43 protein-coding genes and 2 tRNA genes (2 of these 45 cut by a window edge) are annotated in these 57,671 nt (G+C 59.9%); 35 read left to right on the forward strand and 10 right to left on the reverse strand.

From position 1 onward, the window contains the following. From NWV16_RS03520 to NWV16_RS03530, 3 genes are all read left to right on the forward strand, one after another. On the forward strand, positions 1 to 509 hold the 3' portion of the coding sequence (locus NWV16_RS03520; protein WP_260521988.1) for a leucine-rich repeat domain-containing protein. 1,111 nt of this gene lie to the left of the window's left edge; 509 of the gene's 1,620 nt are visible here — the last part of the coding sequence; its start codon lies beyond the left edge, outside the window; its stop codon occupies positions 507 to 509. A 356-nt stretch (positions 510 to 865) separates the two neighbouring features. Continuing rightward, positions 866 to 1,852 (forward strand): hypothetical protein, encoded by a 987-nt coding sequence (locus NWV16_RS03525; protein ID WP_260521989.1) that lies wholly within the window; start codon positions 866 to 868, stop codon positions 1,850 to 1,852. An 81-nt stretch (positions 1,853 to 1,933) separates the two neighbouring features. After that, positions 1,934 to 6,670 (forward strand): RHS repeat domain-containing protein, encoded by a 4,737-nt coding sequence (locus NWV16_RS03530; protein ID WP_260521990.1) that lies wholly within the window; start codon positions 1,934 to 1,936, stop codon positions 6,668 to 6,670. A 57-nt stretch (positions 6,671 to 6,727) separates the two neighbouring features. Here the strand turns inward: NWV16_RS03530 and queG are convergent, their stop codons facing one another. After that, positions 6,728 to 7,828, reverse strand: a complete 1,101-nt coding sequence (gene queG / locus NWV16_RS03535; RefSeq protein ID WP_260521991.1) for a tRNA epoxyqueuosine(34) reductase QueG — start codon at positions 7,826 to 7,828, stop codon at positions 6,728 to 6,730. Between the two features lie 63 nt (positions 7,829 to 7,891). Between queG and NWV16_RS03540 the strand changes: the two genes are divergently transcribed. The 12 genes from NWV16_RS03540 to NWV16_RS03595 all read left to right on the forward strand — a co-directional run bounded on the left by NWV16_RS03540 (position 7,892) and on the right by NWV16_RS03595 (position 22,887). Then, positions 7,892 to 9,391, forward strand: coding sequence for an NAD(P)H-hydrate dehydratase (locus NWV16_RS03540; protein ID WP_260521992.1), 1,500 nt, complete (start codon positions 7,892 to 7,894; stop codon positions 9,389 to 9,391). Then, positions 9,379 to 9,849, forward strand: a complete 471-nt coding sequence (gene tsaE, locus NWV16_RS03545) for a tRNA (adenosine(37)-N6)-threonylcarbamoyltransferase complex ATPase subunit type 1 TsaE (protein ID WP_065258770.1) — start codon at positions 9,379 to 9,381, stop codon at positions 9,847 to 9,849. The genes NWV16_RS03540 and tsaE overlap by 13 nt, the downstream gene beginning before the upstream one ends. 51 nt (positions 9,850 to 9,900) lie before the next feature. Continuing rightward, the gene (locus NWV16_RS03550; RefSeq protein WP_409519372.1) at positions 9,901 to 11,286 is read left to right on the forward strand and encodes an N-acetylmuramoyl-L-alanine amidase; all 1,386 of its coding nucleotides are present in this window, start codon (positions 9,901 to 9,903) and stop codon (positions 11,284 to 11,286) included. Then, positions 11,283 to 13,190 (forward strand): DNA mismatch repair endonuclease MutL, encoded by a 1,908-nt coding sequence (gene mutL / locus NWV16_RS03555; RefSeq protein ID WP_260521993.1) that lies wholly within the window; start codon positions 11,283 to 11,285, stop codon positions 13,188 to 13,190. Before NWV16_RS03550 ends, mutL begins: the two co-directional genes overlap by 4 nt. Then, on the forward strand, positions 13,190 to 14,161 hold the full coding sequence (gene miaA / locus NWV16_RS03560; RefSeq protein ID WP_260521994.1) for a tRNA (adenosine(37)-N6)-dimethylallyltransferase MiaA: 972 nt from the start codon (positions 13,190 to 13,192) through the stop codon (positions 14,159 to 14,161). The genes mutL and miaA overlap by 1 nt, the downstream gene beginning before the upstream one ends. Positions 14,162 to 14,254: 93 nt before the next feature. Continuing rightward, entirely contained in the window at positions 14,255 to 14,515 is a 261-nt protein-coding gene (hfq, locus tag NWV16_RS03565; protein WP_065258774.1) for an RNA chaperone Hfq, read from the forward strand. Between the two features lie 12 nt (positions 14,516 to 14,527). Beyond that, on the forward strand, positions 14,528 to 15,829 hold the full coding sequence (gene hflX / locus NWV16_RS03570; protein WP_065258775.1) for a ribosome rescue GTPase HflX: 1,302 nt from the start codon (positions 14,528 to 14,530) through the stop codon (positions 15,827 to 15,829). A 96-nt stretch (positions 15,830 to 15,925) separates the two neighbouring features. Next, positions 15,926 to 17,095 carry an FtsH protease activity modulator HflK gene (gene hflK / locus NWV16_RS03575; protein ID WP_260521995.1) on the forward strand — a complete coding sequence of 390 codons (1,170 nt, stop codon included), beginning with the start codon at positions 15,926 to 15,928 and terminating at the stop codon, positions 17,093 to 17,095. After that, the gene (gene hflC / locus NWV16_RS03580; protein ID WP_260521996.1) at positions 17,095 to 17,964 is read left to right on the forward strand and encodes a protease modulator HflC; all 870 of its coding nucleotides are present in this window, start codon (positions 17,095 to 17,097) and stop codon (positions 17,962 to 17,964) included. Before hflK ends, hflC begins: the two co-directional genes overlap by 1 nt. A 313-nt stretch (positions 17,965 to 18,277) precedes the next feature. After that, entirely contained in the window at positions 18,278 to 19,465 is a 1,188-nt protein-coding gene (locus NWV16_RS03585; protein WP_260521997.1) for an ATP phosphoribosyltransferase regulatory subunit, read from the forward strand. Positions 19,466 to 19,519: 54 nt separating this feature from the next. Further along, a complete protein-coding gene (locus tag NWV16_RS03590) occupies positions 19,520 to 20,812 on the forward strand; it encodes an adenylosuccinate synthase (RefSeq protein ID WP_085701309.1) in 1,293 nt (430 codons plus the stop codon). 140 nt (positions 20,813 to 20,952) lie between these two features. Next, positions 20,953 to 22,887 carry a methyl-accepting chemotaxis protein gene (locus tag NWV16_RS03595; protein ID WP_260521998.1) on the forward strand — a complete coding sequence of 645 codons (1,935 nt, stop codon included), beginning with the start codon at positions 20,953 to 20,955 and terminating at the stop codon, positions 22,885 to 22,887. Positions 22,888 to 22,928: 41 nt separating this feature from the next. Here NWV16_RS03595 and NWV16_RS03600 read toward each other — a convergent pair whose 3' ends face one another. The 4 genes from NWV16_RS03600 to NWV16_RS03615 all read right to left on the reverse strand — a co-directional run bounded on the left by NWV16_RS03600 (position 22,929) and on the right by NWV16_RS03615 (position 26,046). Continuing rightward, the gene (locus tag NWV16_RS03600; protein ID WP_260521999.1) at positions 22,929 to 24,494 is read right to left on the reverse strand and encodes an ABC transporter permease; all 1,566 of its coding nucleotides are present in this window, start codon (positions 24,492 to 24,494) and stop codon (positions 22,929 to 22,931) included. Then, positions 24,494 to 25,504, reverse strand: coding sequence for an extracellular solute-binding protein (locus NWV16_RS03605; protein ID WP_065258780.1), 1,011 nt, complete (start codon positions 25,502 to 25,504; stop codon positions 24,494 to 24,496). Before NWV16_RS03605 ends, NWV16_RS03600 begins: the two co-directional genes overlap by 1 nt. Before the next feature lie 187 nt (positions 25,505 to 25,691). Continuing rightward, positions 25,692 to 25,778, reverse strand: a tRNA-Leu gene (locus NWV16_RS03610). Positions 25,779 to 25,959: 181 nt separating this feature from the next. Then, positions 25,960 to 26,046, reverse strand: a tRNA-Leu gene (locus NWV16_RS03615). 225 nt (positions 26,047 to 26,271) lie between these two features. On the opposite strand from NWV16_RS03615, the gene rnr reads away from it, so the two are divergent. The 7 genes from rnr (at position 26,272) to dnaB (ending at position 33,505) form a co-directional block, all read left to right on the forward strand. Continuing rightward, positions 26,272 to 28,902 carry a ribonuclease R gene (rnr, locus tag NWV16_RS03620; protein WP_260522000.1) on the forward strand — a complete coding sequence of 877 codons (2,631 nt, stop codon included), beginning with the start codon at positions 26,272 to 26,274 and terminating at the stop codon, positions 28,900 to 28,902. Next, entirely contained in the window at positions 28,899 to 29,663 is a 765-nt protein-coding gene (gene rlmB, locus NWV16_RS03625; protein ID WP_260522001.1) for a 23S rRNA (guanosine(2251)-2'-O)-methyltransferase RlmB, read from the forward strand. Before rnr ends, rlmB begins: the two co-directional genes overlap by 4 nt. 240 nt (positions 29,664 to 29,903) lie before the next feature. After that, on the forward strand, positions 29,904 to 30,332 hold the full coding sequence (rpsF, locus tag NWV16_RS03630; RefSeq protein ID WP_065258783.1) for a 30S ribosomal protein S6: 429 nt from the start codon (positions 29,904 to 29,906) through the stop codon (positions 30,330 to 30,332). Positions 30,333 to 30,360: 28 nt separating this feature from the next. After that, positions 30,361 to 30,591: a 30S ribosomal protein S18 gene (rpsR, locus tag NWV16_RS03635; protein WP_002551829.1), complete on the forward strand. Its 231-nt coding sequence runs from the start codon at positions 30,361 to 30,363 to the stop codon at positions 30,589 to 30,591. A 36-nt stretch (positions 30,592 to 30,627) separates the two neighbouring features. After that, entirely contained in the window at positions 30,628 to 31,518 is an 891-nt protein-coding gene (locus tag NWV16_RS03640) for a hypothetical protein (protein WP_260522002.1), read from the forward strand. A gap of 21 nt (positions 31,519 to 31,539) precedes the next feature. Next, the gene (gene rplI, locus NWV16_RS03645) at positions 31,540 to 31,986 is read left to right on the forward strand and encodes a 50S ribosomal protein L9 (protein ID WP_260522003.1); all 447 of its coding nucleotides are present in this window, start codon (positions 31,540 to 31,542) and stop codon (positions 31,984 to 31,986) included. A 121-nt stretch (positions 31,987 to 32,107) separates the two neighbouring features. Beyond that, positions 32,108 to 33,505 (forward strand): replicative DNA helicase, encoded by a 1,398-nt coding sequence (gene dnaB, locus NWV16_RS03650; RefSeq protein WP_260522004.1) that lies wholly within the window; start codon positions 32,108 to 32,110, stop codon positions 33,503 to 33,505. A gap of 6 nt (positions 33,506 to 33,511) precedes the next feature. Here dnaB and NWV16_RS03655 read toward each other — a convergent pair whose 3' ends face one another. Continuing rightward, positions 33,512 to 36,079, reverse strand: a complete 2,568-nt coding sequence (locus tag NWV16_RS03655) for a hypothetical protein (RefSeq protein WP_260522005.1) — start codon at positions 36,077 to 36,079, stop codon at positions 33,512 to 33,514. Positions 36,080 to 36,266: 187 nt separating this feature from the next. On the opposite strand from NWV16_RS03655, the gene NWV16_RS03660 reads away from it, so the two are divergent. From NWV16_RS03660 to NWV16_RS03670, 3 genes are all read left to right on the forward strand, one after another. After that, a complete protein-coding gene (locus NWV16_RS03660) occupies positions 36,267 to 38,570 on the forward strand; it encodes a YgiQ family radical SAM protein (protein ID WP_260522006.1) in 2,304 nt (767 codons plus the stop codon). Between the two features lie 283 nt (positions 38,571 to 38,853). Then, a complete protein-coding gene (locus tag NWV16_RS03665) occupies positions 38,854 to 41,340 on the forward strand; it encodes a circularly permuted type 2 ATP-grasp protein (RefSeq protein WP_260522007.1) in 2,487 nt (828 codons plus the stop codon). Next, on the forward strand, positions 41,340 to 42,230 hold the full coding sequence (locus NWV16_RS03670) for a transglutaminase family protein (RefSeq protein ID WP_260522008.1): 891 nt from the start codon (positions 41,340 to 41,342) through the stop codon (positions 42,228 to 42,230). The genes NWV16_RS03665 and NWV16_RS03670 overlap by 1 nt, the downstream gene beginning before the upstream one ends. Before the next feature lie 12 nt (positions 42,231 to 42,242). On the opposite strand, the gene NWV16_RS03675 is transcribed toward NWV16_RS03670, so the two are convergent. After that, entirely contained in the window at positions 42,243 to 42,830 is a 588-nt protein-coding gene (locus NWV16_RS03675; RefSeq protein WP_260522009.1) for a TIGR00730 family Rossman fold protein, read from the reverse strand. Positions 42,831 to 43,168: 338 nt separating this feature from the next. Between NWV16_RS03675 and azu the strand changes: the two genes are divergently transcribed. Next, a complete protein-coding gene (gene azu, locus NWV16_RS03680) occupies positions 43,169 to 43,615 on the forward strand; it encodes an azurin (RefSeq protein ID WP_065258792.1) in 447 nt (148 codons plus the stop codon). 56 nt (positions 43,616 to 43,671) lie between these two features. Here azu and nadE read toward each other — a convergent pair whose 3' ends face one another. The 3 genes from nadE to NWV16_RS03695 all read right to left on the reverse strand — a co-directional run bounded on the left by nadE (position 43,672) and on the right by NWV16_RS03695 (position 46,745). After that, positions 43,672 to 44,499, reverse strand: coding sequence for an ammonia-dependent NAD(+) synthetase (gene nadE / locus NWV16_RS03685; RefSeq protein ID WP_260522010.1), 828 nt, complete (start codon positions 44,497 to 44,499; stop codon positions 43,672 to 43,674). Positions 44,500 to 44,503: 4 nt separating this feature from the next. Next, on the reverse strand, positions 44,504 to 45,727 hold the full coding sequence (pncB, locus tag NWV16_RS03690; RefSeq protein ID WP_260522011.1) for a nicotinate phosphoribosyltransferase: 1,224 nt from the start codon (positions 45,725 to 45,727) through the stop codon (positions 44,504 to 44,506). Between the two features lie 118 nt (positions 45,728 to 45,845). Further along, on the reverse strand, positions 45,846 to 46,745 hold the full coding sequence (locus tag NWV16_RS03695; RefSeq protein ID WP_260522012.1) for a LysR family transcriptional regulator: 900 nt from the start codon (positions 46,743 to 46,745) through the stop codon (positions 45,846 to 45,848). Positions 46,746 to 46,906: 161 nt separating this feature from the next. On the opposite strand from NWV16_RS03695, the gene NWV16_RS03700 reads away from it, so the two are divergent. The 9 genes from NWV16_RS03700 to NWV16_RS03740 form a co-directional block, all read left to right on the forward strand. Then, on the forward strand, positions 46,907 to 48,397 hold the full coding sequence (locus tag NWV16_RS03700; protein ID WP_312846920.1) for an aldehyde dehydrogenase family protein: 1,491 nt from the start codon (positions 46,907 to 46,909) through the stop codon (positions 48,395 to 48,397). 158 nt (positions 48,398 to 48,555) lie between these two features. Continuing rightward, positions 48,556 to 49,839 (forward strand): FAD-binding oxidoreductase, encoded by a 1,284-nt coding sequence (locus NWV16_RS03705; RefSeq protein WP_260522013.1) that lies wholly within the window; start codon positions 48,556 to 48,558, stop codon positions 49,837 to 49,839. Positions 49,840 to 50,203: 364 nt separating this feature from the next. After that, positions 50,204 to 51,337, forward strand: coding sequence for an ABC transporter substrate-binding protein (locus tag NWV16_RS03710; RefSeq protein WP_260522014.1), 1,134 nt, complete (start codon positions 50,204 to 50,206; stop codon positions 51,335 to 51,337). A gap of 232 nt (positions 51,338 to 51,569) precedes the next feature. Further along, positions 51,570 to 52,484: an ABC transporter permease subunit gene (locus tag NWV16_RS03715; protein ID WP_065258799.1), complete on the forward strand. Its 915-nt coding sequence runs from the start codon at positions 51,570 to 51,572 to the stop codon at positions 52,482 to 52,484. 3 nt (positions 52,485 to 52,487) lie between these two features. Beyond that, on the forward strand, positions 52,488 to 53,789 hold the full coding sequence (livM, locus tag NWV16_RS03720) for a high-affinity branched-chain amino acid ABC transporter permease LivM (RefSeq protein WP_065258800.1): 1,302 nt from the start codon (positions 52,488 to 52,490) through the stop codon (positions 53,787 to 53,789). Further along, complete coding sequence (locus tag NWV16_RS03725; protein WP_065258801.1) at positions 53,786 to 54,658, forward strand: ATP-binding cassette domain-containing protein; 873 nt, start codon at positions 53,786 to 53,788, stop codon at positions 54,656 to 54,658. The genes livM and NWV16_RS03725 overlap by 4 nt, the downstream gene beginning before the upstream one ends. Then, entirely contained in the window at positions 54,655 to 55,371 is a 717-nt protein-coding gene (locus NWV16_RS03730) for an ABC transporter ATP-binding protein (protein WP_260522015.1), read from the forward strand. The genes NWV16_RS03725 and NWV16_RS03730 overlap by 4 nt, the downstream gene beginning before the upstream one ends. A gap of 755 nt (positions 55,372 to 56,126) precedes the next feature. Beyond that, on the forward strand, positions 56,127 to 56,891 hold the full coding sequence (locus tag NWV16_RS03735; RefSeq protein ID WP_065258803.1) for an SDR family oxidoreductase: 765 nt from the start codon (positions 56,127 to 56,129) through the stop codon (positions 56,889 to 56,891). A 199-nt stretch (positions 56,892 to 57,090) separates the two neighbouring features. Beyond that, on the forward strand, positions 57,091 to 57,671 hold the 5' portion of the coding sequence (locus tag NWV16_RS03740) for a cation diffusion facilitator family transporter (RefSeq protein ID WP_260522016.1). 325 nt of this gene lie beyond the right edge of the window; only the first 581 of its 906 coding nucleotides appear in the window; the start codon lies at positions 57,091 to 57,093; the stop codon falls past the right edge of the window.

Below are 57,671 nucleotides of genomic sequence, written 5' to 3' on the forward strand. Positions count from 1 at the left end.
AACAGCTCCCGCCAGGCATTTTTCAGATGCGTGCGTTGCGTCAGCTCACACTGAATAATTGTTCGCTTGAACTCACAGAGGCGACGGCTGAAGGAGTGTCAAGAATAGAAACGCTCACGGTGTTGAATCTGGCACGCAATCCTCTGAAAGTCGCTCCGCATGTAGGCTTCATGCCGGATTTGAAAGAATTGACGTTGTATGAGGCGAGTCTTTCCAAGGTTCCTACAGGTGTAGATGCCCTGGGAGAACTCCGGGTGCTGGCGCTGCAGGATAATGATATTTCCGATTTGGGTGATGAATTATTCGATATTCCGGATACACAGGATTTGTTTGTCGGCCTGGTGAATAACCCCTTGAGTAACGCGTCAAGGCAGCGCGTTATCCAGTATCTGGATAATTCCAGTATGGATCGGAAAATTGAAATTCAGATCGAAGAGCCACTTTCAGAGGCGGAGTTTGAGAGTGGCTCGTCAGAGAGCGGATTCGGGACCGGCTCGGACAGTGACTGATTGTTGATGAAAGTAACAGTCGTCGTGTTTTTCAAACATGATTGGATAAATATAAGTAGCTCAACGTTCTTCTTCTGCTTTCGGCTCGGCCGGAATCAGGAGGAGAATGTTTATTAAAGCTCCGCAATCAAAGGCCGAAAAGGGAGTGCGTAAATCTTGCAAGCTGTAACGTGTCGTTTTTTTGATGTTTGAGAGGGTGTGTGAGTTTTTTGTTTTGATATTGGAATGTTTCCCTGGTGGTTGTTGTTAATGTTTTGTAGGGTGTTCGGTCTTTTTCTGATTTGTTGTTTGTGGGTCAATGCTTTGGCGCGCTCCAGGTAGCGAGCGCTATTTGTTAATTGCCAAGGTGTTGTTTGATGTTTGAAGAGAAAATTGATATTTCCCGTATCGAATTGAAGGTCGATTCCGCAAAGTCTGGCCGACATAAAGTTGTGTACGCCAACGGTCGCATGCAGGTACGCGTATTGGTACTTTTGCATGGCGTCGATAACAATGGAAACGGCGCGTCACTGTATGGGCATCCCGCTCTTAAGTCACTGCGGTTGATTGCCTATAACGGTGCACGACCACTGGAAGGTGACTGGAACGTAACCGTACAGGAAAACCGTTACGCTCATGAAATGTCGGGCGGTGCAGCACGGGTGACTGAAGTTCCGCGTGTCAGGGACAATCGGATAAGTGACGAGTCTGACCCGGTGCAGATTTTTGAGTTCTGGGTTTCCGCCTCCAGGCCCGGCATCATGGAAGTCGCTGCCGAGATTGTCATGAACGACGTGACATTGCGAACCAACGGAGTAGGTTTTGACAGCAGTGTCACGCTGGAGGCGATTCCGCCGAAAGTGTATCCAGTGAGCAATTTCTCATTGAGCAGATTTGATGAGAAGCGACAGGTAGCCCGATATGACTGGATCCAGAGCCATCATATCGGTCTGCATGCAGAAGGCCGGCAGATTCACCTTCTGGACTGGTTCAGCAGTGAAGTGAAATTGGATCAGTATGATTCTGAAAACGCGGTGCAGGTGTATGTGTCAGGCAATATTCCCGGTACGCAGGATGGTCGCAGAAACTTTTATGGTTATCTGGCACCGATTTATGGACTGAAAACAAGCTTTCGTGGCCCCCTCGGCTACGTGACGGTGCCGATCAACAAAGTACCTGGACAGTTGACGCTTGTTCAGTATGTTTCTGCTGATCTGCAAGTAGGACGAGAAACTGAAGACGCATTCGAGTTTGTAGTAATCGATGAGTTCGGTACGGAGCACAGACTTCGTATCGATGGTAACAAGGAGCAGCGTACTTTTATTTTGGAAGAGTCCAGGCGGCCAATGAAACAGCTTGTCTGATTTCGTCATGCGGCCAGTGAGTTGTTTCTGGTCAAGTTGATTTGCCAATATTTGGATCTGGAAATAAAAGGACGATTTTCAATGGAAAGTAATTCATCTTTCGCTGTTCATTCAAATGCTTTCAATTTCGGTGAGTTTGTTTCTGGAGGGGTTGACCCTCGCACCGGTATGTATACGTGCGCCTTTTCCTTGGGAAAATTGCATTCGGTGGATCTCAATGGTCCGGTACTTGGACTTTCGCTGGGCTTCAATCCGCTCAATCAGTCAGACAGCGGTTTCGGCATCGGCTGGTCTTTGACCATGACGCAATACGACTTGCGCAGCAAAGTCATGACGTTGTCCAACGGTGAGCGCTATAAGGCCGTGGAGACTTCTTCCGGATTGAATTTCAAGGAAATGAAACTGCAAACGGCCAAGGTCCTGAAAACCGGGGCCGGGCGCTATGAAGTGCGGTACAAGGATGGTCGGCGTGAACTGCTTAAAGTTCAGGCCGGCACGCACATCGCGGTTGCGGAAAAAATCATTGCCCCGAACGGAGCCAGCATCGCGCTGAAGCATGAGTTGTTCAATCAAGTGCCCCTGTTGAGCGAAGTTCGCGACGCCCAGCGATGTCTGTTGAAAATTTCACGCAAGGCCGGTCAGGTGACATTGGCCCGGTATCCCGATACCTCCGCCAGTTCCGAGTTCAGGTTGATCTTGAAAAACAGTCGGGTGACGGCAATCGAACTTCCGGTCGGCAGTGGCTGGGAACTTGAATATGAAGTCATTGATGAAGCCATCTATTTGTGGCGTATTGTCAACCCGTTACGCGGGGTGGAGTTCATCCGCTACAAGCGCAAAGGTCACCACTTCGTGAATGACGTGGAACAGACTCTGCCGTTTGTCATCGCGCACGATATCTACCCAGGGCGCAACCAGCCCAGGCTGTGCAAAACGTACACATACTCCGACCATAATTTTCTCGGGCATGGCCTTGTCTCGCCCAGAAGTAACGACGGAGACCCACTCTACCTGGCGCCCGCCCAATACGTTTATTCCTGCGACGAGCGACTGCTGGTCAATGGCAAGGTGCACACCTGGATCAAACGCACCTACAACAAATTCCATTTGCTGGTCGAAGAAGTGACGACCTGTGGCGACGCCCGGACCACAACCACCACTGAATATCATTGTTCCGTCACCAAGCCATTCAATGAGCAGCCGGCTCAGTTCCGCATGCCGAAGGTTCAAAAGGTGACTTATATCGATCGGCGCACTCAACAGACGCGCGAGGAAACCACCGTCACCGAGTTCGACGACGAAGGCAACTTGCTCAAGTATGTCGAGCCGAGCGGGGTGACGACTTTGTCGGAGTTTTATCCGCCGAGCGGAGGAGACACTTGCCCGGAGGATCCGCTGGGTTTCACCCGATTCCAGAAAAAGCGAACGGTCATCCCTGCGGCGGAGGGTGGAAACCCGACTGTCACGTACTTCGACCATGTGCTGCATCCCGCGTTGGAGGGGGCAGGCCTGGCATTCATCCTGCCGGCTGAAGAGCGTTTTTTCGAGGTCGTGAAAGGGGTTGGGATCCTGCGATCGAAAACCGAAAAAAGTTACCTGAATACGCCGCAGGACCCGCTCAAGCACGGGGCCATGAAAGAGCAAAGCATCACCCGTAACGGCAAAAGGACCTGTACGCAATTCTCCTATGAGCTTGAGGGTTCCAGCCTGCGAGTGAAGTCATGCACGCGCGGGTTTGATGGCACGCTGCAGACCCACGAGAAAGTACTCTCTACGCTGACCGGATTACAGTTGTCAGAGGTCGGTGTCGATGGCGAGCACATCGAACATGAATACGATGAGATCGGCAGAGTGGTGCGCAAAACCGTTGCCCGCGACACTCCCTATGCATCATCGACCCAGTGGGCTTATCGGGCCGCCAGCAAAAATCAGCCGGCCATGATGGTCACCACAGATCCTGCCGGCGGCGAACAACGTGTGACCTATGATGGCCTGGAGCGGGTGAACACCGTACAGGAAAAGGATTGTGACCATCCTGACGAGAGTGGGCTTTCTCAGGCTCGCATCATCTACTCCGCCATTCATGATTCGGCGGGTCACAGGGTGCAAGTGACGCTCACCGATTGGCGCAATGGCAAACCTTGCCCGGTGATCACCCGCTATCAATTCGATGACTGGGGCCAGATCAGCAAGATACTCCATGCCGATGGGCGTATCGAACACAGCGAGGTCGAGCCCGTCGCCCGCCAGCAAACGAACTGGCTCCAGGGGATGGGGAAGACAGTTACTCGCGTCAACGGGTTCGGCAAACCAGTGAGTGTCGAGAGCTTCAATCTACAAGGCGAGAGTCTCGGCAAAACCGGTTACACCTATGACGGTCTCGGACGCACAATCAGCCAGACTGATCCGGCCGGCAACACCACTCGATATGAGTACGACGTCTTTGACCGGATGATCCGCAGCGTCCTGCCTGATGCCAGCGAAGTGGTAACCGACTACGCCGATCACAGTGACGAAGCGCTGCGCGTCGGCATTCAGGTCAATGGAAAAGTACTGGGCCTGCAAACCTATGACGGGTTGAATCGTCTGATAGAAAGTACAGTGGGCGGGCGCAAGTCCGAAGCCGGTTACGAAGGGGGCTTCAGTCAGCCACAGTGGTACAGGAGTGCCGACGGCAAGAAAATCGAATTCACTTATTTGCGCGATCTGGGCGGTTTGCTGACTGAGCGCAGGGCGGGCGATTTGCTCACGACGATGACGTACGACCCCGTCAGTGGCCAGCCACTGACTTGCGTCGAAAGCGGCAGGGAGCGCCGTTTCACGTATTACCCTTCCGGGCGCGTCAAATCTGAAACGATGACCAGCGGCACGATCAGCAAAGCGGCTTCCTTTACCTATTCCCTTGAGGGGCGACCGATTACCCATGTCGATGTACTCGGAACCGAGCTGAGGTCCGAATACGATGACCATGGCCGCTTGCTGTCAACCTTGCAGGGTTCGTTGAAAACCGAATTCCACTACAACCTCCAGACAGGCATGCTGGAATGGACGAAGACCGAAGAAACTTCGATCAAGCGTCAAATGATCACCCGGTTTGCCTATGACGATATCGGTCGTGAAATCCGCCGTACCTTCGAGGTCAGGGGCCAGCCCGACCAGATGCTGGAGTCGACTTATACGCTTGCCGGCAAGCTGGCGCGGAAAGTGTTCCGACGCGGCACGCAGGTATTGCGAGATGAACAGTTTGCCTACGATGTGCGTGGGCGTCTGATCCAGTATGACTGCTCCGGAACCCACAAGCCCCGGGATCCTTATGGCAAGGAAATTGTCCAGCAGACCTTTTCGTTCGATGCGCTGGATAACCTGCTGACCGTACAGACGCGGTTCCCGTTGGGTGTGAACTTGACTACCTTCAGTTACGACAATCCTGACCCTGTACAGGTCAGTGCAGTCAGGCATTCGCACGCCGACTATCCATCGGCAGTGACGCTGGAATACGACGCCAATGGCAGAATGATCAAGGATGATCAGGCGCGAACCCTGGCTTATGACGCATTCGGGCGTCTCGAGAAGCTGACCGGCGCGGGCGGTGGAGTCATTCGCGGATACCATTACGACGGTTTCGACCAGTTGGTAGAGCTGTCGCAACCGAATGCGGTCGCTGCCCAGCGTTATTACCATGAAGGCCGGGTCTGTCATGAAGTAAGCGAAAAGAACTCATCCAGTATCATGCGTCACGGCGGATTGCTTGTCGGTCAGCAGCAAGTCGGTATCAACGCCGGCACGCAGTTGTTCGGCACTGATCAGCAGCAAAGTGTGCTGGCGGAACTGGGTGAAGATCAGCTGAACGATTGTGTTTATAGCCCTTATGGGCATCGTCCTGTCGAAGGTGGCCTGTTCAGTCTGGCGGGGTTCAATGGTGAGCAACTCGACCGGGTTACCGGCCTTTATCTGCTGGGCAACGGTTATCGCGCTTACAGCCCGACGTTGATGCGGTTTCTCGGCCCCGACAGCATGAGTCCGTTCGATGGGGGAGGATTGAATGCCTACGCTTATTGCCTGGGCGATCCCGTCAATCGTGTCGACCCGACAGGACATATTTCCTTTCAATCGATTCTGGGGATCGGATTAGCTATTCTCGGAATTGTTGCCAGCGTGCTGACGATGAGTGCCGCAACGCCATTGGCTGTGGCGGCATTGGGGTTTGCGGTTGCTTCGGGCTTGGCAGGCATTGCCAGCGAGGTGGTCAATGGGCTTGCGCCGGATTCCCAAGCCGGTGAGGTATTGGGTTGGGTCAGCGTTGGCCTCGATCTGGCTTCGTTCGGTGCAGGACTGGCAGCCGGTGCAAAAGTGGCTGTGAACGCTGGCAGAAAACTGGCCTCGGCCTTTGAGCAGGGACTCAGTTCCAAGGGCACGAAGGAAATGGGCAAAGCGCTCGCCAGCGGGAAAAAGCCCAAGGGGAAAGGCGCCAGGGCAGCGGCGAAGAAAGCGAGTGCGCCGGTTGAGGAGCCGGTCGAAACGAAATGGACGCTGGTCAGGCCCAAAGACAAAATGAACTATCTCAGGACCGAAGCGCTCGAGGCCTCAGAGGCCAAGGCGGAAGCGTTCATGCAGCATATCGAGGCGGGTAACTCCCCGACTTCCGCTGCCGCGCTCATTCATGCCGAGTACACGCCAATGTACGGGCCATCCGGCTCCTCGTCGAAGTCGATGCATCTTTATTTGTCGAAAGGTGACCGGATTTACCTTACGGAAAACACTAGAGACAGGATTGTCATCATCAAGCAGCTGGGTGGCCACCATAAGGAAAAAAAATAGGCAAGGATCACGCGGTCCGGCAGTGCCAGGCACAAAACGAAAGCGCCAGTGCCAAGGTTATGACTTGGGTACTTGACTTGTCGGGTTCGCGGGTGAAGGTCGTGTGTGTTGTTTCAGCGCCCACTCCACATGCTCTCTGACCAGCTCTGACGGATATTCCCGTCGCGCCTTCAACGCTTCCAGCACAGGAATCGTCGAAGGCGCATTCCCCAGCCCCACGGCCAGATTGCGCAGCCAGCTCTCATATCCGGCGCGGCGCAGTGGCGAACCCTCGGTGCTGCTGAGGAACTTGTCTTCATCCCACAGAAACAGCTCGGCCAGTTCGGCGTTGTCCAGATTGTGCCGTGGCTTGAAATCGCTTTCGCCGGACGGGCTGGCGAAGCGGTTCCACGGGCAGCAGATCTGGCAGTCGTCGCAGCCGAACACCCGGTTGCCGATCAGTGGTCGCAGGTCTTCGGGGATGGCGTTCTTCAGTTCGATGGTCAGGTAGGAAATGCAACGTCGCGCATCCAGCACATACGGACCGACGAACGCGTTGGTCGGGCAGATATCGAGGCACGCAGTGCAGCGTCCGCAGTGTTCGGTGCTGTGGGGTTCATCGACCGGCAGCGGCAGGTCGACGAACAGTTCGCCGAGAAAGAAATAACTGCCGGCCTTGCGGTTCAGCACCAGGGTGTTTTTACCGATCCAGCCCAAGCCCGCCTGTTCGGCAATGGCTTTTTCCAGCACCGGTGCGCTGTCGACGAACGCGCGGAAACCGAACGGGCCGATTTCGGATTGAATCCTGTCCGCCAGTTGTTGCACGCGTTTACGGATCAACTTGTGATAATCCCGGCCCAGGGCATAACGGGAGATGTAGGCTTTTTCCGGTTTCGCCAGCATTTGCGCCATTTGCGTGTCGCCCGGCAGGTAGTCCATGCGCAGGGACACCACGCGCAAGGTGCCCGGCACCAGCTCGTCGGGATGCGAGCGTTTGCTGCCATGGGCACCCATGTAGTCCATTTCGCCGTGATAGCCGGCCTCGAGCCAGCGTTGCAGGTGCCGCTCATGCTCGGCCAGGTCCACACCGCTGATGCCGACTTGCTGGAAGCCCAGCTCGCGGCCCCAGTCCTTGATGGATTGGGCGAGGGCGGGAAGATCTGTGGTAATGGCGGACATGAGACGAGAGAAACCGGAGCTGAGGTGCGTATAATTCTGCCAGACATCGGAGCCCGAAGACGCATGCCGCACACTAAAGATCAATTACCCGACGCGCTGTACCGCGCCGCGCAGGTGCGGACCCTCGACGCACGGCTGATTGCCGCTGGCACGCCGGGATTCGAACTGATGCAACGTGCCGCCCATGCCACCTGGCGCGCACTGGTGCGCCAATGGCCTTCGGCGGACGCATTGACTGTGCTGGCTGGGCACGGCAACAACGCCGGTGACGGTTATCTGGTAGCGGTGCTGGCCCGTCGTGCAGGCTGGGCGGTACAGGTGCTGGCCGTCGGTGATCCGCAACGTCTGCAGGGTGATGCGGCTCTGGCACATGCCGAGGCGCTGGCCGAAGGCGTTGCGATTGCGGCGTGGAGTGCTTCCGGTGAATTGCGCGGAATTGTTGTCGATGCGCTGCTTGGCACCGGTCTGAGCGGGGACGTGCGTGAGCCGTATGCATCTGCCATCGCAGCCATCAATACCAGTGGCCTGCCGGTGGTGGCGGTCGATATTCCTTCCGGTTTGTGTGCCGATACTGGCCATGTGCTGGGCAGTGCCGTGCGGGCTGACCTGACCGTGACCTTCATCGGTCTCAAGCTTGGCCTGTTAACCGGGGACGCGGCAGATCACGTCGGCGTCCTGCTGTTCAACGATCTGCAAGCGTCGGCCGAAACCTGCAGTGACATCGCCATCGCTGCCCGCCGGCTCGACACCGGTAACCTGCCGCGTCTGCCAGCTCGGGCGCCGGCTGCGCACAAGGGGCGTTTTGGCCATGTCCTGCTGATCGGTGGCGATCATGGCTTTGGCGGGGCGATTCTGCTCAGTACCGAAAGCGCCTTGCGCAGCGGGGCGGGGATGGTGTCGCTGGCGACCCGTCCGGAACATGTCCCGGCAGCGTTGAGCCGGGTGCCGGAAGCCATGGCGCTGGGCACTTCATCGGCCAATCAACTGATGGGGCTGCTGGAAAAGGTGTCCGTGTTGGTGGTCGGTCCGGGACTCGGGCAGGCGAGTTGGGGCCGGGCACTGCTGTCGGCCGCCGCCGATGCGCCGCTGCCGCAGGTGTGGGACGCCGATGCGTTGAATCTGCTGGCCACCGGTTTCGTCAGTTTGCCCAAGGGCTGTGTGATCACGCCGCATCCGGGGGAAGCGGCGCGTCTGTTGGGGCTCGGCGCCGCCGAGGTACAGGCGGATCGCCCGGCCGCTGCGCTGGCATTGAGCAAAAAATACGCAGCGGTGGTGGTGCTCAAGGGCGCGGGCAGTCTGATCGCCCACCCCGACGGGCGCCTGGCGTTGTGTCATCAAGGCCATCCGGCGATGGCCACCGCAGGCCTCGGCGATGTGCTGGCCGGGCTGGTCGGGGCGTTGCTGGCCCAGGGCATGGAGCCGTTCGACGCGGCGTGTCTGGCGGTCTGGCTGCACGCCAACGCCGGGGCGCAACAAGGTAAATTCGGCCGTGGGCTGGCGGCCAGTGATCTGATTCCAGCCATTCGTCAGTTGTTGGAGGAGCATGCACCGTGTCTGAAGTAACCCTGTACCTGGCCGATGAACAGGCGATGAGCGACTTTGGCGCACGGATCGCCCGCGTGACCGGGGGGCATGGCCTGATCTTCCTCGAAGGTAACCTCGGCATGGGCAAGACCACGCTGTCGCGGGGCATCATTCGCGGGCTGGGGCATGTCGGTGCGGTGAAAAGTCCGACCTTCACCCTGGTCGAGCCCTACGAGATCGGTGACATCCGTGCCTTCCACTTCGATCTGTATCGCCTGGTCGATCCGGAAGAGCTGGAGTTTCTCGGTATTCGCGACTATTTCGAAGACGACGCCCTGTGCCTGATCGAGTGGCCCGATAAAGGTGCAGGCTTTTTGCCAAAGCCTGACCTGACCATTACCATTAGCCCGCAAGACAGCGGGCGTTCGCTGACTATTTTGTCCCAAGGCTCGCGTGGCGAGGCCTGGTGTGCCGCTTTGGCGTTGGAATCCAAATAAATGATGGGGTTAGGTATGCGCTTTCGCGCGTTGGTGGCTGCCGCTGGACTGATGTTGATGGCAGTAACCGTCAACGCTGTGGCCGAGACAAAGGTCAACAGCGTGCGCCTGTGGCGGGCGCCGGACAACACGCGTCTGGTGTTCGACCTGACCGGCCCGGTGCAGCACAGCGTCTTCACCCTCACGGCCCCGGACCGTCTGGTGATCGACATCAACGGCGCTACCCTCGGCGCGCCATTGAAAGTCTCCACCGCCAACACACCGATCACCGCCATGCGTTCGGCCCAGCGTACGCCAACCGATCTGCGGGTGGTCATCGACCTGAAGAAAGCCGTCACCCCGAAAAGCTTCTCGCTGGCGCCGAACGCGCAATACGGCAACCGTCTGGTGGTCGACCTGTTCGACAACCCGGCCGATGCTGCGCCGCCGCCAACACCGGCCCCGACGCCAACGGTCGCCACTGTTCCCGCGGTGCCTGTGACGCCGGCCGAGCCTGCGATCAAACTGCCTCCGGCCCCTGCCGGCAAACGCGACATCATTGTCGTGATCGACGCCGGTCACGGCGGTGAAGACCCGGGGGCGTCCGGCTCACGCGGCCAGCGCGAAAAAGACGTGGTGCTGCAGATCGCCCGTGAACTGCAACGCCAGGTCAACGGCATGAAAGGCTTCCGCGCCGAACTGACCCGTACCGGCGACTACTTCATCCCACTGCGCGGCCGCACCGAAATTGCCCGCAAGAAAGGCGCCGACCTGTTCGTTTCGATCCACGCTGACGCCGCGCCATCTGCGGCGGCGTTCGGAGCGTCGGTGTTTGCCTTGTCCGACCGTGGTGCCACCTCGGAAACCGCCCGCTGGCTGGCCGACAGCGAAAACCGTTCCGACCTGATCGGCGGTGCCGGCAACGTCAGCCTCGACGACAAGGACCGGATGCTGGCCGGTGTTCTGCTCGACCTGTCGATGACCGCTTCGCTGACCTCCAGCCTCAACGTCGGCCAGAAAGTCCTGACCAACATCGGCCGCGTCACGCCACTGCACAAGCAGCGTGTGGAACAGGCCGGGTTCATGGTGCTGAAGTCGCCGGACATTCCGTCGATCCTGGTGGAAACCGGCTTCATCTCCAATGCCAACGAAGCTTCGAAGCTATCGGCGTCGAGCCACCAGCAGGCGCTGGCGCGCTCGATCAGCAGCGGCGTGCGCCAGTTCTTCCAGCAGAACCCGCCACCGGGCACCTACATTGCGTGGCTGCGTGATTCGGGCAAGATCGCCCAGGGGCCGCGTGATCACCGGGTCAGCCCGGGTGAAACCCTGGCGATGATTGCCGTGCGTTATCAGGTGTCGGCAGCCACTCTGCGCAGTGCCAACAACCTGAGCAGCGATGAGTTGAAGGTCGGTCAGCACCTGACCATTCCAGGCACCGAGCTGGCGTCCAAAGAATGAATCAGGTTCTGAATGCTGCCCGTATCGAACTGCTCAGCCCGCGGCTGGCGAACCAGATCGCTGCCGGCGAGGTGGTGGAGCGCCCGGCCTCGGTAATCAAGGAACTGCTGGAAAACAGCCTTGACTCCGGCGCCAGACGCATCGATGTCGACGTCGAGCAGGGCGGTGTCAAACTGCTGCGGGTGCGCGACGATGGCAGCGGGATTTCCGCCGATGACCTGCCACTGGCCCTGGCCCGTCACGCCACCAGCAAGATCCGCAATCTTGAAGACCTCGAACAGGTGATGAGTCTGGGCTTCCGTGGTGAAGCACTGGCGTCGATCAGTTCCGTGGCACGCCTGACCCTGACGTCCCGCACCCGTGACGCCGATCAGGCCTGGCAGGTCGAAACCGAAGGCCGCGACATGGCGCCCCGCGTGCAGCCGGCGGCTCATCCGGTCGGCACCTCGGTGGAAGTCCGCGACCTGTTCTTCAATACCCCGGCACGGCGCAAATTCCTCAAGACCGAAAAAACCGAATTCGATCACCTGCAGGAAGTGATCAAACGTCTGGCGCTGGCGCGTTTCGATGTGGCATTCCATCTGCGCCATAACGGCAAGACCATCCTCAGCCTGCACGAGGCCCACGACGATGCGGCCCGCGCCCGGCGTGTGGCGGCGATCTGCGGTTCGGGTTTCCTGGAGCAGGCCCTGCCGATCGAGATCGAGCGCAACGGTCTTCACTTGTGGGGTTGGGTCGGTCTGCCGACCTTCAACCGCAGCCAGGCGGATTTGCAGTATTTCTTCGTCAATGGCCGCGCGGTGCGCGACAAACTGGTGGCTCACGCGGTGCGTCAGGCTTATCGCGATGTGCTGTTCAACGGCCGGCATCCGACATTCGCGCTGTTTTTCGAGGTCGACCCGGCCGCTGTCGACGTCAACGTACACCCGACCAAGCACGAAGTACGTTTCCGTGACGGACGCATGGTGCATGACTTCCTCTACGGCACGTTGCACCGTGCGCTGGGCGATGTGCGGCCTGAAGATCAGCTTGCCGGTTCCGTCACCACTGCGATCCAGCGACCGACCGGCCTCGAAGCCGGTGAGTTCGGTCCGCAGGGTGAAATGCGCCTGGCTGCCAACTCCTTGCTGGAGCAACCGCAAGCGCAACCGGCGTTCAATACGTCGTCGGGTGCCAATGCTGGCGGCGCTTATCAGTATCAATACACACCGCGTCCGCAATCGGCTGTGCCGGCTGCCGAGGCGCAGGCCGCGTATAGCGAGTTTTTTGCGCCGTTGCCGGAAGCGAATGCCAATGCATTGCCGGCCGGCCAGGAAGATATTCCGCCGCTGGGCTATGCGCTGGCGCAGCTCAAGGGCATTTATATTCTTTCCGAAAACGCCCATGGCCTGGTTTTGGTGGACATGCACGCCGCTCATGAGCGGATCATGTACGAGCGCCTGAAGATCGCCATGGCCAGCGAAGGCTTGAGCGGTCAACCGCTGCTGGTGCCAGAGTCGCTGGCGGTCAGTCAGCGCGAGGCCGATTGCGCCGAAGAGCACGCGGCATGGTTCCAGCGCCTTGGCTTCGAGTTGCAGAGACTGGGCCCGGAAACCCTGGCGATCCGGCAGATTCCGGCCTTGCTCAAGCAGGCCGAGGCCAATCGTCTGGTGGGCGATGTGCTGGCGGACCTGATGGAATATGGCACCAGCGACCGGATCCAGGCGCATTTGAACGAGCTGCTCGGCACCATGGCCTGCCACGGCGCGATCCGCGCCAACCGCCGCCTGGCCTTGCCGGAAATGAACGGCCTGCTGCGTGACATGGAAAACACCGAGCGCAGCGGTCAATGCAACCATGGCCGACCGACCTGGACCCAGCTGGGCCTGGACGATCTGGACAAACTGTTCCTGCGCGGTCGTTGATGAGCCAGCTTCCTCCAGCGATTTTCCTGATGGGCCCGACCGCTGCGGGCAAGACCGATCTGGCCATCGAGCTGACCAAGGTACTGCCCTGCGAGTTGATCAGCGTTGACTCGGCCCTGGTCTACCGCGGCATGGACATTGGCACGGCCAAACCCTCCAGGGAACTGCTGGCCGAATATCCTCATCGCCTGATCGACATCCTTGATCCGGCCGAAGCCTATTCGGCTGCGGATTTCCGCCGTGATGCCTTGCAGGCGATGGCCGAAATCACCGCACGCGGAAACATTCCGCTGCTGGTGGGCGGCACGATGCTCTATTACAAGGCGTTGGTCGAAGGCCTGGCGGATATGCCGGCGGCAGATCCCGACGTTCGCGCACAGATTGAAGAAGAGGCTGCACGCCTTGGCTGGCAGGCCCTGCATGATCAATTGGCGGCAATCGATCCAGAGTCAGCGGCGCGTATTCATCCGAACGATCCACAGCGCCTAAGTCGTGCGCTGGAAGTCTTTCGGGTCAGTGGTCAGAGCATGACCGAGCTGCGCTTGAAACAATCTCGGCAAACGACTGATGCAGCGGCATCGGGACGGCAACAATTGCCCTATACTGTCGCGAACTTGGCGATTGCCCCGGCAAATCGTCAGGTACTGCATGAACGCATTAAACAAAGATTCACAAATATGCTGGAACAGGGATTTATCGACGAGGTCGTAGCCCTGCGTAATAGAAGTGACCTGCATGCCGGGTTGCCGTCTATACGTGCGGTAGGCTATCGACAGGTCTGGGATTACCTGGATGGCAAGCTGACGGCGGCCGAAATGCAGGAGCGGGGCATCATTGCCACGCGCCAGTTGGCCAAACGCCAGTTTACCTGGCTGCGCAGCTGGAGCGATTTGCACTGGCTTGACAGTCTGGATTGCGACAATCTGCCACGCACCTTGAAATACCTTGGGACCATCTCCATATTGAGCTGAGTCCTTGCAATTGCCGTCTATCCTTGGGGGAGTGGCGGCAAAAGCCATCTGATTACCTATTTTTTATATTGAATCCTTAAAGGAGTGCGGCACATGTCAAAAGGGCATTCGCTACAAGACCCTTACTTGAACACTTTACGTAAAGAGAAAGTTGGGGTTTCCATCTATCTGGTCAACGGTATCAAACTGCAAGGCACGATCGAATCGTTCGACCAGTTCGTCATCCTGCTGAAGAACACCGTCAGCCAGATGGTTTACAAACACGCTATCTCTACAGTCGTGCCAGTTCGTCCAATTCGTCTGCCAAGTGCATCCGAATCCGATGCAGGTGACGCTGAGCCAGGTAACGCCTGATAGGAGTGTCCTTTGTTCTTTGAGCGCCACGGTGGTGGTGAGCGAGTCATCCTCGTTCACTTGGATGGACAGGACCCTGAGGCGCGCGAAGATCCGCAGGAGTTTCAGGAGCTGGCAAATTCGGCAGGCGCCGAGACCGTTGCGTTTTTTAACGTACCGCGTCATCGGCCAACCGCCAAATACCTGATCGGCAGCGGCAAGGTCGAGGAACTGCGCGACCTGGTACATGCCGAAGAAGCCGATCTGGTGATCTTCAATCACGTCCTTACGCCGAGTCAGGAACGCAACCTCGAACGTGTCTTCGAGTGTCGCGTGATCGACCGTACCGGTCTGATTCTCGATATTTTCGCCCAACGCGCCCGTACCCATGAGGGCAAGCTCCAGGTTGAACTGGCCCAGCTTGACCACATGAGTACCCGCCTGGTTCGCGGCTGGACTCACCTTGAACGTCAGGGGGGCGGTATCGGCCTGCGCGGTCCGGGTGAAACCCAGCTGGAAACCGACCGGCGCCTGCTGCGGGTTCGTCTGCGCCAGATCAAGGGCAGGCTGGAAAAGGTGCGCAGCCAGCGTGAACAGTCACGTCGCGGGCGTTCCCGTGCGGAAATTCCTACCGTGTCTCTGGTGGGCTATACCAACGCCGGTAAATCCACGCTGTTCAATAACGTGACGAGATCGGAGGTGTACGCGGCCGACCAGTTGTTCGCCACACTGGACCCGACCCTGCGCCGTCTGGAACTGGACGACCTGGGACCGATCGTCCTGGCCGATACCGTGGGTTTCATTCGTCATTTGCCCCACAAACTGGTCGAGGCATTTCGGTCTACGCTCGAAGAGTCGAGCAATTCCGACTTGCTGTTGCACGTGATCGATGCGGCCGAACCGGATCGCATGCTGCAGATCGAGCAGGTGATGGTGGTGCTGGGCGAGATTGGGGCCCAGGACTTGCCGATCCTCGAGGTCTATAACAAACTCGATTTGCTTGAAGGCGTTGAGCCACAAATCCAGCGCGACGAGAACGGCAAGCCTCAACGGGTATGGTTGTCGGCGCGTGATGGCACTGGTCTGGAGCTGCTTGAGCAAGCCATTGCCGAATTGCTGGGCAATGATTTGTTTGTCGGAACCTTGCGTCTGCCCCAGCGGTTTGCGCGTCTGCGTGCGCAGTTCTTCGAGCTGGGCGCGGTACAGAAAGAAGAATACGACGAAGAAGGTGTCAGCTTGCTGGCCGTGCGATTGCCGCGTTCGGAGCTCAATCGACTGGTCAGCCGTGAAGGCGTTGTGCCGACGGAGTTCATCGAGCAACACACTTTGCAATAAAAGCCTGAAAAAGCGGTTGTGCCGCAACGGCAGGCATTCTGTAGCATTGGTCGGCGCGCCGTGGGTGCGTCTTTGCTTTATCAGATGGAGAGCGCTATGGCTTGGAATGAGCCGGGTGGCAACTCGAACAATCAGGATCCCTGGGGTGGCAAGCGTCGCAACAATGGCGACCGCAAGGGGCCGCCGGATCTCGACGAGACCTTCCGAAAGCTGCAGGAAAGCCTGAACGGGTTGTTCGGTGGTGGAAAGAAACGGGGTGACGACGGGGGCGGTCCGGGCAAGAGTGGCGGCTTCGGCGGCCTGCTCGGCATTGGTCTTGTCGTGTTGGCGGCCGTCTGGCTGTACAGCGCGGTTTACGTGGTGGACGAGCAGGAGCAGGCCGTGGTGCTGCGCTTCGGCAAGTACTACGAAACTGTCGGCCCGGGCCTGAATATCTATTTCCCGCCGATCGACAGGAAGTACATGGAAAACGTCACGCGTGAGCGTGCCTACACCAAGCAGGGCCAGATGCTGACCGAAGACGAGAACATCGTCGAAGTGCCGCTGACCGTGCAGTACAAGATCAGCAACCTGCAGGACTTCGTGCTGAACGTCGACCAGCCGGAAATCAGCCTTCAACATGCAACCGACAGTGCGCTGCGCCATGTGGTGGGCTCCACGGCGATGGACCAGGTGCTGACCGAAGGTCGTGAGCTGATGGCGAGCGAAATCAAGGAACGTCTGCAACGTTTCCTCGATACCTATCGCACCGGTATCACCGTCACCCAGGTCAACGTACAGAGCGCAGCCGCACCGCGTGAAGTACAGGAAGCCTTTGATGACGTGATCCGTGCCCGTGAAGACGAGCAGCGTTCGCGCAACCAGGCTGAAACCTACGCCAACGGCGTGGTGCCGGAAGCCCGTGGTCAGGCCCAGCGCATCCTTGAAGACGCCAATGGCTACCGTGACGAAACGGTCTCGCGCGCCAAGGGTGAGGCTGATCGCTTCACCAAGCTGGTGGCCGAATATCGCAAGGCGCCGGAGGTCACTCGTCAGCGTCTGTACCTGGACACCATGCAGGAAGTCTTCAGCAGCACCAGCAAGGTTCTCGTGACCGGCAACAAGAACGGCCAGAGCAACCTGCTTTACCTGCCGCTGGACAAGATGATCCAGAACAGTCCTGGCAATAACGCACCGGTTACCGGTTCTGCTGCTGCCGGCAACAACACGGATGTCGTGCCGCATGTCACCGACCTGCCGCAGACACGTACAAGGGAGACCCGCTGATGAGCAATAAATCGCTGATCGCCCTGATCGTTGGCGTTGTTGTGGTGCTGGTTGGCTGGAACTGCTTCTACATCGTGGCTCAGACCGAGCGCGCTGTGCTGCTGCAGTTCGGTCGTGTGGTTCAGGCCGATGTTCAGCCGGGGCTGCATGTGAAGGTGCCTTACGTTAACCAGGTGCGTAAATTCGACGCACGTCTGATGACGCTGGATGCACCGACACAGCGCTTCCTGACCCTGGAAAAGAAGGCGGTGATGGTCGATGCCTACGCCAAGTGGCGCGTGAAAGATGCCGAGCGCTTCTACACCGCGACTTCCGGCCTCAAGCAGATCGCCGACGAGCGTCTTTCCCGTCGTCTGGAGTCGGGTCTGCGTGACCAGTTCGGCAAGCGCACCCTGCATGAGGTGGTATCGGGTGAGCGTGATGCGCTCATGGCCGACATCACGGCTTCACTGAACAAGATGGCGGAAAAGGAGCTGGGTATCGAAGTGGTCGATGTCCGGGTCAAGGCCATCGATCTGCCGAAGGAAGTCAACCGCAGTGTGTTCGAGCGTATGAGCACCGAGCGTGAGCGTGAAGCTCGCGAGCACCGCGCCAAGGGTAACGAGCTGGCCGAAGGCATCCGCGCCGACGCCGATCGCCAGCGCCGCGTGCTGCTGGCCGAGGCTTATCGCGAATCCGAAGAGATTCGCGGTGACGGTGATGCCCAGGCCGCTGCGATCTACTCGAAGGCCTACGGTCAGGATCAGGATTTCTACGCGTTCTACCGTAGCCTGCGTGCCTACCGTGAAAGCTTTGCGAACAAGTCCGACGTCATGGTGCTCGACCCGAGCCTCGACTTCTTCAAGTACCTGGAGAAGCCCAAGCCTTGATGCGACGTTGACCTGAATCATTCCGCCCGGCGGCTAATACCTCGGGCGGGGTGATCCTTTCGGAAAACGTGTGTATGATGCGGCAGCCGGGAAATTCCCGGCTTTTTTGCGTCTGCACGTTTGATTGCTGTTTTTGTTGCAGAAGATCGGGTTGAATGGCCCGACAGTTATTCGAGGAAAGTGATGGGCGAAGCCGGTAACAGGCCTTTCGTCGCGTCGTTCATGCGCGTGCGTTTTGAACGGATCGGTCATTTTCTGCTTCACTCAAGGCTCGCCCTCGGGCTGGCCGCCCGGATCTAAGGGGAATGGCGTAATGGCAACGGTAGACCGCTGGCTGCTGCCAGATGGCATCGAAGAAGTACTGCCACCGGAAGCGGCGCGCATTGAAGTCGCGCGTCGTCAGGTGTTGGATCTGTTCCAGAGCTGGGGTTACGAGTTCGTCGTGACTCCCCATATCGAGTACCTGGAATCCCTGCTGACCGGCGCGGGCCAGGACCTGGATCTGCGTACCTTCAAGGTCATCGACCCGCAGTCGGGCCGGCAGATGGGTTTCCGTGCCGACATCACGCCGCAAGTGGCGCGTATCGATGCACACACCCTGCGTCGTGAAGGCCCGAGCCGTCTGTGCTACGCCGGCAGTGTGCTGCATGCCCAGCCGCGTGCCTTGTCGTCTTCGCGCAGCCCGATCCAGCTGGGTGCCGAGTTGTATGGCGATGCCAGCCCGAGCAGCGACGTTGAAGTCATCAGTCTGATGCTGGCCATGCTGCAACTGGCCGATGTGCCGGATGTGCACATGGACCTGGGGCATGTCGGCATCTACCGCGGTCTGGCGCAGGCGGCCGGTCTGTCGGGTGAAGTCGAGCAGCAGCTGTTCGATGCCTTGCAACGCAAGGCCATCGATGAGGTCATTACGTTGACCGAAGGTCTGCCGGCCGATCTGTCCGGCATGTTGCGGGCACTGGTCGACTTGTGCGGCGGCCGTGAAGTGTTGAGCGCTGCCCGTGAGCGTCTGGCCAGTGCGCCGGCGCCGGTGCTGGCGGCGCTGGAAGATTTGCTGGCGATCGCCGAGCGGTTGTCGGCGCGCTTCCCGGAACTGCCGCTGTACTTCGATCTGGGCGAGCTGCGTGGTTACCACTATCACACCGGTGTGGTGTTCGCGGTGTTCGTGCCAGGTGTTGGCCAGTCAATCGCTCAGGGCGGTCGCTATGACGACATCGGCGCCGACTTCGGTCGCGCCCGTCCGGCAACCGGTTTTTCCACCGATTTGAAAACCCTGGTGACCCTGGGGCGTGCTGAGGTCGAGCTGCCGTCTGGCGGTATCTGGATGCCTGACAGTACGGATGCGGCACTCTGGCAGCAGGTTTGCCAGTTGCGCAGTGAGGGTCAGCGTGTCGTTCAGGCATTGCCTGGACAACCTTTGGCCGCCGCCCGTGATGCGGACTGCGACCGGCAATTGATCCAGCAGAACGGGCTTTGGCAAGTATCGCCACTGGCTTCCTGAGTTTTCCTGCCGGCCATCGCCGGCACCAAGTTTGCGCGAATGAGGACAAGTGTTATGGGTAAGAATGTCGTAGTCCTGGGCACCCAGTGGGGTGATGAGGGCAAAGGCAAGATCGTTGATCTGCTGACCGAACATGCTGCCGCCGTAGTGCGCTACCAAGGTGGCCACAACGCTGGCCACACCCTGGTGATCGACGGTGAGAAAACCGTCCTGCACCTGATCCCGTCGGGCGTGCTGCGCGAAGGCGTGCAGTGCCTGATCGGCAACGGCGTGGTGGTTGCACCTGACGCCCTGCTGCGGGAAATCACCAAGCTGGAAGAGAAGGGCGTACCGGTGCGCGAGCGCCTGCGCATCAGCCCGTCCTGCCCGCTGATCCTGTCCTACCACGTGGCACTGGACCAGGCCCGTGAAAAGGCCCGTGGCGAGATGAAGATCGGCACCACCGGTCGCGGCATCGGCCCGGCGTACGAAGACAAGGTTGCACGTCGCGGCCTGCGCATCGGTGACCTGTTCCACCGTGAGCGTTTCGCCGCCAAGCTGGGCGAGTTGCTGGATTACCACAACTTCGTACTGGTCAATTACTACAAAGAGCCGGCCATCGACTTCCAGAAGACACTCGACGAGTGCATGGAATACGCCGAACTGCTCAAGCCGATGATGCTCGACGTCACCGCCGAGCTGCACGACCTGCGTCGCGCCGGCAAGGACATCATGTTTGAAGGCGCTCAGGGTTCGCTGCTGGACATCGACCACGGTACCTACCCGTACGTGACCAGCTCCAACACCACTGCCGGCGGTATCGCGACCGGTTCGGGTGTCGGCCCGATGTTCATCGACTACATCCTCGGTATTACCAAGGCCTATACCACGCGCGTCGGGTCGGGCCCGTTCCCGACCGAACTGTTCGACGATGTTGGCGCGTTCCTCGCCAAGCGTGGTCACGAGTTCGGCGCGACCACCGGTCGTGCCCGTCGTTGCGGCTGGTTCGATGCCAATATTCTGCGTCGCGCCATCGACGTCAACAGCATCTCGGGCTTGTGCCTGACCAAGCTGGACGTGCTGGACGGTCTGGAAACCATCAACATCTGTGTAGGCTACAAGAACGCTGATGGTGCCATGATCGACGCACCGACCGATGCGGACAGCTACATTGGCCTGGAGCCGGTGTACGAGCAGATGCCGGGCTGGAGCGAATCGACCCTGGGTGCCAAGACCCTGGAAGAGCTGCCACAGGCTGCACGCAACTACATCAAGCGTATCGAAGAGCTGGTCGGCGCGCCGATCGACATTATTTCGACGGGCCCGGACCGCAACGAAACCATCGTTCTGCGTCATCCGTTCGCTTGATAAGTCGTTGATGTAAAAACACAAAGGCCCCTTTATCGGGGCCTTTGTCGTTTATGCCTGTTGGACGGCATGACCTTTGCTGTGAATCTGTCTACAAGAATGCCATCAATTTAATGGCGTCAGACGTAGAGGGATTCACAGTGTCGGCCGTTCTCTCACTGTTACAAAGCCGTTTGTTGCGGCCCGTTTTCGTTACTCTCGGTATCGCCCTTTTGGTGCAGGTACTCGTTGCCGTCGCCCTGACGCGGAGCACGGTCACTGCGCTGGAGGCCGACCTCGGTACTCGCCTGGGCGCCGACAGCCAGAAGCTTTCCGGTGAGCTGGAGCAGGCCGGGCGTGAAGTCACGTCGAGCCTCGATACGTTATCCACCAATACTCGCCAGCGTCTGACTGCCGGCCTGTCCTCGCGTCTGAAGGAGGAGCAGGCACAACTGCGTATGACGCTGGAGAAAGACCTGAAGGACTCGGCCAACGACATGGCCCAGTTGTTGGCTTCGGTGGCGCCTCGGGCCATGTGGGACAGCGATGTGCCGACATTGTCGGAGTTCGCCCGCCGGGCACAACGCAATCCCAATGTACTGTTCGTGGTTTATGACGATGCTACCGGCCAGCATCTGACCCGCTATCTCAACCGCGAAAACCCCATCAACAAGGCCTTGCTCGAAAAGGGCCAGGGCGAGCGGGCGCTGGATAAAGTGCTGGATGCGGCGAAAAATGACCCTTCTGTTTATTACATCGAAGCGTCGATCAATCCCAACGGGGTGGAAATCGGCAAAGTGCTGATGGGGGTTTCGACGGCTTCGGTGGAAACCGATCTGGCAGCGCTCGATCAGCGCTTCTCGGCGCTCATTGCCAGCAGTGATCAACTGGTGGGCGATAGCCTCAAAGGTGCGGCGGCGGACAGTGCTGCGGCCATGCGGGCGCGACTGCAGTCGGCGCAGTCCACCGCCGCCGAGATGAAAGCCAACACAGCCAGTACCGTGCAGGACGCTGCTGCCACGCTGCGTTGGCGTATCGGTATGGGCCTGGCACTGGTCGGCGCCGGGGTGCTGTTGCTGCTGGCGGTCGTGCTCGGCCATCGAGTGGTCAATCGCTTGAAGATGCTCAACGCCGCCATGGATGATCTGGCAGCGGGCGAAGGGGATCTGACCAAGCGTGTGCAGATCAACAGTAAGGACGAAATCGGCGACATGGCCTCGGCGGTCAATCGCTTTGTCGACAAATTGCAGCCGATCGTGCGCGAAGCCGGGGATGTGGCTCAGCGCACCGGCCTGGAAATCGGCGCCATGACCCTGCGCAACGCCGGTGCCGATGCAGCGGCGGGGATGCAGCGCGATGAAGTGGCCGAAAGTCTGCGGGCGCTGTCGCAAATGGCCGATGAGGCGCAGTCGGAAAGCCATGCGATGCAGGCGGCGCTAAAGCAGGTGGTGGATATTCGTCAGGCCACCGAAGAGAACACCCGCACGTCGGCCAGGGTCGGGAGTCTCATCGAGGCGCTGGCGGGGCAAGTTGATACCGGCGCGAAAGTCATTGAGCGGCTGGCACAGCAAAGCGAGCAGATCGAAGTGGTGCTGACCGTGATTCACGGCATCGCCGAGCAGACCAATCTGCTGGCGCTCAATGCCGCCATTGAGGCGGCCCGGGCCGGTGAGACCGGACGAGGATTCGCGGTGGTGGCGGATGAAGTACGGGCGCTGGCCAGCAAGACCCAAAGCTCCACTGGCGATATTCAGGCGCACATTGTGGCGCTGCAGCAGGGCGCACGCGAGGCGGTCGAGGCAATCGGTCAGGCCGGGCGTCAGGCCAGTGAAGGATTGCTGGTATTGCGTGACAGCGCACGTTTGCAGCAATCGGTGCAGGCGTCGGTCGAGCAGGTGCATACGGCGATCGGTCTGGCGACCCAGGCAGCGGCCCATCAGGCGCAGGGTGCGCAGGCTGTGCGCGGGCGGGTCGAGACGATTCATGCCCAGGCCGAGAAAGCCGCTCAAGCGGTGGTCGAAACCACGGCCAGCGGCAAGGTGCTCGATGGTCTGGCGGCGCAGCTCAAGGCCAGTCTGGGGCAGTTCCGGGCCTGATAGTGCGGGCAAAAAAAATCGCAGCTTCGGCTGCGATTTTTTTATCGGCTCAAATACATTCGGGTGGTCAGCAAGTAGACGGGCAAGCCCGATACCACGATCAGCAACGCTGCATAAGGCGCCGCTGCGGCGAACTCGACATTCGCTGTGTGGGCCCATACCTCGGTCGCCAGAGTATTGAGCCCCGTCGGACTCAGCAGCAGCGTTGCTGTCAGTTCTTTCATGGCATCCAGAAACACCAGCGCGAACGCCGCACCGAGTGCCGGAAAGATGATCGGTAAAGTCACTCGGCAGAACGCTGTGAACGACGATGCGCCAAGGGTGCGGGCGGCCTCTTCCAGCTGCGGTGCGGCCTTGTTCAATGCCGTGCGGATCGGCGCCTGAGCCAGCGGCAGAAACAGCAGCGCATACGCGATCAGCAGCAACAGGGACGTCTGGTACAGCGCCGGCACGTAATGCAGGGCGAAATACACCAGCGTCAGGGCGATCACCAATCCCGGAAGGGCGTGCAGCAGATAGGGCAGCCGCTCGGCCCAGATCGCCAGCTGGCCTTTGTAACGCACCACCAGCAACCCGACCGGCACCGCCAGCACCAGACACAGTCCCGCACCACCGAATGACAGCGCCAGCGACGACAGCAAGGCCTCGGTGATTGCTGCCACCGGGAAAGCGGCTGACGATCCGACCGCCAGCCAGTAAGCCAGCATCCCCAGCGGGATTCCGCTCCCGACAATCGCCAGTATCAGGCAATACAGCTGACCGGCAATCGCCCACGGCCCAAGCTGCACTTGTTCGGCACGCCGCGCTGCGCCCTGGCCGGTGCGCACATGGCGACCCTTGCCGCGCACTCGCAACTCCAGCCACAGCAGCATCAAACAAAGTGCCAGCAACACCGCGGACAGCATCGCCGCGTTGGCATTGCTGAATTCCAGCTCGAATTGCTGATAGATCGCGGTGGTAAATGTCTGCAGGCCGATGATCGACAGTGCGCCGAACTCCACCAGCATGTGCAGCGCAATCAACAACGAGCCGGCCAGCAGCGAAGGCCAGAGCAAGGGCAGGGTGACGCGGAAAAACACGCCCCGGCGATTCTGTCCCAGCGTCCGTGCCGATTCTTCAAGTGAAGGATCGAGATTGCGCAGGGTGGCCGCCACCGGCAAAAAGATCAGCGGGTATTTCGACAGACTCATCACCAGAATCGCCCCGCCCAATCCTTCGAACTGTGCACTGAGCGATACCCAGGTAAAGCTGCTGACGAAGGCCGGTACCGCAAACGGCAAACACAGAATCACGCCCCACAGGCGCCGGCCAGGCAGGTTGCTGCGCTCCAGCAGCCAGGCCAGCGACAGGCCGATCACACCACACGTCACGGTTACGCCGACCATCAGCGCCAGCGTGTTGCGCAGCAGGCCGAACACGTAGGGTCGCCACAGCAAGTGCAGCGCCTCGCTCCAGCCGGCCTGCCAGGCTTTGAGCCCGACGTAGGCCAGCGGTAACAGGCTCATCACCACCAGCAGCAACACCGGCAGCACCAGCCAGACCGAAGGGCGCTTGCGCCGTGGCACGTAATTTCCGCGGGTGGCGGGAGCGGATAGCAATGCGCTCATCAGTTCAAGCCAACTTCGCGTTCCAGATCCAGCGCTTCCTCGGCATTGCCCAGATCGGCGGGCGTGACGTCCGGTGCTTCCAGCTCGCTGAATGGCTTGAGGCCGCGATCCGATTCCATGCCGTTATGCAGCGGATACTCGGCGGTGGTCTGGGTGATCACGCGCTGGCCTTCCTCGCTGGCCATGTAGGCGAGAAATTGCTGGGCTTCTTTCGGATGCTTGCTGGACTTCAGCACGGCTGCGCTGGAGACGGTGATCAATCCGCCGACATCTCCGCCTGTGAAGTAATGCAGTCGGGAGTCGAGCTTGCCTTTTTCCCGCTGCAGGGCGAACCAGTAGTAGTTGTTCACGAGGACAGTGGCGACTTCGCCGTTTTCCACAGCTTTGAGGGCCACCATGTTGTTGCTGTAGGTCTTGCCGAAGGCGCGCAGGCCGGTCAACCATTCTTCGGCGGCTTCGCGACCGTGCTTTTTGATGATGGCGACGGCCTGTTCCTGGAATGCGCCGCTGGTGGGCACGAAACCGACTTTGCCTTGCCACTGTGGATCGGCGAAATCCAGTACCGATTTGGGCAGGTCTTTTTCATCGACCAGCTTCGGGTTGAACGCAACGACGCGAACCCGAGCGGTGACGCCTATCCAGGTGCCATTGCCGGCGACGTACTTTTTCGGCAGGACTGCCAGGGTGGCGTCGTCGGACTTGGCCAGCAGGCCCAGTTCGCCGAGGTTGTTCAGCGGTGGGGATTCTTCGGTGTAGATGACGTCGGCCGGGGAGCGGTCGCCTTCTTCGATGATCTGGCTGGCGAGCTGGTTGCTGCTGCCCTTGCGCACATTGACGTGAATGCCGGTCTTGGCTTCGAAGGCTTTGGCGATGGCGTCGCCCACTTCCTTGTGTTGACCGTTGTAGAGTGTCAGGGAAACCGTGTCGGCAGCCTGGGTGAGGGGAGTGGCGAGTGCCAGGCCGAGCAGGGTGAAGGTCAAGCCGCGGCGCAGGGTATTTCGAAACATCATTCGCAGGGTTCCTCACTGTCGCATTGCAAAAACTTGCAACAATGATAAACGATATTTGTTCTCAAATGCTCCTTGCGAGCCGTGGAAGGGGCTGGTAAGGCGGATTGAGTTTTCAGGAGGCCAGAAACGCAAAAACCCGCTTTCGCGGGTTTTTGTGAGATTCAAGATCGTGACCTTGAATCTGAATTGGTGCCCAGAAGAAGACTCGAACTTCCACGACCGTAAGGTCACCAGCACCTGAAGCTGGCGTGTCTACCAATTTCACCATCTGGGCTTCATCTTCAGCGTTGCCGCTGTTGATGTGGCGCACTATACGGAGCGTCTTTTGATCTGTAAACCCCTGATTTGATTTTAATAAATCAATTTCAGAAAAAATGCGGGCTCAGAATGCAAAAAACCCGCTTTCGCGGGTTTTTGTGTGAGTCTTGAAACTGCTTCAGTCTCAAACTCGAAATTGGTGCCCAGGAGAAGACTCGAACTTCCACGACCGTAAGGTCACCAGCACCTGAAGCTGGCGTGTCTACCAATTTCACCACCTGGGCATCTCGACAGCGTCAGTACGTCGTCGATGGCGCGCACTATACGGAGCGTCTTTTTAACTGTAAACCCCTGTCAGCAAAAAAAATGGTTTTTTTTACCAGCGGTGTCCAAAACGCTTTTCGGACGTCGATAAAGGTCTCAAGACGCGCCTTATAGAGTCGGAAATTTCCCGTTTGATGGCGCCTATGCCAAACTAACCCGCATATAGACAAGGTGAAAACTCTCTAATGGCCGATTGGCAGTCCCTCGATCCCGAGGCCGCTCGTGAAGCGGAAAAATATGAAAACCCCATTCCCAGTCGCGAACTGATCCTTCAGCACCTTGCTGACCGGGGTTCGCCGGCTGCCCGTGAGCAACTGGTCGAAGAGTTTGGTCTGACCACGGACGACCAGATCGAGGCTCTGCGCCGCCGCCTGCGTGCCATGGAGCGTGATGCTCAACTGATTTACACCCGTCGTGGCACTTATGCGCCGGTGGACAAGCTTGACCTGATCCTCGGCCGCATCAGCGGTCACCGCGACGGTTTCGGTTTCCTGGTGCCGGATGACGGTTCCGACGACCTGTTCATGAGCCCGGCGCAAATGCGTCTGGTGTTCGACGGCGACCGCGCCCTGGCCCGTGTTTCCGGTCTGGACCGTCGCGGTCGCCGCGAAGGCGTGATCGTCGAAGTGGTGTCCCGTGCTCACGAAAGCATCGTCGGTCGTTACTTCGAAGAGGGCGGCATCGGTTTCGTTGTTGCGGATAACCCGAAGATCCAGCAGGAAGTGCTGGTCACGCCCGGGCGCAACGCCAATGCCCAGATCGGTCAGTTCGTCGAGGTGAAGATCACCCACTGGCCGACTCCACGCTTTCAGCCACAGGGTGATGTGATCGAAATCGTTGGCAACTATATGGCGCCGGGCATGGAAATCGATGTCGCCCTGCGTACCTATGATATTCCTCACGTCTGGCCTGAGGCCGTGGTCAAGGAAGCCCGCAAGCTCAAGCCGGAAGTCGAAGAAAAGGATAAAGAGAAACGCGTCGACCTGCGTCATCTGCCGTTCGTCACGATCGATGGCGAAGACGCTCGCGACTTTGACGACGCGGTCTATTGCGAAGCCAAACCGGGCAAGCTGCGCCTGTTTTCCGGCGGCTGGAAGCTGTATGTGGCGATTGCCGACGTTTCCAGCTATGTGAAAATCGGTTCGGCGCTGGATGCCGAGGCTCAGGTCCGCGGCAACTCGGTGTACTTCCCCGAGCGCGTGGTGCCGATGCTGCCCGAAGAGCTGTCCAACGGGCTGTGCTCGCTGAATCCACACGTTGATCGTCTGGCGATGGTTTGCGAGATGACCATCTCCAAGTCCGGCGAAATGACCGACTACTGCTTCTATGAAGCGGTGATCCATTCTCACGCACGACTGACCTACAACAAGGTCAGCGCGATGCTGGAAACGCCGAAGGCTACCGAAGCGCGCAAGCTTCGCGGTGAATACACCGACGTTCTGCCGCACCTCAAGCAGCTTTACGCGCTGTACAAGGTATTGCTGGCCGCCCGTCACGTACGTGGCGCGATCGATTTCGAGACCCAGGAAACCCGGATCATCTTCGGTTCCGAGCGCAAGATCGCCGAGATCCGCCCGACCACTCGTAACGACGCGCACAAGCTGATCGAGGAATGCATGCTCGCGGCCAACGTGGCCACGGCAGAGTTCCTGCAAAAGCATGAGATTCCGGCGCTGTACCGCGTTCACGATGGTCCGCCGCCGGAGCGTCTGGAAAAACTCCGCGCGTTCCTTGGCGAGCTCGGCCTGTCCTTGCACAAGGGCAAGGAAGGTCCGACGCCGAAGGACTATCAGGCCTTGCTGGCGAGCATCAAGGATCGCCCGGATTTCCATCTGATCCAGACCGTGATGCTGCGCTCCCTGAGCCAGGCGGTGTACAGCGCTGAAAACGATGGCCACTTCGGCCTGAATTACGAAGCCTACACCCACTTCACATCGCCGATCCGTCGTTATCCGGACCTGCTCACCCATCGGGCGATCCGCAGCGTGATCCATTCGAAACAGGACACGCTGCACGTTCGTCGTGCCGGCGCGATGACCATTCCGAAGGCGCGCATCTATCCGTACGACGAGGCGGCACTGGAGCAGCTCGGCGAACAATGCTCGATGAGCGAGCGCCGCGCTGACGAAGCGACCCGCGACGTGGTGAACTGGCTCAAGTGCGAGTTCATGAAGGATCGCGTGGGCGAGTCGTTCCCGGGCGTCATCACCGCAGTGACCGGTTTCGGTCTGTTCGTCGAGCTGACCGATATCTACGTCGAAGGTCTGGTGCACGTCACGGCGCTGCCGGGCGACTACTACCACTTCGACCCCGTGCACCATCGCCTGGCCGGTGAGCGCACCGGTCGCAGCTTCCGTCTCGGCGATACCGTTGAAGTGCGCGTCATGCGTGTGGATCTCGACGAGCGCAAGATCGACTTCGAGATGGCCGAGAAAACCATCAGTGCCCCCATCGGTCGCAAGAAACGAGGCGCCGAAACGGCTGCTCCGGCGACCAGGGCTGTGGAAGAAAAGGCCCCGGCAAAAACCGCCAGCCGTCGTCCGGCCAAGGAAAAGGTTTCCGACGCTTACCGTCCGAGCGATGCCGTGGCAAAAAACGCCGAGCTGCGCAAAAGCCGTGAATTGAAGAAAGCGTTGCTGGCCGAAGCCAAGAACGGCGGTAAAGCGGCGCCTTCGGGAAAAACCGGAAGGTCGACACCCGACAAGGCTTCCGGCGGCAAGTCAGGCAAACCGAGCAAGCACCGCAAGGGCCCGCCGAAGTCGGGTTCCGCTCCAGCCAAAAGTGGCGGGGCACGTAAACCGAAGGCGAAGTCATGAGTCAGTTGGAAAAAATCTACGGCGTTCATGCGGTAGAAGCGTTGTTGCGTCACCACCCAAAACGCGTCAAGCAGATCTGGCTGGCTGAAAGCCGCAACGATCCGCGAGTGCAGACGCTGGTCGAGCTGGCCAATGAAAACCGCGTGCAGATCGGCCAGGCCGAACGCCGCGAGATGGATGCCTGGGTCGAAGGCGTGCATCAGGGCGTGGTGGCGGAGGTCAGTCCGAGCCAGGTCTGGGGCGAGGCGATGCTCGACGAACTGCTTGATCGGACCGAAGGCGCGCCGCTGCTGCTGGTGCTCGACGGCGTGACCGATCCGCACAACCTCGGCGCCTGCCTGCGTTCGGCGGATGCTGCCGGTGCGCTGGCGGTGATCGTGCCGAAAGACAAGTCGGCGACCCTGACGCCGGTCGTGCGTAAGGTGGCTTGCGGCGCGGCGGAGGTGATACCGCTGGTGGCCGTGACCAACCTCGCGCGTACCCTGGAAAAACTCCAGCAGCGCGGTCTGTGGATTGTCGGTACGGCGGGTGAGGCCGAGGTCAGTCTCTATGACCAGGACCTGACCGGCCCGACCATCCTGATCATGGGCGCCGAAGGCAAGGGCATGCGTCGTCTGACCCGTGAGCATTGCGACTACCTGGTGCACCTGCCGATGGCCGGCAGCGTCAGCAGTCTCAACGTATCGGTTGCAACTGGCGTATGCCTCTTCGAGGCCCAACGCCAGCGCGGGGCCAAGGCCGCCGCGTCGCGCAAGCCATAAGTTTCGATCTGCAAACCTCAAGCTGAAAGCAGTCCTTGCTTACAGCTTGAGGCTCGAAGCTTGCAGCTGCTGTTCAAATAATCACCAATTGCCTTGCGCCTCTTCTGTCCCTTCTCTACAATTGCGCCCCTTGCTGTGACGGCGGGTACCCATGTGCCCCGTGCCGGCAAGTCCATAAGTGTCATTCACTCCTTGTCTGACCGTTTTTGAGCGGCAGGCTACAACCCGTAAGGAGCATTCATGCGTCATTACGAAATCATCTTTCTGGTCCACCCTGACCAGAGCGAGCAAGTCGGCGGCATGGTTGAGCGTTACACCAAGCTGATCGAAGAAGACGGCGGCAAAATCCACCGTCTGGAAGACTGGGGCCGTCGTCAACTGGCCTACGCAATCAACAATGTTCACAAGGCTCACTACGTGATGCTGAACGTTGAGTGCACCGGCAAGGCCCTGGCCGAGCTGGAAGACAACTTCCGCTACAACGATGCTGTGATCCGTAACCTGGTCATCCGTCGCGACGAAGCCATCACTGGCCAGTCCGAGATGCTCAAGGCTGAAGAAAACCGCAGTGAGCGCCGTGAGCGTCGCGAGCGTCCTGAGCACGATGGCAGCGCCGATGGCGATGACAGCGATAGCGACAGCGACAACAGCGATAACGCTGACGAGTAATCCACGGACCTTTTAAGGAGCCTATCAAATGGCACGTTTCTTCCGTCGTCGTAAATTCTGCCGCTTCACCGCTGAAGACGTGAAGGAGATCGACTACAAAGATCTCAACACTCTGAAAGCTTACGTATCCGAGACCGGCAAAATCGTTCCAAGCCGTATCACCGGTACCAAAGCTCGTTATCAGCGTCAGCTGGCCACCGCTATCAAGCGCGCCCGCTTCCTGGCCCTGCTGGCCTACACCGACAGCCACGGCCGCTGAGACCGGGTAGTCGACAAGAAGTAAAGGATCGAATGCATGCGTGCCTTGGCTGAATTCATCATGCGGGGGCGTATGCAGGCCACGCTGGTCGTGGCCGGATCTGCGGCGTTGCCGCTGTTGTTCTGGTTGAGTGCCGCTGCAGGTTGCCTTGTGCTCCTGCGGCGCGGTTCGGACGCCTTGAGCGTCCTGGGTGTGGGCATGTTGTCGGCGTTAGTGAGCTGGCACTACCTGAAAGACCCGACAGCACTGATCGTGTTGCTCGGGGCTTGCGGTCTGGCGCTGGTTTTACGCGCCGGACACACCTGGAATCGCGTGCTGCTGGTCAGCGTGGCCGTGGGATTGTTGATTGCCGTGAGTCTGGGGACCGTGTTCGGTTCCTTCACCGAAGCGCTGGCGCAGACGTTTGAACAAGTCCTGCCGCTGGCAATGGGTGAGGTCTACGAGAAATTCTCGGCAGACCAGAAAGCGATTCTCACGGGGTTGGCGGTTCCTCTGTCGATCATTTCGACAGCACTGTCGTTGCAGGTTTTTAGCGTGCTGTGCCTGATTCTTGGGCGCTATTGGCAGGCGTTGTTGTATAACCCCGGCGGTTTCGGTCGCGAGTTTCGCGCCATCCGACTGCCGAAAGGCGTTGCGCTGTCGCTTCTGGCCGTCATGTGTGTGGCACCGTTCTTCGGTCTGCATGCACTGGTCCTGATGCCGTTGTGCAGCGTACCGCTGTTCTTCGCCGGTCTGGCCCTGGTTCACGGGCTGGTGGCGCAGAAACGGTTGGCCGGCTTCTGGCTGGTGGGGATATACGTCACGCTCGTGCCTTTCATGCACTTGCTCGGTCCGTTGCTTGTGGTTCTGGCCATTGTCGACAGCCTGATTGATTTTCGCGGTCGTCACGTGTCGAAAGACATCGATAACGCGAACGGTGAAGGTTAAAAGTTAAGAGGTTAATACCAAATGGAACTGATCCTGCTGGAAAAAATCGCCAACCTGGGCAACCTGGGCGACAAAGTAAAGGTTAAGGCCGGCTACGGTCGTAACTACCTGCTGCCTTTCGGCAAAGCCACCGCTGCGACCGCTGCCAACCTGGCTGCGTTCGAAGCGCGTCGCGCTGAGCTGGAAAAAGCCGCTGCCGAGCGTAAAGCATCGGCTGAAAGCCGCGCTGCCCAACTGGCCGAGCTGGAAGTGACCATCACTGCCACCGCTGGCGACGAAGGCAAGCTGTTCGGTTCGATCGGTACTCACGACATTGCTGACGCACTGACCGCCTCCGGCGTTGAAGTGGCGAAAAGCGAAGTTCGTCTGCCGAACGGCACCATCCGCAACGTGGGTGAATTCGACGTAGCCGTGCACCTGCACGCTGAAGTCGAAGCAACCGTACGCGTTGTCGTTGTAGCTGCTTAAGCAACACCTGATCGGCTGGCGGCTTGCCCGTCAGGCGGTTAACATCGGGCACGATCCTGTTTACAGGTCGTGCCCTTTGTCTTTCTGCAAACCGTGCTTTTCCTGAATAAAACAAGTGGCCATGAACGAAATCTCCGCTCCTGAGCAATACGATCTGCAAACCGCCGCCCTGAAAGTACCGCCGCATTCCATCGAGGCCGAACAGGCTGTGCTCGGTGGTCTGATGCTGGACAACAACGCCTGGGAACGCGTGCTCGATCAGGTCTCCGACGGTGATTTCTACCGGCATGACCACCGTCTGATTTTCCGTGCGATCGCCAAACTGGCCGATCAGAACTCGCCGATCGACGTCGTGACCCTGGCCGAGCAACTGGACAAGGAAGGTCAGACCTCGCAAGTCGGCGGCCTTGGTTACCTTGGCGAACTGGCAAAAAACACACCGTCCGTCGCCAACATCAAGGCTTATGCGCAGATCGTCCGCCAGCGTGCGACGTTGCGCCAGTTGATCGGCATCAGTAACGATATTGCCGACGCCGCCTTCAATCCTGAAGGGCGTACCGCTGAAGAGATTCTCGACGAAGCCGAACGGCAGATCTTCCAGATCGCCGAGGCGCGGCCGAAGACCGGCGGTCCGGTGGGTGTCAACGACCTGCTCACCAAGGCCATCGACCGTATCGACACGCTGTTCAACACCTCGGATGCGATCACCGGCCTGTCCACCGGCTACACCGACCTCGACGAGAAGACCAGCGGCCTGCAACCGGCCGACCTGATCATCGTTGCCGGTCGTCCGTCGATGGGCAAGACCACCTTCGCGATGAACCTGGTGGAGAACGCGGTACTGCGCAGCGACAAGGCGGTGCTGGTGTATTCGCTCGAGATGCCAGGCGAATCGCTGATCATGCGTATGCTGTCGTCCCTCGGGCGCATCGACCAGACCAAGGTGCGTTCCGGCCAACTGGAAGATGACGACTGGCCACGCCTGACCTCGGCAGTGAACCTGCTCAACGACCGCAAGCTGTTCATCGATGACACCGCGGGCATCAGCCCGTCGGAAATGCGTGCACGGACCCGACGTCTGGTGCGCGAGCACGGTGACATTGCCCTGATCATGATCGACTACCTGCAGCTGATGCAGATACCGGGCTCCAGCGGAGACAACCGGACCAACGAGATTTCCGAGATATCCCGGTCCCTGAAAGCCCTGGCCAAGGAATTCAACTGCCCGGTGGTTGCCCTGTCGCAGCTCAACCGCTCCCTGGAGCAGCGCCCGAACAAGCGTCCGGTGAACTCCGACTTGCGGGAATCCGGAGCGATCGAGCAGGACGCCGACGTCATCATGTTCGTGTATCGGGACGAGGTGTATCACCCGGAAACCGAACACAAGGGCATCGCCGAAATCATCATCGGCAAACAGCGGAACGGCCCGATCGGCTTCGTTCGCCTGGCCTTCATCGGCAAGTACACGCGCTTCGAAAACCTCGCACCGGGCAGCTATAACTTCGACGATGACGAATAGCGCGATTCATGCCAGGTGATCGAACAGTTTCTGGGCAACCCGCGGACTGATGAGCTCCCGCCAGATCCTCTGGTGGGGCCGACCTGCCTGTTCTTCGCGCTGTTGAAACGCGCTGCCGAGCTTGCCTTGTTCCAGGGTCTTCATGTGTGCCCCCTTGAGTGTGTAGTCCAGCGCCTGGCGGTCTTGCCTGTCATAGTGAAAGTGCGCCTCCCATAACGGCGCGTTGTCCGAGCGGTCATTGATCGAGTAGACATCGAGGAACGACTTGTTCCTTCCCTTGCCCGTTTGTCTGCGCTCTACCGTTTTCACTATCTTCAGTTCCGAGTGATCGAGCAGGAAGTTCAGGCGCAGCACATCCAGCACATCCTTGTTTTTGTACATCCGTATCAGAATGGATTGCCCTTCGACATCCATTGACGCAGCGGCGGCTCCGAGGCGGTTGATCAATCCGGTGGCCTCGGCATCCTCTGCTGCCCGTTCAGTGGATTCCAGACGCTGTGCCAGATCCTTGAGGCGGTCCGATTCGGCACCCAGAAATTCGACGATATTGGTCGGGTTGGCTTTGCGGGCTTCCATCAGCCGGGCCTGGGTAACGTGTTCATTCACCCGCGCCAGGCATTCAGTCGCGTTGCGCATGAGTTGCGGTCTGGGCGCAGGAGCGCTGGCAGGGCGGATGCGTCGCCATTCATTCCTTATTTTCTGGTAACGCTGGGGTGGCGCATCCGGCTTGAAAAGATCGGGAACCTCGAGCGTCACGCTGCCGTCCGCTGCGGTGTCCTTCACTCCGACCAGAACCCGATAAGTACCATGATGGCGTGTCCGGAACAGTTTTCGCGGGGCGGCTGCCTCGGCGGCTCCGGAGGACTGCTCCGGGAAAAAATCAAAATCGATATCCTGATCGTAGTGAGGCAATTGGCTGTTACTGTCGATCTGCTCGTGGATTTCGTTCAGACGGGTGTCGATTTTCGATACGAACCTGTCCAGCAAAGACAACGCCCGGCTGACATATGCGGCTTTTGCCGGAGCCGCTGAGCTGTCCAGAGATTCGAAGGCCAGAGATTCGAACGCCGCTCTGTCACTCCTGATGTTTTCCAGCGTCAATTGCAGTGCCAGCGGTTCGGAGTAGCCGGAAACCTCTTGCAGATCCTTATTCAGAAGGTGCATGGCCATTGCACTGCGCATGCCGAAAGGCGCCGGGTTTTCGGGGTCGTCGGAAATCAGGCGCAGGCAGATGTTGTATTGGCTGGAATAAATCTGGTCTACGGTGGGTACGCCACGGTTCAGCTCATCCAGTTTGGATGTGGCACTGCGGTCGGCTTTGCGAATCTGGTCCATCACTTCCTGACGATCGTCCATGATCTTCAGCTTTTTGTTGAGATGGGCGAAATTGCTCTTCAGCGACTCCACCGTGATTGCATGCACGCTCGGATAGACCCTGCGATCCATCACGGCGATCAGCTTGTTGAAGTAATCGATTCTGTTCAACTGAAGGGTATGCAGTTCGCTTTTGTAGAGCCCGCCTGCCTTCAACAGGATCAACCAGTCCTTGTTGTCGATCAGTGATTTGACGTATTCGGCCTGCATTCTTGTGTGCTTGATGATATGCACTTCAAGTTTGATCAGCGCCTCTTTCTCGGCCTGGCTTCCCTCCGGAAGATCCCGGGCGCCGTCCCAGAGTTCTCCATAACGCCTGTTGGAGGCGACCAAGGCTTCGAAGGCATTTCTGACAGGCTCATATCGCAGAAACAAATAGGCTTTGTTGTCTTGGGTCTGCGCAGTGCGACGCATGCCTCCCTTGAGTCCATCAAGACTTGTGGTCCAGATCCCTTCGGCATTGCGGGTGATGGCCAGCGTTTCGCCGGCCCGGCTGGCGCGATAGATGTTTTCGCGATCGCCGGCGACCGGGTCTTTCGGATTGACGATGCGCCAGACCTTGCGTTCGGGAGAGGAAGCGTCAACGTCGTGCATCACCTGATGGGCATGATTCTCGATGATGACGTAGCGTTTGCCGTCGAAACCATGCAAACCGTCGCTGTCCGGAGCTGTTCCGGAGAAATCCAGCGTTGTCCGGAAGGTCGTCAGCCGGCCGGCAGAAAGCGGAAGGGCGCTCTCTTCGAAGTCGGACAGCGGGTACCAACGGTTACTGCGGGGGTCATGGAAAAGAACCGGGCCCGAAGGCCGTGCTTCGCTTCCCAGGCTGGCCCGATAGAGCGCCATCTCGGGATCCAGGCTGATTTGCAGGATGCTGCCATCATGCATGTCGACGAACAACCGCCCCTTGAACACTCTGAAGCCGCTTGCGTCCGCGGGGGGCAGTCGGGTGCCCGGACTGACCCGATAGGTTTCCAGTGCAGGTGCCGAGGGTATCGCAGGCGGGGATGAATGGATTTCGCTGACGTTCACCGATGGCGCCGCAGAGATTCTGTCGGGATCTGCCCTGCCCGGGTTTCTGCCCGGTGTCTGGCCGTCGACGAGGCTTTGCGCGACTGAGCGGATAGCGGGCGAAGTGCCGTGCCGTGGCGGCAGGTCCTGGGCCGATCGCGAAGGCGGGTTGTGCACTTCGGCGGTGGTCACACCTTTTGACGGTGGTTTTGCAGGCATCTTTATTCATCCTTGAATAAGTTGAAGAGTATCCTTGGGGGCCGGTGGGCCGCAGGCGGGCGAAGGGGAGAGAATCCGACCACGGTCGTCGGAATTGGTCAAAATTTGTGCTATATTCCGCGCCCGCGAAATTCAATGAAAGCCAACACCGGTTATCGACATGCAAGCAGCCAAGCCGTTATTTGACTATCCAAAATATTGGGCCGAATGTTTCGGGCCCGCGCCGTTCCTGCCGATGAGCAGGGAGGAGATGGATCAGCTCGGCTGGGATTCCTGCGACATCATCATCGTCACCGGTGATGCCTACGTCGATCATCCGTCGTTCGGCATGGCGATCATCGGCCGGCTGCTGGAAGCTCAAGGTTTTCGCGTCGGAATCATTGCGCAGCCGAACTGGCAGTCCAAGGACGACTTCATGAAGCTCGGCGAGCCGAATCTGTTCTTCGGCGTCGCGGCGGGCAACATGGACTCGATGATCAACCGCTACACCGCCGACAAGAAAATCCGTTCCGACGACGCCTACACACCGGGTGGCATGGCCGGCAAGCGTCCGGATCGCGCGAGTCTGGTCTACAGCCAGCGCTGCAAGGAAGCCTACAAGCACGTACCGATCGTGCTCGGTGGCATCGAAGCCTCCCTGCGTCGCATCGCCCACTACGACTACTGGCAGGATCGCGTGCGCAACTCGATCCTGATCGACGCCAGCGCCGACATCCTGCTGTACGGCAACGCCGAGCGGGCGATTGTCGAAGTCGCCCAGCGTCTGTCCTACGGCCACAAGATCGAAGACATCACCGATGTGCGCGGCACCGCGTTCATCCGTCGCGACACGCCGGCGGGCTGGTACGAAGTCGACTCCACGCGCATCGACCGTCCGGGCAAAATCGACAAGATCATCAACCCGTACGTCAACACCCAGGACACGGCGGCTTGCGCCATCGAACAGGAAAAAGGCCCGGTCGATGATCCGCAGGAAGCCAAGGTCGTGCAGATCCTGGCCAGCCCGAAGATGACCCGCGACAAGACCGTGATCCGCCTGCCATCGATGGAGAAGGTACGTAACGACCCGGTCCTGTACGCCCACGCCAACCGCGTGTTGCACCTGGAGACCAACCCGGGCAACGCCCGTGCGCTGGTGCAGAAGCATGGCGAGGTCGACGTCTGGTTCAACCCGCCGCCGATTCCGATGACCACCGAAGAAATGGACTACGTGTTCGGCATGCCTTATGCACGTATTCCGCATCCCGCTTATGGCAAGGAAAAGATTCCGGCCTACGACATGATCCGTTTCTCGGTGAACATCATGCGTGGCTGCTTCGGCGGCTGCACCTTCTGCTCGATCACCGAGCACGAGGGCCGGATCATCCAGAACCGTTCCGAAGAATCGATCATTCGCGAAATCGAAGAGATCCGTGACAAGGTACCTGGCTTCACCGGCGTCATTTCCGACCTCGGCGGCCCGACCGCGAACATGTACCGCATTGCCTGCAAGAGCCCGGAAATCGAATCCGCGTGCCGCAAGCCGTCCTGCGTGTTCCCGGGCATCTGTCCGAACCTGAATACCGACCACTCGTCGCTGATCCAGCTGTACCGCAGCGCCCGTGCGTTGCCGGGTGTGAAGAAGATCCTGATCGCCTCCGGCCTGCGTTACGACCTTGCGGTCGAGTCGCCGGAGTACGTCAAGGAACTGGTGACCCACCACGTCGGCGGTTACCTGAAGATCGCCCCGGAACACACCGAGGAAGGTCCGCTCAACCAGATGATGAAGCCGGGGATCGGCACCTACGACCGCTTCAAGCGCATGTTCGAGAAGTTCTCGAAGGAAGCGGGCAAGGAGCAATACCTGATTCCGTACTTCATCGCGGCCCACCCGGGTACCACCGACGAGGACATGATGAACCTGGCCCTGTGGCTCAAGGGCAACGGCTTCCGTGCCGACCAGGTGCAGGCGTTCTATCCGTCGCCGATGGCCTCGGCCACCGCCATGTATCACTCGGGCAAGAACCCGTTGCGCAAGGTCACCTACAAGAGCGACGGCGTGACCATCGTCAAGAGCGAGGAGCAGCGCCGCCTGCACAAGGCGTTCCTGCGTTACCACGATCCGAAGGGCTGGCCGATGCTGCGTGAAGCGCTGATCCGCATGGGTCGCGGCGACCTGATCGGGCCGGGCAAGCACCAGTTGATCCCGCTGCACCAGCCGGCGACCGACAGCTATCAGAGTGCCCGTCGCAAGAACTCGACACCGGCCGGCAGCCACAAGGTCGCGAAAGACAAGAGCACGAAGATTCTCACCCAGCACACCGGTCTGCCACCGCGCGCCAGCGACGGCGGCAATCCGTGGGACAAGCGTGAACAGGCCAAGGCTGCGGCATTCGCCCGTAACCAGCAGGCTGCCAAGGAGCGCAAGGAGGCGGCGAAAGGCAAGGGGCCGAAGCCGGCCCGCAAGCCGGTCGTTCCGCGCTGAAACGCACTTGAGCTGAACAGAACGCCAACCTTCGGGTTGGCGTTTTGCGTTGTGCCTCGCAACATTTGCGTGCAGGCGTGTCGGCCCCTTTCACTGCATGCCCGATTTTGGTGCTGTACTGCCTTGAGCATCCTGCAAACGCGCGAGGACCGCTGCATGGCATAAGTCTTGCGCGCTTTCGAATACGCTCAGGCTCGCCCACGGCCGCAGGTGGATTTTTGTATATCCCGGCGCCATGTGCCTGCGTTAGTCTGACCCCAACCTGCTGGCTGCCGAGCTTTCCATGCCTGATCTGCTTGACCGCTACCCGCTGACGGCGGGCACTTATCACGAGCTGCTCGACACCGGCGGCGCGGTGCGCCCGCACTGGCAGCGACTGTTCGACCAGTTGCAGCGCAGCACCCCGGCGCAACGGGCGCAGCGTCAGGCGCTGCTGGCCCGGCAGATTCAGGAAAACGGTGTCACCTACAATGTGTATGCCGATCCCAAGGGCGCGGATCGTCCATGGGAGCTGGATCTGCTGCCCCATGTGATCGCTGACGATGAATGGCAGCGACTGTCGGCCGGGATCGCCCAGCGTGCGCGTTTGCTCAATGCGGTGCTGGCGGATCTGTATGGTCCGCAGCACTTGATCCGCGAAGGCTTGCTGCCGGCAGAACTGGTGTTCGGCCACGACAATTTTCTCTGGCCCTGTCAGGGCATTGCGCCGCCGGACGGGGCCTTTCTGCATCTGTATGCGGTGGATCTGGCGCGCACGCCGGACGGGCGTTGGTGGGTGACGGCGGATCGCACCCAGGCGCCATCGGGTGCCGGTTATGCGCTGGAAAACCGCACCATCGTGTCCCGGGCCTTTCCGGAGTTGTACCGGGATCTGAAGGTGCAGCACCTGGCCGGCTTCTTCCGTACCTTGCAGGAAACCCTGGCCCGTCAGGCGCCTTGTGACGACGAGGCGCCGCTGGTGGTATTGCTGACCCCGGGGCGCTTCAACGAAAGCTATTTCGAGCATCTCTATCTCGCGCGTCAGCTCGGTTATCCGTTGGTGGAGGGGGGAGACCTGACGGTGCGCGATGCCACGGTCTACCTGAAAACCCTGAGCGGCCTGCGTCGGGTTCACGCGATCATGCGTCGGCTCGACGATGATTTCTGTGACCCGCTGGAGCTGCGTACGGATTCGGCACTGGGTGTTCCGGGATTGCTCGAGGCTGTGCGTCAAGGCCGGGTGCTGGTGGCCAACGCGTTGGGCAGCGGCGTGCTGGAGTCGCCGGGGCTGTTGGGATTTCTGCCGAAGATCAATCAATTCCTGTTCGGCGAAGAACTGATCCTGCCCTCCATCGCCACCTGGTGGTGCGGAGAAGCGCCCGTGCTGGCCCAGGCACTGGAGAAACTGCCGGAACTATTGATCAAGCCGGCCTTCCCGTCGCAGAGCTTTGCACCGGTCTTCGGGCGCGATCTGAGTGACGAGCAGCGCCAGGCGCTTGCCCGGCGCATTCAGGCCCGGCCTTATGTCTACGTGGCGCAAGAGCTCGCGCAGCTGTCCCTCGCGCCGGTCTGGCAGCCCGAGGAGGGCCGGTTGCAACCGCGGGCCATCGGCATGCGCATGTATGCGGTGGCCAGTCATGACGGTTATCGGGTGTTGCCCGGAGGCCTGACCCGGGTGGCGGCCGAAGCCGATGCCGAAGTGGTGTCGATGCAGCGCGGTGGCGCCAGCAAGGACACCTGGGTGCTGGGTGACCGGCCACCCAGTGGCGAGCAGTGGAAGTCCCGGCGCAACATCGGCGTGCCGGATCTGGTGCGCCGCGACCCCTACCTGCCATCGCGGGTGGTGGAAAACCTGTTCTGGTTCGGCCGTTACTGCGAGCGTTGCGACGACAGCGCGCGGCTGTTGCGGATCATGCTGGCGCGTTACGTCGACGGTGACGATCCGCAGGCCTTGCAGGCGGCGGTGGAACTTGGCGAGCGACTGATGCTGCTGCCGGATGAAGGCGAGCTGCCGGAGCGCCTGCTCGCGGCTGTGCTGGGCGAGGACTGGTCGTTCAGCCTGCGCTCCAACCTGCAACGCTTGCAGTGGGCGGCATCGCAGGTGCGCGGCAAGCTTTCGCGGGAGAACTGGCAGGCGCTGGTGGAGTTGCAGCGCGAGGCGACGGCGCTGGACACCGCCGAACCGGACTTCGGCCAATTGCTGGATTTTCTCAACCGGCTGGTGATGTCGCTGGCGGCGTTGTCCGGGTTTGCCCTGGACGACATGACCCGCGACGAAGGCTGGCGTTTCCTGATGATCGGTCGACGGATCGAGCGTCTGCAATTTCTCGGCAGCAGCCTTGCAGGCTTCCTGCGCGGCGCCGGTGCGTTCGATCAGGGCGGGCTGGAGTGGTTGCTGGAGCTGGGCAACAGCAGCATCACCTATCGCTCGCGCTATCTGGCGATGGCACAACTGATCCCGGTGCTCGACCTGTTGCTGCTGGACGAGCAGAACCCTCACGCGGTGTTGTTCCAGTTGAAGCTGGTGACGCGCACGCTCAAACGCCTGAGCGATGATTTCGACGCGCCTCGGGACGTCGTCTTGTCAGCATTGGTCGAGCGTCTGGCGCGTTTCGACCTGGCTTGCCTGGAGAATCCCCTGTTCGGTGAATCCAGCGTGCGGGCCGCACTGGATGGTTTGGCGGATCTGCTGCAAGCCATTGCCGATGCCTGCGGCCAGGTGTCCGATCGTCTGGCGCTGCGCCATTTCGCCCATGTCGATGATGTCAGCCAGCGCACGGTATCCGTCTGATGAATGCCCTTTACCAGATCCTTCACGACACGTGTTATCGATACGACAACCCGGTTTCGCTGGCACAGCAACTGGCCCATCTGTGGCCCCGAGAGTGCGCCTGGCAACGTTGCACCGAACGGCAGTTGCTGATCAGTCCGCAACCGACCACCCGTCGTGACGAACTGGACGTGTTCGGCAATCCGCTGACACGCCTGGCGTTCGAACGCCCCCATGATCAACTGCAGGTCAATGCCCGGCTGACGATGGAGGTGCTGGCGCGGCCGGCGCCGGATTTCAATCTGTCTGCGGCCTGGGAGCTGACACGCAATGCGCTGACCTACAGCAGCCAGCCGCTGTCTGCCGAATGGCTGGAGGCTTGTCGTTACCGGTTCCAGTCACCCTATGTTCACCTCAAGCGCAGCTTCGTCGAGTTTTCCGAAAGCTGTTTTCCGCCAGGGCGACCACTGCTGCTGGGTGTGCAGGCGTTGATGGAAAAGATCTTCGTCGAATTTACCTTCGATGCCGAGGCCACGCAGGTGGCGACGCCGTTGGTCGAGGTGCTGGAGCGGCGACGCGGGGTCTGTCAGGACTTCGCCCACCTGATGCTGGCCTGCGTGCGTTCCCGAGGGTTGGCGGCACGTTACGTCAGCGGTTACCTGCTGACCCGGCCGCCACCGGGGCAACCGCGCCTGATCGGCGCCGATGCGTCCCATGCGTGGGTGTCGGTGTTTTGCCCGGTGCTGGGCTGGGTCGATTTCGATCCGACCAACAACGTGCAACCGGCACTGGAGCACATCACCCTGGCCTGGGGCCGGGATTTTTCCGATGTGTCTCCTTTGCGCGGGGTGATTCTGGGAGGCGGTCGCCATGATCCCGAGGTGCGGGTCACCGTGATGCCTCTGGAGTGACAGGCGGCAGGATCAACCGGGTTTCTGGTCGACCCATTTGGGCGTGACGGTCGGCTTCCATTGATCGAGTGCATCGAGCAGCGATTGCGGCGCCTCACTCACTTGCAGCATGTCGCGGTGCGGAGCACGAACGAAGCCTTCGCCGACGATGTGATCGAGAAATGCGGTGAGTTTGCTGTAGAACCCGTTCACTTCCAGCAGCCCCAGCGGCTTGCCGTGGTAGCCGAGCTGGCCCCAGGTCCAGACTTCGAACAGCTCTTCCAGGGTGCCGAGGCCGCCGGGCAAGGCGATGAACGCATCGCTGAGTTCGGCCATCCGCGCCTTGCGGGCGTGCATGCCGTCGACCACTTCCAGGCGCGTCAGGTTCTTGTGACCGATTTCCTTGTCCATCAGGCTCTGCGGAATGATGCCGATCACTTCGCCACCGGCGGCCAGCGCAGCGTCGGCGACGATCCCCATCAATCCCACGGCGCCACCGCCGTAGACCAGCTTCAGTTTGCGCTCGGCAATGGCCGTGCCGAGGGCGATGGCGGCTTCGGTGTACGCCGGGGTGGTGCCGGCGTTGGCACCGCAAAATACACAAACGGATGTGAGAGACATGCCTTCCTCCTGGGTCAATCCGTCACAGGGTAATGGCTGGCAGGCCTCGATCCAAGGGCTAGACTTCGCGTTTCGGGGTTTCACAGGTGCCGCTGGCGCCACAGGCGTAGGCGGCGAGCAGACTGCACAACAGGCTGTTGAAGGACATGACTGATGCTCCAGTTGAGTTGAGCCCTGAAGATACGGTCCGGCCAGACGTCTGGCTGTTAGATTGTTTCGATGAATGTCATAGCCTGAAAGTTGTATACAATTTTTGACTCAAGTCATAGGAACTTGCGAAGATTTCAGGCAGTCTTCCAACCACTCGTGTTTTGTTAACCCTGCCTTGGAGATTCACCATGTTTTCCAAAGTTGTTGCGGTATCCCTGCTGGCACTGGCCAGCAGCCAGTTGATGGCTGCCGAGTGCAAAACCACCGTCGACTCCACCGATCAGATGTCCTTCAACACCAAGGAGATCGTGATCGACAAGAGCTGCAAGACCTTCACCGTCGAACTGACCCATTCCGGCAGCCTGCCGAAGAACGTCATGGGCCATAACCTGGTGGTCAGCAAGACCGCCGACATGCAGCCGATCGCCACCGACGGCCTGGCCGCCGGCATCGACAAGAACTACCTCAAGGACGGCGACGAGCGCGTCATCGCCCACACCAAGATCATCGGCGCCGGCGAAAAGGATTCGCTGACCATCGACGTATCGAAACTGGCAGCCGGCACCGATTACGGTTTCTTCTGCTCGTTCCCGGGCCACATCTCGATGATGAAAGGCACCGTGGTTGTGAAGTAAGAAACTCGCAGTCCAAAAAAAAGCGTCCCGAGGGACGCTTTTTTCATGCCCGGGATTCAGGGCGCAAACGGCATGACTCGTTTGTGATGAGTCTTTCTGTACGTATTGACGATGATGTCGAACGCTTCCTGACGCACAGGGTGGCCGTGCAGGAACGCGTCGATTTCGGCGTAGGTGACGCCGTGGGATGCTTCGTCCGGTTTGCCCGGCGACAAGTCTTCCAGATCCGCCGTCGGCACTTTTTCCACCAGCGATTCCGGTGCACCGAAGCTGCGGGCGATGGCCCGGACCTGATTCTTTACCAGCCCGCTGAGCGGTGCCAGGTCGCAGGCGCCGTCACCGAACTTGGTGAAGAAACCCATCACCGCTTCCGCGGCGTGGTCGGTGCCGATCACCAGGCCATGGGCAGCACCGGCGATGGTGTACTGGGCGACCATGCGCATCCGCGCCTTGGTGTTGCCGAGCACGAAATCTCTCGATACCGCGTGCTTGCCTTCGAACGCCGCGACTTCGCCTGCCAGGGATTTCACCGCCGGACCGATATTGACGGTGTGGCGCTCGTCCGGGGCGATGAAGTCCACCGAGGCCTGGGCGTCGTGCTCGTCGAACTGCACGTCGTACGGCAGACGCACGGCAATGAACTTGTAGGCCTCGTCGCCGGTGCGCTGGCGCAGTTCACGCATGGCGCGCTGGGCCAGCAGGCCGGCGGTCAGCGAATCGACGCCGCCGCTGATGCCCAGCACCAGGGTCTTGAGCCCGGAATCGGTCAGGCATTGCTGGATGAAGCTGATACGACGGGCGACTTCCGCTTCGAGGGCCTGGTGATCGGCGAACGGTGGCTGAACGTTGAGCTGTTCAGCAATCTCACGCTGTACGGCTTGCATGAATTCACTCCTTGCTAGATAGGCTGGAAACGGCAGGAACCTGGAAAACGTGTCGCAAGTAGGCGACGAAATTCGGGTCTTTGCAGTGGGTCTTGCCCGGCTCGTCGGAGATCTTCGCCACCGGCTGGCCGTTGCAGGCGGTCATTTTAAGCACGATGCTCATCGGTTCGACACCCGGAATGTCACAGGTCAGGTTGGTGCCGATGCCGAAGCTGACATTGATCCGCCCGCGCAGCGCCCGGAAAATCTCCAGCGACTTGGGCAGCGTCAGACTGTCGGAGAACACCAGGGTCTTGCTCATCGGGTCGATGCCGAGTTTGTGATAATGGGCGATGCACTTTTCGCCCCACTTCACCGGATCCCCGGAGTCGTGGCGCAGGCCGTCGAACAGCTTGGCGAAAAACAGATCGAAATCGCCGAGGAAGGCATCGGTGGTGATGCAGTCGGTCAGGGCGATCCCCAGCAGGCCGCGGTATTCACGAACCCAGCAATCGAGGGCGGCAATCTGGCTGTCGATCAGACGCGGGCCGAGTTGCTGGTGGGCCATGATCCATTCGTGGGCCATGGTGCCCAGCGGTTTCATGTCCAGTTCGCGGGACAGGTGCACGTTGCTGGTGCCGACGAAACGTCCGGGGAAGTCATGCTTGAGCACGTTCACCACTTCTTCCTGTACGCGGTAGGAAAACCGCCGGCGGGTGCCGAAGTCGGCGACCTGCAGGTGCGACAGCTCTTCGGCCGAGGCGTTGGCCGTCAGCCAGTCGAATTTGCGGTACAGCTGTTCGCGGGCCTGTTCCAGAGCCGTTTCGCGGTAGCGATAGCGATTGCGCACTTCGCTGATGATCGCCAGCAGCGGCACCTCGAACAGAATCACATGCAGCCACGGCCCGCGCAGGCGGATGAACAACTCGCCGTTCTCGATGCCGGTGTGCAGGTAGCGCAGATTGAAGCGGAACAGGCCGAGAAAACGCAGAAAGTCCGGTTTGAGGAAGCTGATGCGCTCGAGAAAACTCAACTGATCGGCGCTCAGACTCAATTCGGCCAGACGCTCGACCTGAAAACGGATCTCCGCCAGATACGGGCGCAGATCCTCGCTGTTACGGCAACGGAACTCCCATTCGACTTCGACGTTGGGGTAGTTGTGCAGCACCGCCTGCATCATCGTCAGTTTGTAGAAGTCGGTGTCGAGCAGGTTCTGCACGATGCGATCGGCAAACACACTCTCGCTCATAACGGGGTCTCCAGGCGGGCCGCGCGTTGGCGCGGTATCAATCAATGGCGCTAGTGGCGCATATACGGGGTGTGGATTGCCAGCAATTTTTTGACCGCCACAGGGACTGAATACAACTTCAAACCGGACTGTCGACCTGCTCCAGCATCCACTTCACGAAATCCCGCACCTTGGGTACTTCTGCCGCATGTTCCGGGTACGCCAGGTAATACGCATCGGTGCTGGGCATTGCATGCTGCCAGGGAATGACCAGTTTGCCGTCGGCCAATTCCTCTTCCACCAGAAACCTCGGCAGCAGGGCGACACCGCAGCCGACCTGGGCGGCGCGGATGCACATGTAGAAGGTCTCGAAGCGCGGGCCGTGGTAGCTGTGTTCGGTCTGGTAACCCTGGCTGTCGAACCAGTCGTGCCACGCTTGCGGGCGGGAAGCATTCTGCAGCAGGACCAGATCGGTGAGTTGCGTTGGATCAGTCAGCGGCCTCTGCGGCAGGCTGCCCGGCGCGCACACGGGAACCAGTTCTTCGCCGAACAGCTTCAGGCACTCGGTGCCGGGGCGGGAACCCTGGCCGAAATAGAACGCCAGGTCGCTGCGCCCTTGTAGCAGATCATCGGCTTCTTGCTCGTTGCACAGGTCCAGATGAATCGACGGATGGCGCAGGCGCCAGCCCTTGAGGCGCGGCACCAGCCAGCGGGCGCCGAAAGTGGACGGTGTGGAAACGCGCAGGACTTCGGTCTCACCGCCATAGGAACGCAGGTAATGGGTCGACATCTCGACCTGGGTCAGGATTTTTCTGACTTCCACCAGGTACAGATCGCCAGCCGGGGTCATCTGCAAACGGCGGCGGACCCGACGGAACAACAAGTGCTGCAGCAATTCCTCAAGTTGCGCCACCTGCTTGCTGACGGCGCTCTGGGTCAGGTTCAGTTCCTCGGCGGCCCGGGTGAAACTCAGGTGCCGGGTCACGGCTTCGAAGCACTGCAACGCGGTGATCGACGGCAAGTGGCGTTTGTTCAGCATGGGTGATCCTTTTCTTGTCTTTCTGCGCAGCATGAATAAACGGAATGATATCTCGCGTAAAGGTCGTTTGTTGCCTGGCCTTCCTGAAGCTACAACTAATGACCTGCCCGGGCGTGAAGACGCGTCCGCACACATTCAGTTTTCTGCTTGAGGAGTGACCCATGGTTGCCGCATTGCTTGATCGTCTTGGTGTGAACCCGGCCCTGTACCAGAACGGCAAAGTGCCGGTGCATTCGCCCATCGACGGCAGCCGCATCGGCGCCGTGAACTGGGAAGGCCCGGCGGAAGTCGAGCAGCACATCAGTCGCGCGGATCATGCGTTCGAACACTGGCGCGAGGTGCCGGCCCCGCGGCGCGGCGAACTGGTGCGTCAGTTCGGCGAAATCCTGCGCGAATACAAGGCCGACCTTGGCGAACTGGTGTCGTGGGAAGCGGGCAAGATCACCCAGGAAGGTCTGGGTGAAGTGCAGGAGATGATCGACATCTGCGACTTCGCCGTCGGCCTGTCGCGACAGTTGTACGGCTTGACCATCGCCTCCGAGCGCCCTGGTCACCACATGCGTGAAACCTGGCATCCGCTGGGCGTGGTAGGCGTGATCAGTGCGTTCAACTTCCCGGTTGCGGTGTGGGCGTGGAACACCACGCTGGCGCTGGTCTGCGGCAACCCGGTGGTGTGGAAGCCGTCGGAAAAAACGCCGCTGACCGCGCTGGCCTGTCAGGCGTTGTTCGAGCGCGTACTGAAGAACTTCAGCGACGCCCCGGCGCACTTGAGCCAGGTGATCATCGGCGGCCGCGATGCCGGCGAAGCGCTGGTGGATGATCCGCGTGTGGCGCTGATCAGCGCCACCGGCAGCACCCGCATGGGGCGCGAAGTGGCACCGAAAGTCGCCGCACGCTTCGCTCGCAGCATTCTCGAACTGGGCGGTAACAACGCCATGATCCTCGGCCCGAGCGCCGATCTGGACATGGCCGTGCGCGCCATTCTGTTCAGCGCCGTCGGCACCGCCGGTCAACGTTGCACCACATTGCGTCGGTTGATCGCCCATGAGTCGGTGAAAGAAGAAATCGTCACTCGCCTCAAGGCTGCCTATTCCAAAGTCCGCATCGGTCACCCGCTGGAAGGCAACCTGATCGGCCCGCTGATCGACAAGCACAGCTTCGAAAACATGCAGGACGCGCTGGAGCAGGCGCTGAGCGAGGGCGGCCGGGTGTTCGGCGGCAAGCGCCAGCTGGAAGACCAATTCCCGAATGCCTACTACGTGTCGCCAGCCATCGTTGAAATGCCGGAGCAGAGCGACGTGGTGTGCAGCGAGACTTTCGCGCCGATCCTGTACGTGGTCGGTTACACCGATTTCGATGAGGCGCTGCGCCTGAACAACGCCGTGCCGCAAGGCCTGTCGTCGTGCATCTTCACCACCGATGTGCGTGAGGCCGAAAAATTCATGTCGGCGGTCGGCAGCGACTGCGGCATCGCCAACGTCAATATCGGGCCGAGCGGTGCGGAAATCGGCGGCGCGTTCGGTGGCGAAAAAGAAACCGGCGGCGGTCGTGAGTCAGGTTCGGATGCTTGGCGCGCGTACATGCGCCGCCAGACCAACACCGTGAACTACTCGCTGGAATTGCCGCTGGCGCAGGGCATTACGTTCGACTGATCCTTTCGGTCAAGTGGAGATCCCCTTGTGGGAGCGGGATTGCCCGCGAAAGCGTAAGGTCAGTTGATATAGATGTTGGCTGAAACACCGCTTTCGCGAGCAAGCCCGTTCCCACAGGTTCAGCTGTGTGTTTGTTAGGTTTCTGTTGGAGTCTGGCAATGCCGTTACGCGAAGAATGTCTGTGGGAAAAGCTCACGCCGCAACGACCGGATAACACGGCGCTCAGGGGCGAGGTCAAAGTCGATGTCTGCGTGATCGGCGCCGGGTTTACCGGGCTGTCGGCGGCGCTGCATCTGTTGGAAAAAGGCAAAAGCGTCTGCGTGCTGGAAGCCCATCGCGCCGGGCAGGGCGGGTCGGGACGCAACGTCGGGCTGGTCAACGCCGGGATGTGGATCCCGCCGGACGAGATCGAGGCCGGCTTCGGCGAGGCGGTCGGCAGCCAGCTCAATCGCATGCTCGGTGCGGCGCCGGCGCTGGTGTTCAGCCTTGTGGATAAATACGGCATCGATTGCCAGTTGCGCCGCGAAGGCACCCTGCACATGGCGCACAACGCCAAGGGTGAGGCGGATCTGCGCAGTCGCGAAGAACAATGGAAACGCCGCGGTGCGCCGGTCGAACTGCTGACCGGAAAAGCCTGCGAACAAGCGACCGGCACGAAAAAGATAGCGGCTGCGCTACTGGATCGGCGGGCCGGTACGCTCAATCCGATGGCTTACGTCACCGGGCTGGCGAAAGCGGTGGCAGGGCTTGGTGGCCGGATGTTCGACCATTCGCCGGTCACCCGCCTTGAACGGCAGGGCCAGCAGTGGTCGGTGCAGACCGGGCAGGGTTCGGTAATCGCCGAACAAGTGGTGATCGCATCCAACGCCTACACCGAAGGTGACTGGACCGAACTCAAGCGCAACTTCTTCCCCGGTTACTACTATCAGGTCGCTTCGGTGCCGCTCACCGACGATGCGGCTCAGGAAATCCTTCCGGGCGGGCAGGGTTCGTGGGATACCCGCCAGGTGTTGAGCAGCATCCGCCGCGACAAGGACGGGCGTCTGTTGCTGGGCAGCCTGGGTAACGGCAATCAGAAACCGATCTGGTTTCTCAAGGCCTGGGCCGACCGGGTGCAGCAGCACTATTTCCCCAACCTCAAGCCCGTGGAATGGGAATGCACCTGGACCGGGCGCATCGCATTCACCCCCGATCACCTGATGCGCCTGTTCGAACCGGCGCCGGGCCTGGTGGCCGTCACCGGTTACAACGGTCGCGGCGTCACCACCGGTACGGTGGTCGGCAAGGCCTTCGCCGATTATCTGTGTAACGGAAATCCTCAAGCCTTGCCGATTCCCTTTGCACCGATGCAGCCCCTGGCAGGCGCGGGCTTGCGCAGTTGCCTGTACGAGGCCGGGTTCTCGCTATATCACGCGGGCCAGTGCCTGCGCATCGTCATTTGAATGTTGAATTTTGTTGCGCAAAGCGGCGCTTTTTAACGCAGCGACTAGCCTGTAATGGTGCGGGTTGTAGCAGTCCCGCACCAGCAGTGTGCAGTTCGGTGACGCGGGTTGTTACAGGCTGGTTGCACGTTGATTGGCGCCGCGGTTGCAATGATGGCGCGTGCGGGTTGCGCCTGAAAAAACAGTTGGTTTCACCTTCCGCGGTTTAGACGGTTGCACGCCCAATGAAAATGGGAACGAAACAGTCGAAAAAGCAAGAAAGCAGCGACTTTTTGAAGAATAAAAAACCGATGGCACGGCCCTTGCTCTGAGCATTCCAGTGAAGTCGCAGTGCCAACTAAAAAAAACCTTGGAGCACCACCTCATGTCCCAGACGTTTTACAAGAAAGGCTTTCTGGCCCTCGCAGTCGCTACTGCGCTGGGTGTTTCTGCGTTTGCACAAGCTGATGTGAAAATCGGTGTGGCGGGCCCCATGACCGGCGCCAACGCGGCATTTGGCGAGCAGTACATGAAGGGGGCACAAGCGGCGGCCGATGCGGTCAACGCGGCGGGCGGCGTCAACGGGGAGAAAATCGTGCTGGTCAAGGGCGATGACGCCTGCGAACCGAAACAGGCGGTGACGGTCGCCAAGGACCTCACCAACCAGAAAGTGGCCGGTGTGGTCGGCCACTTCTGCTCGTCCTCCACCATTCCTGCGTCGGAGATCTACGACGAGGCCGGCATCATCGCGATTACGCCGGGCTCCACCAACCCGCAGGTGACCGAGCGCGGTCTGAGCGCCATGTTCCGCATGTGCGGCCGTGACGACCAGCAGGGCATCGTCGCCGGCGACTACATCGTCGACGTGCTCAAGGGCAAGAAGGTGGCCGTGCTGCACGACAAGGACACCTACGGTCAGGGCCTGGCCGATGCGACCAAGGCACAGCTGGAAAAACGCGGCGTGAAACCGGTGCTGTACGAAGGTCTGACCCGTGGCGAGAAAGACTTCAGCGCCGTGGTCACCAAGATCCGTGCGGCCGGTGCCGACGTGGTCTACTTCGGCGGCCTGCATCCTGAAGCCGGTCCGCTGGTCAAGCAACTGCGTACCGAAGGCCTGAAAGACGTGAAGTTCATGTCCGACGACGGCATCGTGACCGACGAGCTGGTGACCACCGCCGGTGGCCCGCAATACGTCGACGGCGTGCTGATGACCTTCGGCGCCGACCCGCGCCTGCTGCCGGACAGCAAGACCGTGGTCGAGCAGTTCCGCAAGTCCGGCACCGAGCCTGAAGGCTACACCCTGTACGCCTACGCTTCGATCCAGGCCCTGGCCGCCGGCTTCAACGGCGCCAAGTCCAACAAGGGCGAAGACGCTGCCAAATGGCTGAAAGCCAACCCTGTGAAAACCGTGATGGGCGAGAAGGCCTGGGACGCCAAGGGCGACCTGAAAGTCTCCGACTACGTGGTTTACCAGTGGGACAAGGACGGCAAATATCACCAGCTGGAAAAACAGAAATAACGGCTGACTTGATCAACCGGACGCCACACACCCCTGTGGGAGCGGGCTTGCCCGCGATGACGGCCTGACAGACGACAACTGTTGAATGTTCTGCCGCTATCGCTGGCAAGCCAGCTCCCACAAGAGGGGCGGTGGTGGCCTGTCTGACAGCGCTCCGACGTAAATCTGTATTTTTCCTAGAAGAACCGCGCGCCTGCGGTGCGCGCAGGTTCTCACTGCGTGAGATTGCGTTATGGATGGTATTTTCCTGCAGCAACTGGTCAACGGCCTGACCCTCGGGTCGGTCTATGGCCTGATCGCCATCGGCTACACAATGGTCTACGGCATCATCGGCATGATCAACTTCGCCCACGGCGAGGTTTACATGATTTCCGCTTACCTCGCGGCAATCAGTCTGGCTCTGCTGGCTTACTTCGGTATCGAATCCTTCCCGCTGCTGATGCTCGGCACCCTGGTCTTCACCATCGTCGTCACGGGGGTGTATGGCTGGGTCATCGAACGCATCGCCTACAAACCACTGCGCAACTCCACCCGACTGGCGCCGCTGATCAGCGCCATCGGTATCTCCCTGATCCTGCAAAACTATGCCCAGATCAGTCAGGGCGCCCGCCAGCAAGGTGTTCCGACGCTGCTCACCGGCGCCTGGCGCATCGACGTCGGCTCGGGCTTCGTCCAGCTGACCTACACCAAAGTCTTCATTCTCGTGGCCGCGTTCATCGGCATGGGGTTGCTGACCTATGTGATCAAGTACACCAAGCTCGGCCGCATGTGCCGCGCCACCCAGCAAGACCGCAAGATGGCCTCGATTCTGGGGATCAACACCGACCGGGTGATTTCCTACGTGTTCATCATCGGTGCGGCGATGGCGGCCCTGGCCGGCGTGTTGATCACCATGAACTACGGCACGTTCGACTTCTACGCAGGCTTCGTCATCGGCATCAAGGCGTTTACCGCTGCGGTGCTCGGCGGGATCGGCTCGCTGCCCGGCGCCATGCTCGGCGGGATCATCCTCGGGATCTCCGAGTCGCTGTTCTCCGGTCTGGTCAACTCCGACTACAAAGACGTGTTCAGCTTCTCGCTGCTCGTACTTGTTCTGGTCTTCCGGCCTCAGGGCCTGCTGGGCCGTCCTCTTGTGTCGAAGGTGTAAGCGATGTCTTCAACCACTGCAAAATCCATTGATGTCAAAAAAAGCCTGGTTGAGGCGATTCTCGCCGGTCTGATCGCCCTGATCGTGTTCGGGCCGATCGTCGGCGTGGTACTCGACGGCTACAGCTTCAACCTCGAACCCACCCGCGTGGCGTGGATCATCGCCATCGTCATGGCGGGGCGGTTTTTCCTGAGCCTGTTCCTGCAGACGCCCAGGGGCCTGAAAATTCTCGAAGGATTCGAGAGCACCGGCTCCGGCGTGCACGTGCTGCCACCGGACTACAAATCGCGCCTGCGCTGGATCATCCCGGTGATGATCGCCATCGCCGTGGCGCTGCCGTTCTTCTCCAATTCCTACCTGCTGGGCGTGGTCATCCTCGGGTTGATCTACGTGCTGCTGGGCCTGGGGCTGAACATCGTGGTCGGTCTGGCCGGTCTGCTCGACCTGGGTTACGTGGCGTTCTACGCCATTGGCGCCTACGGTCTGGCGCTCGGTTATCAGTACCTCGGTCTGGGCTTCTGGACGGTGCTGCCACTGGCGGCCATCACCGCTGGCCTGGCCGGTTGCATCCTCGGTTTTCCGGTGCTGCGCCTGCACGGCGACTACCTGGCGATCGTGACCCTGGGCTTCGGTGAAATCATTCGTCTGGTGCTCAACAACTGGTTGTCCCTGACCGGCGGCCCGAACGGCATGCCGGCGCCACTGCCGACCTTCTTCGGTCTGGAATTCGGCAAGCGGGCGAAGGATGGCGGGGTACCGTTCCACGAGTTCTTCGGCATCGCCTACAACCCGGACGTGAAGTACTACTTCATTTATACGGTGTTGTTCCTGGTGGTACTGGCCGTGCTGTACATCAAGCATCGTCTGGTGAAAATGCCGGTCGGCCGTGCCTGGGAAGCCCTGCGTGAAGACGAGATCGCCTGTCGTTCGATGGGGCTGAACCACGTGCTGGTCAAACTCTCGGCGTTCACCATCGGCGCCTCCACGGCAGGTCTGGCGGGTGTGTTTTTCGCCACCTATCAAGGTTTCGTCAACCCGACCTCGTTCACCTTCTTCGAATCGGCGCTGATCCTCGCCATCGTCGTGCTCGGCGGCATGGGCTCGACCATCGGCGTGGTGATCGCCGCGTTCGTGCTGACGGTTGCCCCGGAACTGTTGCGCAGCTTTGCCGAATATCGCGTGCTGCTGTTCGGCATCCTGATGGTGTTGATGATGATCTGGCGACCTCGCGGACTGATCCGCATCAGCCGTACCGGGGTCACTCCACGCAAAGGTGCCATTCACTATGAGAGGGCTGCGCCATGAGTGAAGTCGTACTCTCTGTTGAAAAACTGATGATGCACTTCGGTGGCATCAAGGCCTTGAGCGACGTCAGCCTGAAGGTCAAACGCAACTCGATCTTCGCCCTGATCGGCCCCAACGGCGCCGGCAAGACCACGGTGTTCAACTGCCTGACCGGCTTCTACAAGGCATCCGGCGGCAAGATCGAACTCAACGTGCGCGGTCAGCAGACCAACGTCATCAAGCTGCTGGGCGAGTCGTTCAAGCCGACCGATTTCGTCTCGCCGAAGAACTTCGCCAGTCGCCTGTACTACAAGATGTTTGGCGGCACTCACCTGGTGAACCGTGCGGGCCTGGCCCGGACCTTCCAGAACATTCGCCTGTTCAAGGAAATGTCGGTGCTGGAAAACCTGCTGGTGGCCCAGCACATGTGGGTCAACCGCAACATGCTGGCCGGCATCCTCAACACCAAGGGCTATCGCAAGGCCGAAAGCGATGCGCTGGACTGCGCGTTCTACTGGCTGGAAGTGGTGGATCTGGTGGACTGCGCCAACCGTCTGGCCGGTGAGCTGTCCTACGGCCAGCAACGTCGTCTGGAGATCGCCCGGGCCATGTGCACGCGGCCGCAGATCATCTGCCTCGACGAACCGGCCGCCGGCCTCAACCCTCAGGAAACCGAAGCGCTGAGCGCGATGATCCGGCTGCTGCGCGACGAGCACGATCTGACCGTGGTGCTGATCGAACACGACATGGGCATGGTCATGAGCATTTCCGATCACATCGTGGTATTGGACCACGGCATTGTCATCGCCGAGGGCGGTCCGGACGATATCCGCCACGATCCGAAAGTGATTGCGGCTTATCTGGGCGCCGATGAAGAGGAAGTCGTATGACGCAACCGATCCTCGAACTCAAGGAACTGGACGTGTTCTACGGCCCGATCCAGGCCCTCAAAGGCGTCTCGCTGCAGATCAACGAAGGGGAAACCGTCAGCCTGATCGGCTCCAACGGCGCCGGCAAGTCGACCCTGCTGATGTCGATCTTCGGCCAGCCCCGGGCGGCGGGCGGGCAGATCCTTTATCAGGGCGTGGACATCACCCACAAGTCATCGCACTACATCGCCTCCAACGGCATCGCGCAGTCGCCGGAAGGGCGGCGGGTGTTCCCCGACATGACCGTCGAGGAAAACCTGCTGATGGGCACCATCCCGATCGGCGACAAGTACGCCAAGGAAGACATGCAGCGCATGTTCGAGCTGTTTCCGCGGCTCGAAGAGCGTCGCAATCAGCGTGCAATGACCATGTCCGGCGGTGAGCAGCAGATGCTCGCCATCGCCCGGGCGCTGATGAGCCGACCGAAGTTGCTGCTGCTGGATGAACCGAGCCTGGGGCTGGCGCCGATCGTGGTGAAACAGATCTTCACCACCCTGCGGGAACTGGCGAAAACCGGCATGACCATTTTCCTCGTCGAGCAGAACGCCAACCATGCGTTGAAACTGTCCGACCGGGCGTATGTGATGGTCAACGGCGAGATTCGCCTCAGTGGCACCGGTCAGGAACTGCTGGTGAACGAGGAGGTGCGTAACGCCTATCTTGGCGGGCACTGAGTCAAAGGTTCTCCACAGAAAACAAAGCCCCGGGACACCCGTCCCGGGGCTTTTTTGTATCCAGAATCCATCACGATCCAGACCATTCCCGAAATTGTGGAAAACAAAATCCGGAACCTGCCAAAGCGCGACATATAGACGCTGCAAATAGCTGTTTTTCCACCGTTTTGACTTGTCCCCGGTTGCTGTGGAGCCGGCTGTGAATAACGTGGGAGTAGCTGGCTGAAAGCCTTTAAAGACGTGCTGTTCAGGCGATAGGTCGTTTTTTGAACAGGCCATTTGCCGGTTGCCGCCCGCCGTTTTGTCAACCCTTTTATGGTCGCGGAAGAACACGGGGTCGCCTGTGTGCAAGCCTGTGGATAAGTCTGTGATCAAACTCTGGAAAGACTGCGCAGAGGGCCGTAATTGCTGGCCCCGGGCAATCATGGTGGTGACCGGTCGGTCGTGCAGAATGCCTTGCCCGGCACAATCGGCGGATCCGGGTCAAGCGAAATACTTTGCCTTTGTCGCGCAAAGCCTTGTGTGGCGCGGCTTTGCGCTTTTCCACTTGCCCCCGGAAACTGTGGAAGGGCATGTGGATAACATGCGGGCATGTGGCTACAGGCCACGTCAGACAAGGCGTTGAGAAGGTTGATCAAATTCTGAGCAGAAATGTATGCCGGTCGACGGTTGCTCGTGAATGCCGGGCCGGGCATGCTGCCTGCTGATTTTCTATTCCAATGGCTGCCCCGGGTAGCCGAAGCAAGGAGAACACGATGTCCAACACCCTGTTTATCACCGGCGCAACGTCCGGTTTTGGTGAAGCCTGTGCCCGTCGTTTTGCCGAGGCCGGCTGGAAACTGGTGCTGACCGGTCGTCGTGAAGAACGCCTCAACGCGCTGTGCGCCGAGCTGTCGAAGCAGACCGAAGTGCACGGTCTGGTACTGGACGTACGTGATCGCAAGGCAATGGAGGAGGCGATTGCCAACCTGCCGCCGTCGTTCGCCAAACTGCGCGGCCTGATCAACAACGCAGGTCTCGCGCTGGGTGTGGACCCGGCACCGAAGTGCGACCTCGACGATTGGGACACCATGGTCGACACCAACGTCAAAGGCCTGATGTACAGCACTCGCCTGTTGCTGCCGCGTCTGATCGCCCATGGTCGCGGCGCCGGCATCGTCAACCTCGGTTCGATCGCCGGCAACTACCCGTACCCGGGCAGCCACGTTTATGGCGCGACCAAGGCGTTCGTCAAACAGTTCTCGCTGAACCTGCGTTGCGACTTGCAGGGCACCGGCGTTCGCGTCAGCAACATCGAGCCTGGACTGTGCGAGAGCGAGTTCTCGCTGGTGCGCTTCGGCGGTGACCAGGCGCGTTATGACGCGACCTACGCCGGCGCCGAGCCGATCCAGCCGCAGGACATCGCCGAGACGATTTTCTGGGTGCTCAACACCCCGGCGCACATCAACATCAACAGCCTGGAACTGATGCCGGTGAGCCAGACCTGGGCGGGTTTTGCCATCGAGCGTAACAAGGTCTGACACCGCGTAACGGCTAATCGCTGGCAAGCCAGCTCCCACAGGGTTATCGGTGTCCCAAGCCTTGGGTTCGCCTTGAAACCTGTGGGAGCGGGCTTGCCCGCGAAGAGGCCGGGACGGGCAGTAGAAGGCTATGAGGTAAACTCCTCTCGCAACAACCCCACCGCACCCAGCGGTTTTCAAGGTGTTTCGAGGAGTCAAAGTGAGTAACCGAGGTGAGCAGTCGCTGCTCAAACAATCGACCCTTCTGATGCTGGCCGTGTCGATCGCCGGGATCGTCACCGGTTTTGTTTCAGGTTCCCAGTCCATCCTGTTCGATGGCTTTTTTTCGCTGATTGCCACGTTCATCAAAGTCCTGATGCTGATCACCGCGAAGCTGATCGCCAAGCAAAGCAACCAGCGCTTCCAGTTCGGTTTCTGGCACCTGGAGCCGATGGTGCTGCTGATCGAAGGCAGCTTCCTGTTGCTGATCGCCATCTACGCGTTTCTCAACGGTGTGTTCGGCATCATCAACGGCGGTCGTGAGATCGAGCTGGGGCTGGTGATCATCTACGCCGCGGTGTTTACCGTTGTCGAGTTCGCCTACTTCTTCTACGTGCGCCACCGCAATCGCCAGCTCAAGTCGAGCCTGATCCAGTTCGACAACATCAGCTGGCTGGTGGACGCGATGCTGTCGGTGGGCCTGTTGATCAGTTTCCTGGCGGCGTTGCTGCTCAAGTCCCGGGGCTATGGCGAGTGGGCGAAGTTCGTCGACCCGCTGATTCTCATCGTACTGGCCCTGAC

This window comes from Pseudomonas sp. BW7P1, from assembly GCF_024981055.1.
In the GTDB taxonomy this organism is placed as follows: Bacteria; Pseudomonadota; Gammaproteobacteria; order Pseudomonadales; family Pseudomonadaceae; genus Aquipseudomonas; species Aquipseudomonas bananamidigenes.

Coding starts and splice junctions, on each gene's coding strand:
- NWV16_RS03725 (WP_065258801.1), top strand. CDS start 53,786: ATGAGTGAAGTCGTACTCTCTGTTGAAAAACTGATGATGCACTTCGGT.
- NWV16_RS03710 (WP_260522014.1), top strand. CDS start 50,204: ATGTCCCAGACGTTTTACAAGAAAGGCTTTCTGGCCCTCGCAGTCGCT.
- NWV16_RS03660 (WP_260522006.1), top strand. CDS start 36,267: ATGCAAGCAGCCAAGCCGTTATTTGACTATCCAAAATATTGGGCCGAA.
- livM (WP_065258800.1), top strand. CDS start 52,488: ATGTCTTCAACCACTGCAAAATCCATTGATGTCAAAAAAAGCCTGGTT.
- hflK (WP_260521995.1), top strand. CDS start 15,926: ATGGCTTGGAATGAGCCGGGTGGCAACTCGAACAATCAGGATCCCTGG.
- nadE (WP_260522010.1), bottom strand. CDS start 44,499: ATGCAAGCCGTACAGCGTGAGATTGCTGAACAGCTCAACGTTCAGCCA.
- azu (WP_065258792.1), top strand. CDS start 43,169: ATGTTTTCCAAAGTTGTTGCGGTATCCCTGCTGGCACTGGCCAGCAGC.
- NWV16_RS03550 (WP_409519372.1), top strand. CDS start 9,901: ATGTTGATGGCAGTAACCGTCAACGCTGTGGCCGAGACAAAGGTCAAC.
- rpsF (WP_065258783.1), top strand. CDS start 29,904: ATGCGTCATTACGAAATCATCTTTCTGGTCCACCCTGACCAGAGCGAG.
- pncB (WP_260522011.1), bottom strand. CDS start 45,727: ATGAGCGAGAGTGTGTTTGCCGATCGCATCGTGCAGAACCTGCTCGAC.
- queG (WP_260521991.1), bottom strand. CDS start 7,828: ATGTCCGCCATTACCACAGATCTTCCCGCCCTCGCCCAATCCATCAAG.
- rpsR (WP_002551829.1), top strand. CDS start 30,361: ATGGCACGTTTCTTCCGTCGTCGTAAATTCTGCCGCTTCACCGCTGAA.
- NWV16_RS03735 (WP_065258803.1), top strand. CDS start 56,127: ATGTCCAACACCCTGTTTATCACCGGCGCAACGTCCGGTTTTGGTGAA.
- NWV16_RS03525 (WP_260521989.1), top strand. CDS start 866: ATGTTTGAAGAGAAAATTGATATTTCCCGTATCGAATTGAAGGTCGAT.
- NWV16_RS03640 (WP_260522002.1), top strand. CDS start 30,628: ATGCGTGCCTTGGCTGAATTCATCATGCGGGGGCGTATGCAGGCCACG.
- NWV16_RS03700 (WP_312846920.1), top strand. CDS start 46,907: ATGGTTGCCGCATTGCTTGATCGTCTTGGTGTGAACCCGGCCCTGTAC.
- NWV16_RS03670 (WP_260522008.1), top strand. CDS start 41,340: ATGAATGCCCTTTACCAGATCCTTCACGACACGTGTTATCGATACGAC.
- NWV16_RS03675 (WP_260522009.1), bottom strand. CDS start 42,830: ATGTCTCTCACATCCGTTTGTGTATTTTGCGGTGCCAACGCCGGCACC.
- NWV16_RS03730 (WP_260522015.1), top strand. CDS start 54,655: ATGACGCAACCGATCCTCGAACTCAAGGAACTGGACGTGTTCTACGGC.
- miaA (WP_260521994.1), top strand. CDS start 13,190: ATGAGCCAGCTTCCTCCAGCGATTTTCCTGATGGGCCCGACCGCTGCG.
- NWV16_RS03540 (WP_260521992.1), top strand. CDS start 7,892: ATGCCGCACACTAAAGATCAATTACCCGACGCGCTGTACCGCGCCGCG.
- NWV16_RS03705 (WP_260522013.1), top strand. CDS start 48,556: ATGCCGTTACGCGAAGAATGTCTGTGGGAAAAGCTCACGCCGCAACGA.
- NWV16_RS03600 (WP_260521999.1), bottom strand. CDS start 24,494: ATGAGCGCATTGCTATCCGCTCCCGCCACCCGCGGAAATTACGTGCCA.
- hflC (WP_260521996.1), top strand. CDS start 17,095: ATGAGCAATAAATCGCTGATCGCCCTGATCGTTGGCGTTGTTGTGGTG.
- NWV16_RS03715 (WP_065258799.1), top strand. CDS start 51,570: ATGGATGGTATTTTCCTGCAGCAACTGGTCAACGGCCTGACCCTCGGG.
- NWV16_RS03590 (WP_085701309.1), top strand. CDS start 19,520: ATGGGTAAGAATGTCGTAGTCCTGGGCACCCAGTGGGGTGATGAGGGC.
- NWV16_RS03695 (WP_260522012.1), bottom strand. CDS start 46,745: ATGCTGAACAAACGCCACTTGCCGTCGATCACCGCGTTGCAGTGCTTC.
- mutL (WP_260521993.1), top strand. CDS start 11,283: ATGAATCAGGTTCTGAATGCTGCCCGTATCGAACTGCTCAGCCCGCGG.
- NWV16_RS03530 (WP_260521990.1), top strand. CDS start 1,934: ATGGAAAGTAATTCATCTTTCGCTGTTCATTCAAATGCTTTCAATTTC.
- rplI (WP_260522003.1), top strand. CDS start 31,540: ATGGAACTGATCCTGCTGGAAAAAATCGCCAACCTGGGCAACCTGGGC.
- NWV16_RS03585 (WP_260521997.1), top strand. CDS start 18,278: ATGGCAACGGTAGACCGCTGGCTGCTGCCAGATGGCATCGAAGAAGTA.
- rlmB (WP_260522001.1), top strand. CDS start 28,899: ATGAGTCAGTTGGAAAAAATCTACGGCGTTCATGCGGTAGAAGCGTTG.
- dnaB (WP_260522004.1), top strand. CDS start 32,108: ATGAACGAAATCTCCGCTCCTGAGCAATACGATCTGCAAACCGCCGCC.
- NWV16_RS03605 (WP_065258780.1), bottom strand. CDS start 25,504: ATGATGTTTCGAAATACCCTGCGCCGCGGCTTGACCTTCACCCTGCTC.
- NWV16_RS03665 (WP_260522007.1), top strand. CDS start 38,854: ATGCCTGATCTGCTTGACCGCTACCCGCTGACGGCGGGCACTTATCAC.
- rnr (WP_260522000.1), top strand. CDS start 26,272: ATGGCCGATTGGCAGTCCCTCGATCCCGAGGCCGCTCGTGAAGCGGAA.
- hfq (WP_065258774.1), top strand. CDS start 14,255: ATGTCAAAAGGGCATTCGCTACAAGACCCTTACTTGAACACTTTACGT.